Raw genomic sequence first — 57,671 nt, 5'->3', positions numbered from 1 at the left:
TAGGTGCGTAAAACCGCGCTTTCAACGCGAAGCGGTCTTCTGCCGCTCGTAAATGACATAGCGTGTAGGATATAGGTCCTTTTCGCCTGCCGGGACCACCTCCTCATACACGGGATGCCAGATCGCCAGGTCGATTGTCGGGAAGAAGGCGTCCCCTTCAATCTCCGCCTCCACGTGTGTGACATGAAGACGATCCGCGCGGGGCATGACCTCGTGGAAGATTTCGCCGCCGCCGATAATGCAGATTTCCGATGCCTCGCCCAACCGGTTTTGCGCCAGTTCAAGCGCCTCTTCCAGCGAAGCCGCAACATCAGCGCCTTCGGCGCGATAGCCCGGATCGCGCGAGATGACCACGTTATACCGCTCCGGAAGCGGTTTGCCTATGCTCTCCCACGTCTTTCGGCCCATGATCACCGGCTTGCTCATGGTAATGGCCTTGAAGCGCTTCAAATCCGTGGATAGCCGCCAAGGCAGTTCACCGGCACGGCCGATCACCCCATTTTCCGCCACCGCGACGACAAGGACGAGTTCCATAGTCAAAATTCCCAAGTTCTTGGGCCGCCCCTCACACGGCGATGGGGGCTCGGATGGTGGGATCGGCCACATAACCTTCCAAGCGGAAGTCCTCGTAACGGAAGGCGAAGAGGTTGTCGACTTCGCGATTGATCCACATGACAGGCAGAGGCTTCGGGTTTCGCCCGAGCTGCTCGCGAGCCTGCTCAAAATGGTTGCTGTAAAGATGCGCGTCACCGAGCGTGTGAACGAAGTCTCCCGGCCTTAATCCCGTTACCTGCGCCAGCATCATCGTCAGCAGCGCATAGGAGGCGATATTGAAGGGCACGCCGAGGAATATGTCGGCTGAACGTTGGTAGAGCTGGCAGGAAAGCCGTCCCTCCGCCACGTGAAACTGAAAAAGGCAGTGGCACGGAGGCAGCGCCATTTCATCCACCAGCGCCGGATTCCAGGCAGTTACAACATGACGCCGCGAGTAAGGATTTTCACGCAACTCTTTCACAAGATTCGCGATCTGGTCGATATACCTGCCGTCCGGCGCCGGCCATGAGCGCCACTGCGCGCCATATACGGGGCCAAGATCACCATTGGCATCCGCCCACTCGTCCCAAATGGTAACGCCGTGCTCCTGCAGGTAACGCACATTCGTGTCGCCCTTCAGGAACCACAGAAGTTCATGAATGATCGACTTCAGATGCAGCTTCTTGGTGGTGAGGACTGGAAAGCCCGCCTCAAGGTCGAAGCGCATCTGGTAGCCGAAAACCCCACGCGTTCCAATGCCCGTGCGGTCGGCGCGGTCAACGCCGTTCTCAAGCACGTATGACAGAAGATCGAGATACTGACGCATGATGCCGGCCTAATCCGTAACAGGGATAACGGAGGTGTAAGGCGAAGCTTCTGTCTAGGGAAAGCCCTGAAAGCGCCTTGCCACAGGTTTTCCGCAGAATGCCGGGCTAGTCAGGCAAGGTAAAGGGTGCTTGTCGCAATGGCGCCCCCTTGCCGAAGCCTCCCGCCAGGTCAATGAAAAAAAGCGTGCGCAGGAAGCTCCAGCCCTCTTTCATTCGGACACACGCGAGCCTATATTTGAAGACGTCAGCCTTAGTGCTGACTATGGCGATAAACGGCCGATGAAATAAGCCAATCGGACCCGGGGGCAGTGCCCGGCGCCTCCACCAGAAACTGCCGGACCCGTGAGGGCGGCTTCTGATGGGGGCGAAACAGGATCGACGATGGTGTAAAGATCGGACTTTCGCTCGGCATGGTACCACCGTTATCGGACCGAACTTATAGTTGCCAATGACAACTATGCGGAGGCACGTCTCGCTGCGTAAGCGGCGCGACAGCTTCAAATCAAGCCTCAAGCCGTCGCAGGCTTGAGCGGGGTTCGGAGGCACCTGGCAACAGAAGCCTCCACTCATTCCTCCATTATCGTCTAACGTCAGGCACTCCAGCATCACGATCCTTGCCGGAAACAATGATGCATAGTATCAGCGATCTACAGCGGACACCGCGTAATGCACTCGATGCGCGGCGGGTCACGCACCATCGTTTCTGCATCAGCAGACCACTATACCTTCTTAATTTCCTGCGCTTCTTTGCAAAAGAGTCCCTTTCGGCAGTTTACGACCGCACCAAGCTTGATTAGAGCTAGGCGCAAGATCCTCGCAGTTTTAGGAATGCCGAATTCCCATGACAGAAGACCGCATCCGCTACGACATCCTGGTCCAAGAGGCCTTGCGCGGCGTCGTGCGAAAGGTGCTGCAGGAAGTGGCGCAGGCTGGCCTTCCGGGCAATCATCACTTCTTCATCACCTTCCTCACGGGAGCCCCGGGGGTGCGCATCTCCAGCCGCCTGAAAGAGCGTTATCCCGAGCAGATGACGATCGTCATCCAGTACCAGTTCTGGGATCTGAAAGTGACCGACAAGGGCTTCGAGGTGGTGCTGTCGTTCTCGGATGTGCCGGAAAAGCTGGAAGTACCCTATTCGGCCATTCGCGGCTTCTATGACCCTTCGGCGAATTTCGAAGTGGAATTCGAGGTCAAGCCGCCTCAAGAGGAGCAGGTTTCTGCTGCGGATAACGGCGAGAACCTGCCAGCAGGGGACGATGCTGCAGCCGGCGAAAATGCCGGAGAAGACCGTGAGAAGGAACAGCCGGAGAAGCCCCAGGGCGGCGCACAGGTCGTCTCTCTCGATGCTTTCCGCAAGAAATAACAATGGGCCACCAGAAACAGGAATGAGCGAGATCGTCAACCTGCGCAGGTGGCGCAAAGATATGGCACGGGCGGAAAAAGAGCGCCTCGCCGAGGAGAACAGGCTCCGTTACGGGCGTAGCCGAGCCCAGCGGCTGGCTGAGCATCTGGGTAAGGAAAAGTTGCTCCGGGCCATTGAAGACCACCGCATCACCGGTAGCGGCGCAGACGAGGAATGAGCCCGCGCAAACGATCCGTCACGATCCGGGGGCACCGCACCAGCTTTTCGCTCGAAGATGCATTCTATACGGAGATTGAACGTATCGCGCAGGCACGCAGCATGCCGGTCGCTGCTCTCATCGCAGAAATTGACGCGGCCCGGTCACGGCAGACCAACCTATCCTCAGCGTTGCGGCTTTACGTTCTGGAAGATCTTAAGGGCCGAGACGACCCGCAAGGATCCGAACCGCCCCACACATAAGGACGATTAGCGGTTTATTGGCTTGGCCTGCCAAGGAGCCGCAATAACTGATCCACGCTAAGATCCTCAATATCAAAGTCCGGCTCGCGCCCGGAAAGCCCCTCTTGCCGGACAGCGCCTTCTGCCCCTTGCGGAGGCGCAAGCGGCGCCCTTTCGATGGTTGAATCGAAATCACTCTCTACCTGAGGCTCGGTTTTCTCTGCCGCACCGCTCCCGGTACCCTCTTCTTGCGAAAGCTGGCGGCCACCTTCCTCCGCGCGCCTTAGAACCTCTTCCTCCTCCCGCCGCCGCGCTTCCTCCTCCGCCCTGCGCTGACGCTCTTTCTCTGCCTCAAGACGGATGCGCTCCGCCTCCTCTGCCCGCTGGGCAGCCTCGGTCTGCGTCCGGGAAGCCGCGAGTGCCTCAAAATAGCGCACCTCCCGGCGCAGACGCTGCCGTTCCAGAAGAACAGCCTGCATGTACTCAACCCGCGCCTGCTCGCGTTCCAGCGCGCGTTGGGTCAGGAACTGCGCCAGCGGATTGACATCGAGGTCAAATACGGCTTCGGCGTCGCCAGCTTTGCCCTTCGCGCTGAAGCGCACGGTTGGCTCCGATCCGGCCAAAGCCTGGCTTCCTGCATCATAGGTGATGCTGCCTGCGGCTGAAAGAGTGGGCTCGTTGAGATCGGCGGTCGCTTCGACGCTCATCCGGGCAGCCTGACCTTCGATCTGGAGTGGCGGTGTGCGTACCACCCCATTGGCAATGGTGAATGCGAAGGTTACATCGCCCCCGGAAAAGCGTCCGGAACGCAGCAAGGCAGGCGCAAAATCCTGGACTTTTTCCGCATCGATTTCCACGCCGAGTCGATCGGCCTGCTCCATGATGGGCATAAGGGCGTTCCGGTTGATGCCGGAGATTTCAAGCCCTTTCACGCTTGCCGAGCCGGAGCCAGACAATGCGGCCACCATCGCGCTCACCGACTTGCCGCTTGCCGTGACGCTCGCGGAAATGTCAGCCATTCCTTCAAGTCCGACAGCCGGCAGAACCTTTTCGACCGGAGCGCCGGAGAGGGAGAGCTGCGCCGAGAACAATCCCGTGCCCGCATCATTGTTGAAATCGGCGAGGCCCTCAGCACGCCCGCCCAGAAACTGCGCGGAAAGATCCGTTACCGAAACACCATCCGGCTCCAGCCGCAAGCGTAGTCGTGCGTCCGTCATCTCCGCTTCGCTACCCAGCCACAGCGTGTCAGACGCCATTTCGATGTCCGCCGTTAATGGAGTTTGCCCATTTTGCCGGAACGGCGTGTGAGGCCAGGTGCCGTCGCCGTTCTGAAACGCTTCGCTACCTGCGACCATTTCCGCTACAAGGCCGAGATCAAATCCACCCAGTTCCACAGCCCCTGTCAAGTGCGGCAGACCGTTCCTCATCACGACTTTCACATCGCCCCTTACGGAACTTCCTGCGGTTTGTCCGGTAAGGTCGCTTACTACCGTCAGCCCTTCGCGATGCTCGATATCTGCGGAGAACGCAACAGGAAGGCCATAGCCAAAACCCGGCAGCGAAACGCCCGCGACCATCAACCAGGGTTCAAGATCCTGACTTTCAAGGCGTATGCCGCCGCTCATCGCGAGCCCGTCGCCATTGTCCTCAACCTTCCCCTGGAAGCCGGCAGAAAGTCCTTCCCCGGTGAGGCGGAACGAGGTCTCTACACCCTCTGCAAGATTGCCTGCCGCAGTTACCTCGATATCAGCGGGACCTGCGATGCCGAGCGGCAAGGCCGGCAGGCCGAACAGTGCATAGAGAGCCGCCGCATCCTCGTTCTGTGCTGAAAAATTTGCAGTAAAATCCTCTTCGGCAAGACTGGTCCCCCCCCTCTCGCTGGAGCCGGAGAAGCTGAAAGCGGTGCCACCGGCAGAGCCCCTGGCGCTCACCGAAAACCCGCCCGCCGTATCGCCATCGTTGAAGGCACTTGCAACAACCTCTACCTCGGCATCGCCAAGAAGCCCCGCAAAGGATGAAGCATGGCTGTCAAGCAGCGACAGCGGTAGATTTTCCGGAAAGCGGTCTGACAGCATGGTTATCAGCGGCGACAGATCGACGGCGACGATCGCGGCATCGATCTGCCCTTCAGGCCGTGCGCCAAGCCCTTCCACATAGCCGGTAGCGCTGATATTGGCCTCGGCCACACCGGCAAGCGTGAGCCGGTCGATTTCCAGCCGACCCTCGCGAAGACGTAGAGCCATGTCCAACCGTTCCGCCGAAAGCCCTGTGGCGGCGACTGGACCAGCGACCATTTCGAGGTCCACATCATGGCCCACAAGCCGGTTACTGCCCTGACCGTCTATAAAGAGTGCAGCTAGGGCGCGCATTCCATCCACGTCCAGCCAGTCTCCGGTAAGGTTGAGCATCAGCGACGGTCGCGCATCGCCCGGGCTCAACCGCTCGATGGCGCCCCTGAAGTGCCCATCGCCCAGGATGAGCTCCAGATTGTCGAAGCGCTGACGATCACTTGTCAGCGACACCTCAGCACTGAACCCGGCCGCAGGGAGCCTGCGGATCGCTTCATCCACGTCCCTTGCCAGCCAGGCTGCAAAGCCCGAGGGCTGTCTTATGGCGAGCGTCATTGAGCCGGTGAATGCAAGCGATTCGCCGGTCTCAAGCAGGCCATCGCCCTCAAAGCGGGTGCGGCCGGGAAGAGTTGCTGCCATGGACCCGACACGCCAGCCGCCCGAATCGGGCTGGGCTCTTACGGAGATGTCACGAATGGTGGTATCGCCCGCTACAATTGCCGGTAGGTTTACGGCAATCGTTCCCGGAATTGAGGGTCTTGGAAGATTAGCAAGGAAGCCCGTGAGAGCGGCGAAACGCTCATCCGCGGAAAGCGCCGCCATGCCTTTCTCGGCCTCCGCGCCACCGAGCCTGATTTGCGCCCCGTCAGCGGTGATGGAGAATGAAGGCTCGCTTCCCAGTTCAATCGCCGCGCGCCCCTCTGCAATATAGGGATCATCGGCGGGACCTGTCTCGAACCGGAATTCCTCGATGGAAAGGCGCTCATGGTCGAGCGCGAAAAGCCCGGAAATCCGGTTTCCCGCTTCGGCGATCCGGCGCTCCCCTCCTTCCTCGGCGGGCGCGGTCATGCGCAGGCGGAAGGTGCCGGAGTAGAGCCCTGCCTCTTCTTCGAAACGTGCCTGCCCGTCCGTCTCCAGCATGAAGGGAAAGTCACGCGGCAGAGCGGAAACACGCACCCGCATCGACCCGTCCGGACCGGCTGTGCCTGAGGACGCCGTCAGCAAAACGGGTATACCATCCAGTTCGAGCGAGCCGGAGACCCGCCATGGTCCTGCCAGGGTGCGCGCTGATATTTCGCTGTCGATATGGCTTAAGACGACGGTCCGCCCGCTTGCCCGCTGATAAACTGCAATCGTGCCGTCCGCGACAGTCACCTTTTCCAGCGTCACCTGGCGCGGATCGAAAGGCGCAAAGGGCCTGACGGCCCAGTCGATGTCGCCATCCTCGCCGATTTCGATCTTCATGCTGGGCCGCACCAGACGCATGTCGAAGATGAGAAGCTCACCGGAAAGGAACGGCGCCAGTTCCGCATCCATGGAGAATTCGTCTACCGTCATGGCGGTCTCACCGCGGGTGCCGGTGACGATCACATCGGTGAAGGTGACGGAGGGAAAGGGCAGAAGCCGCGCAGTCGCGCTCCCTTCGACGCGAACCTCGCGCCCGAGGATACGGCCCGCCTCACGCTCGAATGCGGCACGGTATGAAGTCCAGTCGATGAAATAAGGCGCCACCAGTGCTGCTGTTAGCACCAGAGCCAGAAGTCCACCGATGATGACGAATATCCGCGCCAGGTTTTACTCCTTTCTTGCCTGTGCGTCCGGCCAGAACAAACCAGTGCGTTGGCGAAATTTGAAGAGGTGGCTACGCGCCCTCGCCAGCGAAAATCTTGCCCGGATTCATGATTCCCGCGGGATCGAGCGCCTGCTTGACGGCACGCATAACTCCGATACCGGTTTGCCCGTGTTCTTCCACCAAATACCGCCTCTTGCCCTGGCCGATGCCGTGCTCTCCCGTGCAGGTGCCATCCATTGAAAGAGCACGCTGGTTAAGCCGCGAAACGAAAGCCTCCGCCCGGGCGACCTCCTCCGGGTCATCCATGTCCATCAGCACGGTGACGTGAAAGTTGCCGTCGCCTACATGCCCAACGATGGGCGCGATGAGGCCTGTGTGGGCAATGTCCCTTTCGGTCTCCACGATACATTCTGCAAGGCGTGAAATAGGCACGCAAACATCGGTCGCAAGGCCCTTCGACCCGGGCCTTAAGGCAAATCCTGCCCAGAAGAAATCATGCCTTGCCTTCCACAGCTTCCGCCGTTCTTCCGCCGCCGTCGCCCAGGTGAACGGGCCGCCGGAAAACTCAGCAGCAATCTCGCCGAACATCTCTGCCTGTTCGGCAACGCCCGCTTCGGTCCCGTGAAATTCGACGAAAAGAAAAGGGCTCTCGGGATAATCAAGCCCGGAATGCAGCTTGATGGCGCGCATGCCTAGCGCATTAACCAGCTCCATCCTGGCAACGGGTATTCCCATCTGGATGGTGGTAATGACGGCGTTGCACGCAGCTTCGACATCCGGAAACGGGCAAACGCCTCCGGAAATGGCCGGTGGAATGCCGTAGAGCCGCAGCGTCAGCGAAGTGATCACGCCGAGCGTCCCTTCGGAGCCAACGAACAGCCGCGTAAGATCATAACCTGCCGAGGATTTGCGCGCGCGCCGTGCCGTGGTCACGGCACTGCCGTCCGACAGCACGGCGGTAACGGAAAGGACGTTCTCCCGCATAGTGCCATAGCGTACGGCATTGGTCCCGGATGCGCGCGTTGCCGCCATGCCGCCGAGGCTGGCATCCGCTCCGGGATCGATCGGGAAAAAGAGGCCGGTATCACGCAGATAGCGATTGAGTTCCTCGCGTGTAATCCCGGCCTCTACCTTGCAATCCAGATCTTCCTGGTTGACGGCGATCACGCGTTTCATGCGCGACATGTCGAAGCAGATGCCGCCTGAAGGCGCGTTCACATGCCCTTCGAGCGACGATCCCACCCCATAGGGGATGACAGGCACGCCGAAAGCCGCACACAGGCGCACCGCCTCCTGCACCTCTTCGAGCGTTTCGGGAAAGAACACGCCGTCAGGCGGCTGATTGGGTATGTAAGTGGTGGTGTGGCCGTGCTGCTCGCGAAGCGTCTTGCCGGTCTGCAGCCTATCGGCAAAGCGCGTGGAAAGCCGCTCCAGCACCAGCGCAAGCCCGCTTCCATCCTGTCCTGCCGCTTTCGGCCCCACCATGCGCTTCCCTTCCGCGATCCTCTTCCAGCCTTGAAGTGCAAAAGGCTTTCTGTCTATCCCAATGTCGGACAAATGGCCGCTTTGTCCAGTAGGAGCGGCCGCATGGGACTGACGAGATGAATTTGGCAGCCGCACCGCATTTTTCCCGGGTACTCGAAATCGAGAAGGAGTGGATCGACTATAACGGCCATCTCAACATGGCCTATTACAACGTGCTGTTCGACCGTGCCGGTGACGAGGTTTCCGAAGCGCTGGGAATGGGACCGGACTATGCCCGCCAGCGACGGCTGACGACCTACACGGCGGAAATCCATGTCGTCTATGTGCGAGAGTTGCATCTGAATGACCGCGTGCAGGCAAGTTTCCAGCTTCTCGATCATGACGAGAAGCGCCTGCACTCATATCAGGAATTGCGCCATGTTGACGGATGGCTGGCTGCCACCTGCGAATGCATGACGCTGCATATCGACATGACAGGTCCGAAGGTTGCACCCTTCCCGCCGGAGGTGCTGGCGCGTGTCGAAGCATTGCGGGCTGCCCATGCTGCCCTGCCCTGGCCAGCACGCGCCGGGCGCTCGATCGCCATCCGGCGCAAGAACTCCGCGCAACAGCACCAATAGGGCCTTGCAGCCCTTAACCGTTCCTTAACCCTAACGGCCTTTGCACAGCTATCCTTCCGGCTGTTCCTTGTCCCGGCGGCCTCGTGGATCAAACTCCTGTGAGGCGACGATGATTCGCCCATGCCTACTCACCTGATGCAGGAGGTTGTTTCTTGAAGGTGGATGTGAAGCAGATGTCCGAAAGGCTGGCCCGGGACCCGAAGATCAGCGACTATGACGTCTGGCGTGCTTTAAAATCACTTGATAACGCGCTTTATGAAATTAACCATCGGCAACGGCCGATCCCCATCGATCTTGTCTTTGCGCGTGCAATCCTGCGGCGGGCGCAGGAGGCCCGGCAACACCTTTAGGGCCCGCCCAAGACACACCATCTTCGCTGGACGAGGCGGATCACGCATTCCCCATGCAGTGCTTTTCCCGCATGCGGCTGGAACTTGGCAATAGCGATTCCCACATCCACCTTGGCCCGACCGGTACAAACCGGTACAAAAGGAAAACACTTGGGGCATGAGCCCCGAATCACCATATGCGGATGTAATGCCTGGTTCCCCGGACGATCTGCCGTTCTTCGGCGACGATGAAGCGCCCATCCCGCGCGAGGGTGGGATAGCCGCGCGCGCAATGGCTGCACGCCATGCGCAGCCGCCACGCTATCTGGAAGGTCTCAACCCGGAACAGAGACTTGCCGTTGAGACGACGGAAGGGCCTGTTCTGGTGCTTGCCGGTGCCGGCACCGGCAAAACTCGGGTGCTGACCACCCGCATCGCCCATATCCTTGCCACGGGACGGGCCTATCCCTCGCAGATTCTTGCTGTCACATTCACCAACAAGGCCGCGCGGGAGATGAAGGCGCGCATCGGAGTCCTGGTGGGCGAGGCGGTGGAAGGCATGCCATGGCTCGGCACGTTCCATTCCATCGGCGTGAAGCTTTTGCGCCGGCATGCCGAGCTTGCCGGTCTTACTTCTTCCTTCACGGTGTTGGATACCGACGATCAAGTGCGCCTCATAAAACAGCTCCTCCAGGCTGAAGGCATCGATGACAAGCGCTGGCCCGCGCGCCAGTTCGCGATGATGATGGACGGCTGGAAGAACAAGGGGCTGGGTCCTGCCGAAATTCCCGAAGGGGATGCGCGCGCCTTTGCCAATGGCAAGGGACGCGAGCTTTACCTCACCTATCAGGCACGGCTGAAAACCCTGAACGCGGTCGACTTCGGCGATCTTCTCCTCCACCCGATCCGCATTTTGCGGGAACATCCCGACGTGCTTGCCGAGTATCACCGCCGGTTCCGCTATATACTGGTGGACGAGTACCAGGATACAAATACTGCGCAGTATATCTGGCTGAGGCTGCTGGCACAGCAGCCTTCCGATAGCGGGCAGACACGCCTGGTCAATATCTGCTGCGTGGGCGACGACGACCAGTCGATTTACGGCTGGCGTGGCGCGGAGGTGGACAATATCCTCCGCTTCGAGAAGGATTTTCCCGGCGCGAAGGTTATCCGGCTGGAGCGCAATTATCGCTCTACAGCCCATATACTGGGGGCGGCCTCACATCTCATCGCCCACAATGAGGGCCGGCTTGGAAAGTCGCTGTTTACGGAGCAGGCCGACCCAGACGATCCTAAGGTCAAGGTCCATGCCGCCTGGGATTCGGAAGAAGAGGCTCGTGGTGTCGGCGAGGAGGTCGAGGCGCTGGCCGCCAAGGGGCACGCGCTGAACGATATGGCCATCCTCGTGCGCGCCTCCTTCCAGATGCGCGAATTCGAGGACCGCTTCGTGACGCTAGGTTTGAACTATCGCGTCATCGGCGGACCCCGCTTCTATGAGCGGCAGGAAATCCGCGATGCACTTGCCTATTTCCGTGTCGTGGCGCAGGGTGCGGACGACCTGGCTTTCGAGCGCATTGTCAATGTGCCCAAGCGCGGCCTCGGCGAGGCAGCCGTACGCCAGCTTCACGACGTCGCGCGAATGCGGGCGGTGCCGCTGTTGCAGGCAGCCCGCGACCTGGTCGGCACCGAGGAGTTGCGCCCGAAGCAACGCGCGGCATTGCGCAACCTGGTGGAAAGCTTCGAGCGCTGGCAGAACATGCTGGAGCGCACGCCGCATGCAGAGCTGGCTGAGATCATCCTTGAGGAATCGGGCTATGCCGACATGTGGAAGAACGACCGCTCGGCCGAGGCGCCCGGCCGGCTCGAAAACCTTAAGGAGCTTATCCGCTCGATAGAGGAATTCGAGAGCCTGAGGGCTTTTTTGGAGCATGTGGCCCTGGTGATGGACGCCGAGCGCGACGAGGATACGGACGCGGTCAACCTTATGACCCTTCATTCGGCCAAGGGGCTGGAGTTCGATACGGTCTTCCTGCCGGGATGGGAAGAAGGTTTATTCCCCCACCAGCGCTCGCTCGACGAGGGCGGGCGCGCGGGTCTGGAGGAGGAGCGCCGGCTTGCCTATGTCGGGCTTACACGGGCAAAGAAGAACCTGCATATCTGGTTCACCTCCAACCGCCGTATTCATGGTCTTTGGCAGTCCACCATCCCCTCCCGCTTTCTGGACGAGCTTCCAGAAGCGCATGTGGAGGTGATGGAGGCCGACGGCTCCTATGGAGGCTATGGAGCGCGTCAGCCCGGGCGTCCCAATCCATATGGCGCTTCACGATTCAATAACGCCAGCAGCGTCTTCTCCAGCACCTATGCAACGCCGGGATGGCAGCGGGCCCAAAAGAACCGAACCGATGCGACTGCACGCAATTGGGGCTCCCGCTCAGGCCACCAGGTGGAGCGTATCGGCTATGGTGAGCCGGATTCGGCTTATGGCGCAGGACGCGGTTCCGTAAAGGGACGCGTCATCGAGGGCGAGCTCGTTGCTAAGTCAGTGGCGGATGGACCCTCGCCTTTCAAGGTCGGCGATCGCGTTTTTCACATCAAATTCGGCAACGGAAACGTTGCCGCTATAGACGGCAACAAGCTAACCATCGATTTCGACAAGGCCGGCCAGAAGCGTGTCTTGGACGGATTTGTCGAGCGGGTTTAGATCATTTGGTGCCACATCTGGCCGAAAACCAACGGGGGCTGCGGGAGAACGGCTGGATTATACGCAGACGCACGAGAAGCTTGTTTGAGGCACCACGGTCTATTTGAAGTAGACGTAGTTGCCTTCCGGGTTCTTCTCCCGCTTCAGGATATTCTTCTTGGAGTAGCGCGATAGCGGGCCCGAGAAAGCATTCGATTTGTAATTCACGCCAAATTCTTCTCTGCATTTAGCAACAATGTCGCCAATCGTACGCTTCTCATCGAAAAAATCACTCTCGATGAGGCTCGAAAGGGCGGCTACCGCGCCGCTTGCGCTTGGGACACCGCCGTCGCGTGCACGCGGCTGAAGCTTGGCTTCGGAGCTTGCCGCTCGCCGCCCTCTGCGGGGCGTTTCGGCTTGCTTCGGGCCGGCGTCATAGGCAGCGCCCTCGGGCTCGGCAAGCTGATGCGGCAAGGTCTCGTCGCGCGCCTGGTCGAACAGCAGTTCCACTATACGCAGTTGTACAGCTTCGGATTCGAATTTGTTGATCGTCTCCGAAAGCTCAGCCAGCTGCTGCTTCAATTCAAGAAACCGCTTCTGCATAGATATTGCCCCTGATTTATGGCAGTGCCCGACGGCACGATAACCCGTGGCATATGGAGGGATAAATGGCGATGAAGTCAATAACACTTAGCTTATGGCCTGCCAAATTCGGAGGGGGAAAAAGGTCGCAACATGTATCCCCCAGCCGTCCCGATAGGCAGCTATAAAAGTCGAAGGGTCTAGCTGCGGAGCCCCGGGCATACCTGTATCTCCCTTTCCGGCAGCCCCGCCTCCCGCTGATATCGCGGTGTTTATGGGGCGCTACCTTCCCTTGAAAGACAAGCGGACTTGGGACTTCAACATGCATACATGACTGTGCAGTGGACGTGCCCCATGCTTGCCGCGACCACTTGTTCAAGAGTGACTGCATCTTACCAGCCTATCGCAAGAAGTGTTTGCGGCAGTGGCCGCTATGATCACGCCACCAAACATGACGGAACGAAAAGTGTTCCGGCGCCTTCAGCAAAACACAGGATTTATGCTGCTAACCGACGTCGTTCGAGCGCCATTTGGCAAGAAAGTGCTCGATATCGAGTGACTGCATATCGGGGATAGCTGCGAACAGCTTCTCCAAAGGCCAGTCCCACCATTCGAGGGCCTCAAGACGCTGCACCGTGCCAGAGGGAAAGCGCAGCCGCAACTTGCGCGCAGGCGCTCCGGCGACTACGGCATAGGCTGGCACATCCTTCGTCACGACGGCATTTGCACCGATAACGGCGCCGTTCCCAACCTTCACGCCCGGAAGCAGAACGGCACCATGACCGATCCACACATCATTGCCGATGATCACCTGCCTGGCGCGCCGCCGCTCTCGAAAAGCCGCGTCGACACCCAGATAACGGAAGTATTCGTTCGGCCGATAGGTGATCTTATGCGTCGTCACGCGTTCCATCGGGTGCTCCAACGCATTGATGCGCGTATTGGCGGCGATGGAACAGAATTTTCCGATCGTTGCGTAAATGCCTTCGGCATTGCGTTCCAAGTATGTGAAATCGCCGACAGCAACCTCTCGCAGAATGGCACGCTCGGCTATGGCCGTGTAACGCCCCAAGCGGCAGGACTTAAGCTCCGCCGTAGGATGGATGCGCGGCTCCGGATTGGTGAAACGCAGATCGTCCATGCCCTTCCCTCACGCGATCGGCCCTGAAGACCGTAATGGTTCCAGGAAAGTACGATACGCAACCGGTAATCTACATTGCGCACAAAGCGCAGTCGCATTAGCGCGTCTGCCAGAGAATCGTGGTCGCCACCAGCCGGAGCCTTGCGACAGATTGCGTCTTGCTTTGCTGGGGGCTGGGACTATTCTCGCGCATATGCAGGGCGCGCCTTCCATCATCGCTTCGTTCAAGCCGGCCGACGCGCCACTTTTGGCCATCGGGGGCTGGCGCCTGCTATATGGAAGGGAAATAGGGCTGGAGCAGTTCCGGTCCCGTTCCAGACCGCCTTTACCTGGCATTCCTCATTTCTTTGGTGACCTCCGATGATGCGGTATATCCTTATAGGCATCGTGGCCCTGATAGTCGTCGGTTTCGGGGCAATGGGTTACTTTTTCTATCGCGGTCCGGCGACAGAGCCCTTTGGCGCTCCCTTCGAGCTTGTCGATCATAATGGCCAGACGATCACGGAAGGCGCTTTCCGGGGGAACCCCACGGCGCTGTTCTTCGGCTTCACCCACTGCCCGGATGTCTGCCCTACTACGCTGTTCGAGATGGAGGGCTGGATCGACGAGCTTGGAGACGCTGGCGATGAGTTGCGCGCCTTCTTTGTGACCGTCGATCCCGAGCGCGACACGCCCGAGGTGATGAAGACCTATCTCAGCAATTTCTCCGAACATATCACGGGCATTACCGGCGATCCGGGCGACGTGGCAGAGATGATAAAATCCTTCCATGTCTTTGCCCGAAAGGTAGAACTGGAGGACGGCGACTATACGATGGATCACACTGCCTCGGTTATGCTCATCGGACGCGACGGCGATTTCTTCGGGACCATTGCATATGGCGAGAATGCAGAAACGGCGCTCGTCAAGCTGCGCCGGCTGATAGAGGAAAGCTGACCTGCCTCTTCACCAAACGCTGCGCCATGCCTGAAACCCGCTTCTACCTTCAATGTGAAGGTACACTTGCCCGGCGCGCCTATTCGTTGCTGGATGGCGCGTTCGAGGAGGATGGCCTTGCCATTTCAATTTTCGAGGTGGATGAAGCTAGCGACGTCCACGAGGTCTCCGTTTATGCCCTGGAAGACCCGGCCAACGTGAAAGCGCGGATGGAGGAGATTCTGGCAGCCGTTCCCGGCCTGCCGGAAATCTCGGCGGAGGAGCTGCCAGCCGTCGACTGGGTCGCCCATTCCTTGAAAGGGCTCGGCGCCGTGCGCGCAGGCCGTTTCTTCGTGCATGGCGCGCACGAGCGGGGGCAGCATCGGCCAGGCGAAATGCCGATCGAGATCGAGGCAGGGCTTGCTTTCGGAACAGGCCATCACGGCACGACTTCAGGCTGCCTGGAGATGATCGAGCGCGTATTAAAGGCGGAAAGGCCGCGCAACGCACTGGATCTAGGCACCGGCAGCGCAGTACTTGCCATAGCTATTGCAAAGCTCGCGCATATTCCGGTTCTTGCCACCGATATCGACGACGTCGCCATCAAGGTGGCGCATGAGAATGTGCGGCTGAATAAAACTGCTCGCTTGGTGCATACCGTGGCTGCGCCCGGCTTTCACCATCCGACGTTCCGGGCCTGGAAGCCCTTCGATCTCATTGTCGCAAACATTCTCGCGCGCCCGTTGATGCGGCTTGCACCGACCATGGCCGAGCATCTGGCGCCAAGTGGCTCGATCATACTTTCGGGAATTCTGGACCGCCAAAGGCGGGCCGTATTAGCCGCCTATCTAGCCCAGGGCTTTCGCCACGTGAATACGCTTCATCGGGAAGGCTGGGTCACGCTTCATCTGAAGCACTGAAGGAAGGCGGCTACCACAGCATCAGGGTTATTCGCCGTTGCTGGCGTCTTTGCGCTTGATGCCCCTTGCCTCAAGGGTTTCCTTATCGAGCATCTGCAATGCACGATTGACATAGCGCTGCGCCTGCCTTTCTCTTGCTTCGATCAAGGCTTTAACGGCGTTCCGGAAAAATCCACGTTTCGAGGTCATTCACTTCTCCTGTTGGGGCGGCTAAACACTGCTCCTCTTACCTAGACAGCTAAGTAATCCTGGCGGATTTACCAGATCTAGTTCTGCATGGCTGCCATTCCATTTTTGCAAGTGCGAAGAGAATTTTGCGGCGCAGCATCAAAGGCAGGGATTCCGCTGGCAGCACCGATGCGCTAGGCTCCAACCTGACCTTTGCCGGAGTAGTCCATGTTCCAGTCCTTCGATTCCATCGCTGATCCCGCCCAGGCTGGGCCGCGTCTTGCGCGCTTGCGCGAGGTAATGGATGCTGTCGGCGTCGACGGGTTCCTTGTGCCGCGGGCCGACGAGCATCAAGGTGAATATGTGGCGCCCTGTTCGGAGCGGCTTGCTTGGCTTACCGGCTTCACCGGCTCGGCAGGCATCGCGCTGATCATGCGCGATCGGGCGGTTCTCTTCGTGGACGGGCGATATACGCTGCAGGCGCGTGAGCAGACGGATCCCGCCTTTATCGAGATCGAGCACCTGATCGACAATCCCCCGCGGGAGTGGATCAGGAAAAATCTCGCAGCGGGCACGCGCCTCGGCTTCGATCCCTGGCTGCATACGATAGGAGAGTTGAACGGTTTTCGCGGCGCAGCAAGAAGGGCGGGTGTTGAGCTTCTGTCACTCGACAGTAACCTGGTTGATTCCATCTGGCATGACCGGCCATCCCCGCCAGCAGAGCCCGTTTGGGTTCACCCGCTGAAATATTCCGGAGAGGCCACCGCCGACAAGCTCTCTCGCCTCCAAGCGAAGCTTTTGGAAGAAGAAGTCGACCATACGGTGCTCACCGATCCTTCCTCGCTGGCATGGGCGTTCAATATCAGGGGCAACGACGTTCCGCACACGCCGCTTGCCCTCGGCTTTGCGATCCTGTCGGCTCGTGGCAGGCCGAAGCTCTTCATGGATAGCAAGAAGATCGCGGGAGAGGCAAAGGAGCACTTGGCAAGGTTTGCCGATCTTTTTCCTCCTGCAGAGCTTCAATCGGAGCTTGCAACGCTTTCGATAGATTCCCGAATCGGCCTCGATCCTGGCTTGGCCGCCGAGCGCCTGCGTCTCGTCGTGAAGGAGGGAGGCGGCACTGTCGTCGATTTCGCGGATCCGGTATCCCTCCCCCGTGCCATGAAGAACGAAACCGAGCTTAAGGGCGCGCGAGCAGCACATCTGCGCGACGGCGCAGCACTTGCGCGCTTCCTGGCATGGATCGATAGCCAAAATCCGGAGGAACTCGACGAGATCGCCGTGGCGGTGCGTCTGGAGGAATGCCGGCGGCAGGCAGGCGAGGAAGCGCAGATGCCGCTGCGGGATATATCCTTCGACACCATTTCCAGTGTTGGCCCAAACGGAGCAATCAATCACTACCGCGTCACCTACAAGACAAACCGGCGTCTTGCGGCCGGCGAGCTTCTTCTAATCGATTCAGGGGGGCAGTACGAGGATGGCACCACCGATGTGACCCGTACGGTTGCGCTCGGCACGCCCAGCGAGGAAATGCGCAACCGTTTCACCCTGGTCCTGAAGGGTATGATCGCCCTTTCGATGCTGCGTTTTCCGCCGGGAACCCGAGGCGTGGATATCGACGCAACGGCTAGAGCCGCCCTTTGGAAAGCGGGCTTTGATTATGGCCACGGCACCGGCCACGGTGTCGGCTCCTATCTTTCGGTGCATGAGGGACCGCAGCGCATTGCCAAATCGGGCATGGAGAAGCTACGCACCGGCATGATCATCTCCAACGAGCCGGGTTACTACAAGGCCGGCCATTACGGGATACGTATAGAGAACCTGATCGCCGTCTCCGCGCCGGAGCCGCTAACAGACGGTGACATCGAGATGCACAGTTTCGAGACACTGACCCTGGCGCCGATCGACCGGCGGCTGATCGATACCCGGCTTCTTCTTCCCGAAGAGCGGGATTGGCTCAACGCCTACCATCAACATGTCTTCGAAAAGATCAGCGCCCTTGTGGATGGCGAGGTCAAGGCGTGGCTGCGCGAGGCAACGAGGCCGCTCTGATCCGACACTCGGCCAGACCCGCTACGTTTCGGAGCGTCCCTTCAGCGGCCGATGCGCTGGAACCACGTGTCCTCGTCGATCACCTCTATTCCCAGCTCCTGCGCCTTCTTCAGCTTCGAACCAGCGCCCGGCCCGGAAACAACCAGATCGGTCTTTGAAGAGACGGAGCCTGCGACCTTGGCTCCCAGCCGTTCGGCCAGCTCCTTAGCCTCATCGCGCGACATGCGTTCGAACGCGCCGGTGAATACGATCGTCTTGCCGGCTACAGGCGAACTGGTAGCCGGCTTCTCAGCCTCCAGCACATTCACCTGTGACGCAAGGTCCTCCACCAGCCTGCGGTTATGCTCCTCGGCGAAATAGTTGGCGACCGCATCGATCACGGCGTCGCCGACATCCTCCAGAGCATCCATCTCCTCGCGCGCTTTCAAATCGCCCCTGGCGATCGCAATGGCGGCTTCGTGAAAATCCTGCCAGGTGCCGTAAGCCCGCGCGAGCGTCGCAGCCGTCCGTTCTCCTACATGGCGGATGCCAAGGCTGTAGATCATACGGTCAAGCGGGATCGTCCGCCGCGCCTCGATGGCTGCGAACAGGTTTGCTGCGGAAAGTTGCCCCCAGCCGTCCTTGTCCTTGAGTTTTTTCAGGTTCTGCGCGTCGCGCATAGCAAGGGTGAAGATGTCGCCCGGGCTCTTTACCGACAGGTCTTGATCGCGGAAGAAAAACTCGATCTGCTTCTCCCCGAGCCCCTCGATATCGAAGGCCCGGCGGGAGACGAAGTGGCGCAGATGCTCGATGCGCTGGAATGGGCAGGCAAACTCGCCTGAACAGCGGCGCACTACCCCTTCCCCGCCCGTAGCGGTCGAGTCACGCACGATGGGCGTCCGCAATTCACAGGGACAGACAGTGGGAAAAAAGAAGTCACGCGCATTCGCGGGCCGCCGCTCCTCCACATAGCCGAGGATCTGCGGAATAACGTCGCCGGCGCGCTGGACGATCACCGTATCGCCGATCTTGATGCCAAGCCGCTCGATCTCCTCGGCATTGTGCAGGGTGGCGTTGGTGACGACCACTCCTCCGACCGTCACGGGCTCAAGGCGCGCAACGGGCGTAAGGGCGCCAGTGCGGCCAACCTGAATGTCGATTCCGCGCAGTATGGTGAACGCCTTCTCGGCCGCGAACTTGTGCGCTATGGCCCAACGAGGGCTGCGCGAAACAAAGCCAAGGCGCCGCTGCAACGCCAGGTCATCCACCTTGTAGACCACACCATCAATGTCGTAGCCGAGCGTAGCCCGCTGCTCCTCAATGGCGTGGTAATGCTCCAGAAGCTCCTGCGCTGTCGAGCAACACCGCATGAGCGGATTGGTGCGGAATCCGTAGCCTTCCAGCGCAGCCACCATGTCCATCTGGGTGGCTGCCGGCATTTCACTCACTTCGCCCCATCCATATGCAAAGAATTTGAGCGGCCGGGATGCGGTGATTGCAGGGTCAAGCTGGCGCAGGGAGCCGGCTGCGGTATTACGCGGGTTTACATAGGTCTGCTTGCCTTGCGCCTTCTGACGCTCGTTGAGGGCCAGAAAGTCGCGCTGGGTCATGTAAACTTCGCCCCTGACCTCGATCACTTCGGGTGGATCTCCGGCAAGCACCTTGGGGATGTCGGCGACCACCCGGGCATTGGCCGTAACATTCTCCCCCACCTGACCGTTGCCCCGCGTTGCGGCCGAAACGAGCCGCCCGCTTTCGTAGCGCAGCGACAGCGACAGTCCGTCGATCTTGGGCTCCGCCGTCATGGCGATGGCAGCGTCCTGCTCCATCCTGAGGAAGCGGCGGATACGAGCAACAAAATCAATCACATCCCCGTCGGAGAAAGCATTATCGAGCGACAGCATGGGCACCCGGTGGCGCACCTTCTCGAATTTCTCCGCCGGCGCAGCCCCAACCCGCTGCGAGGGTGAATCCTGACGCACCAGATGGGGAAAAGCTTGCTCTATGGAGAGATTGCGCCGCACAAGTGCGTCATATTCCGCATCAGAGATTACCGGCGCGTCTTCAACGTGATAAAGCCGATCATGCTTTGCGATTTCAGCCGCAAGACGGGCAAGCTCCTCGTTGGCCTGCTCCTCCACCATCTGGTCGACAGGGATCGTTGCTGTGCTCATTCCGCGCGCTTCCGGTTCCGGTGTCTGGGCGCCATATTACCGCGTCATGCGTCCTTCTGGACGCACAATAAGGCCTTTAGTCGATAATCTGGCAATCTCGTCTTGCAAAAACCGATTCCGGTTTCGAGCCCGTATGTAAGGTTTATGCGCCGGTTTGCTCAAGGGAGGAACGCTGCTGATCAACAGCATGAAATCGCCCTATCCTGCCAGGGCATTCTCCCGCAAGAGCCGTTCTGCCGCAGCGCGAGCTTCCTCTGTAATGGTAGCGCCAGCCAGCATGCGGGCAATTTCTTCCTGCCGCTGCGCCGCATCCATCCGTAAGATGCCAGTCGTGACATGATCGCTACCGCCGGTCTTGGCGATGAGATAATGGGTATGGGCGCGCGCTGCGACCTGGGGCGCATGGGTCACGGAGAGAACCTGTATGCCATCGGCAAGGCGGGCAAGGCGCTGACCGATGGCATCTGCCACCGCTCCACCCACACCTGTATCGATCTCGTCGAAGACAAGGGTGGGTGCAGAACCCTGGTCGGCAAGCGCCACCTTGAGGGCAAGCAGGAAACGTGAAAGTTCACCACCGGAAGCCACCTTCATCATCGGCCCGGCGCGTGTACCCGGATTCGTCTGAACCCAGAACTCCACGCGGTCTATCCCGCTTTCCGTGCGGTCATCCGGCTCGCTTTCTATACTGACGATGAAGCGTGCGCGTTCGAGCTTCAGCGCGGGAAGCTCGGCCATTACAGCTTCCGTCAACCCTTCGGCAGCCTCGCGTCGTGCAGCCGAAAGCGCTTGCGCGGCAGCATCGTAGGCTTCGCGACGCAGGCGCGATTCTTCCTCCATAAGGGCGAGCTTCTCCTCGCCGGCGTCAAGATCGACAAGATCAGCATCCATGCGGTCGCGCAGGGTTGCAAGTTCATCCACAGCAACGTTGTGCTTACGGGCGGCCGCGCGCAGAGCAAAAAGCCGCTCCTCTGCCCTCTCAAGGCGTTGTGGATCGAACTCGGTTGCGCGAATGGCCGCCTCGACCGCGCTCTGGGCGGCATCGAGCGCGATTAGCGCTTCATCGAGCGATGAGATGATCTCGTCAAACATGCCCGGCGCCTCCTGGGACTTGCGTTCCAGTCGCCGCAGAAGGCTTGCAAGCTGCGGAAGAGGCGAAGCCTGCCCGGTCAGGATGTCCTGTGCGTCAGCGATTTCGGCGGCCATCTTCTCCGCGCGCATCATATCTGCCCGCTCTTCGGCCAATGCAGTCTCCTCATCCGGCTGCGGGTCGAGTTCTGTAAGTTCCTCTACAGCCGCGCGAAGGTAATCGGCCTCGCGGGCCGCTGCCTCCACCCGGGCCCGATGACGCGCAAGCTCCTGATCGGCATGACGCCACTCGCGCCAAGCTTCACGCACCAACGCTACCTGCTCGTCCAGATTTCCGAAGGCATCAAGCAATCCGCGATGCATGGCCGTATCGACCAGTGCGCGCTCGTCATGCTGACCATGAATTTCTACAAGGATGCGACCAACCTGCCGCATCAGCGCGACGCTTGCAGGCTGGTCGTTGATGAATACGCGGGTGCGCCCATCAATGGCCTGGGTCCGGCGCAGGATGATGTCTCCCTCGTCATCGATACCATTCTCCCGCAGAATAGCGCGCGCGGGATGAGCTGCCGGAACATCGAAAACGGCGGTAATCTGTCCTTGCGTAGCGCCGTTTCGTACCAGTGAGGCATCGCCCCTGGCGCCGAGAGCGAGCGATAAGGAATCAAGCAGGATCGACTTCCCGGCCCCGGTTTCGCCGGTGAGCACCGATAAACCTCTGGAGAAATCGATGTCGAGCCGTTCGATCAGAACGATATCTCGGATCGACAGATGCGATAGCATGGCAGCTTAGAGCGCCATGCGTCCCGCAGGACGCGCAGAAAGGAATCGAACTTCTAGTTTGAGCATCGGTTTGCCCCCAAAACCGGTTTTCACAGTCGGTCCGATACTCTAGCTGCTTCTGGCCCCCGTGATCAGGGCGCCTGCTCGCGATATCCAGGAACCGGTATTCTCCCGCGGCTCCAGGCCGCCGGACTGCAGGAGCCGGTAAGAATCCTTGTACCAGTCGCTATCCGGATAGTTATGCCCCAGGACCGCGGCGGCTGTCTGCGCTTCCGAAGCAACGCCCATGGCATAATAAGCCTCGACAAGGCGGGCCAATGCCTCTTCCACATGGCGCGTATTGCCATAGTGCTCCACTACGCCGCGGAAGCGCCGGATCGCGGCAATATATTCCCGCCGCTCCAGATAGTAGCGGCCAACCTGCATTTCCTTGCCTGCAAGCTGGTCGCGAGCGAAACGGATCTTCTCCTGCGCGTCGGGAACATACTCAGAGTCAGGCCAGCGATCGACAACCTGCTGCATTGCCTCGATGGTTTGCCGCGCTTCCCGCTGATCCTGCGTCACGTCGCGGATCTGGCGGAAATGGCTGAGCCCAACGAGATACTGCGCGTAGGCCGCATCGTCGCTCGTCGGATAGAGCGAGACATAGCGCCTGCCACTGCTGATAGCATCGGTGTAGTTGCCCTGGCGATAATTGGCGAAGGTGGCCATGATCAGCGCCTTGCGAGCGAACTCAGAGTAAGGATGCTGCTGGTCAACCGCCTCAAACTTGGCAACGGCTTCGTTCATCCGCCCGGCATTGAGGTTCGCAAGGCCCTGATTGTAGAGCTGGTCTGCAGGCTCCGCCGGTTCAGCGGCATAGGCCGATAGATCGAGATCCTTCTCCGCATTGCATCCGGCCAGAAGAAGCGGCGCCATCAATGCAGCCAGTGCAAAAGCAGAAGGCCATCGGCAACGAGAAGGGCTGGCGGTCTTGATCGAGAACATTCGCGGTCCGTACCTCCGGCGTGACGGGACATGCGTGGACGCTGTCTTATGCGCAAAGCCGACTCGCGGCAACGCTATCGATAGCTTTGGCACAAATTTGTGGCAAAATAACCAGCATTTCCGGCCAGACTGCCGCATCGCGACCACCGGCCGGACCGGAAACCGCCTGCGCCGCTTAGATCATCCAGGGCGCATAGACCGGAGCGTTGACAGCGATCATTTCCGGCCTGCGACCGCGCTCGCGGCGCGTAGCCTCTACTATCTCGAAGGCTGAATGGTCCGTCAGAAGGTGACGCAGCGCCGCGGCGTTGACGCGATGTCCACCGCGATAGGAGCTGAAGCAACCTATGAAGCGCGCGCCTGCAAGGGCAAGATCGCCGACCGCATCAAGCATCTTATGGCGCACGAACTCATCCGGATAGCGCAGCCCGTCCATGTTGATGACGTTATGATCCTCGCCGATCACAACGGAATTTTCCAGCGAGGAGCCAAGGGCGTAACCGGCGGCCCAGAGGCGTTCCACATCCTTAATGAAACCAAAGGTGCGAGCGTGAGCAACCTCCCGGGCGAAGATTTCAGGACTGAGATCGACAGCGAAGAACTGGCGTCCGATAGCCGGACTGTCAAAATCGATATCGATCTCGAAACGCGTTCCATCATAGGGGAGGAACTCCGCCCACGACTTGCCGATGTCAATGCGCACGGGCTTGACGACACGGATGTAACGCCGCTTCTCTGAAAGCTGCACTATGCCGGTGCGCCGGAAAGCTTCAACAAAAACCGCAGCGCTGCCATCCATGATAGGCACTTCCGGGCCATCTATCTCGATAGCGACATTATCCACGCCCATGGCCGAGAGCGCCGCCATCAGATGCTCCACCGTAGCAACGTGATCGCCTTCCGGATTGCCAAGCCCGGTGCATAGGTCGGTGGCGCCCACCTCTGCGGCGAGCGCGCGAATAAGTTGACCGGACGCCCCTTTGTCTACGCGCCGGAACACAATCCCGGTGTCGGAATCGGCGGGCGAAAAATGTATCGAAACCGCTGTCCCGGTATGCACGCCAACACCCGACAGCGTCAGCCGCGACTTCAACGTCGTCTGATATTCGAGCAAATCCACCCCCGACCGGCTCGCCCGCAGCATTTGAAGATCTTTTTTCATGTACGGACGGCTCTGCGCAACGAAAAGCTGGGATTATCCCCAAACTGGCTTGCCCCCCATCTAGCCGCCGCAACATAATGATCAGGTGTCATCGCGCCAAATCACGCTTTTTTTCCCGCTGTCACGGGCATGTTCCTGCCGTTTTGAAAATAACCATCTGTTTTAAATAGTCTTTTCTAAGCAAAAGGCGAGCGCAGCAGCACTCGCCTGTTACAATACGCAATGTTACGTTACCAAGCACGGAAGCCGGTGACTTCAGTTTGCCTGCCTTCTAAGAAAAGCGGGAATCTCAAGCTGGTCCTCTTCCTGGTGGCGAGGCTGCTGAACAACCCGGCCATGCTCGTCGAGTTGACCGCGGGGCGGCGCGTAAAGCTGACTGTCGCTCACGGCGCGGCGCGGATCGACTTCACGCAGGCGGGGTGCAGGCGGCTGTGACGCGGGTGCCTCTTCCTCGCGGCGGGCAAGACCATTGGTCAGCCGCTTCAGGAGTCCCATCGGTCCACGTTCCTCCTGATCCTCGGAAGGATGACGGGTGCTTGCCTGGATTTCAGCCTGCACGACCGGCGGAAAGTCCTCTACCCTGGGCATGCGGGGGGCCGGGGCGGGAGCCTCCTGATGATGCATCGGCGCCTGAGCAGCTACGGCCAGGTGCTGCATGGGCTGCTGCTGGGGCTGGACCGGGCGCGGCGGCTGATGCTCCGCCTTGAACAGCCGGCTCTGAGGCTGGAAGCCGCCGGCCTGTCCTGCACCATGCTCAGCCGCGCGGATCGCGTCGGCCACCGGATCGTTCATTACTGCAGCGCGTGGAGCCTCGGCGGGTTCGCTCTGACGCGAGGCCACAGGCTGAGGCGCAGCCGGCGCTCGCGTTTCAAACCCTGCGGCTGGCCTTTGCTGCGGCTGCTGCGGCTGGCCGCCTGGCCTGGTTGCCTGCGGACGAACGACCGGCGCAGCGGAAATCTCATGTGACGACTTATCGATGCCCGTAGCGACGACGGACACGCGGATAACCCCTTCGAGCTCCTCGTCGAATGTGGCTCCGAGAATGATGTTGGCTTCCGGGTCCACTTCCTCGCGGATGCGCGTTGCTGCCTCGTCCACCTCGAACAAGGTAAGATCGCGGCCGCCCGTGATGGAGATCAAGAGGCCCTTGGCGCCCTTCATGGAGGTTTCGTCCAATAGCGGATTGGCGATTGCCGCCTCTGCAGCAGCCATTGCACGGCCCTCGCCCGAAGCCTCGCCCGTGCCCATCATAGCCTTGCCCATCTCTCGCATCACCGAACGCACATCGGCGAAGTCGAGATTGATAAGCCCCTCCTTGACCATGAGATCGGTGATGCAGGCCACACCCGAATAGAGCACCTGGTCTGCCATCGCGAAAGCGTCGGCGAAGGTGGTCTTGTCGTTGGCGATGCGAAACAGGTTCTGATTGGGAATGACGATGAGCGTGTCAACGCACTTTTGCAATTCCTCGATGCCGGCGTCGGCCGTCCTCATACGGCGCTGCCCTTCGAAATGGAAAGGCTTGGTGACCACACCAACCGTAAGGATACCCTTTTCTCGCGCGGCGCGCGCCACGACGGGAGCAGCGCCAGTACCTGTCCCGCCGCCCATCCCGGCGGTAACGAAGCACATATGCGTGCTCGAAAGGTGATCCAGGATCTCGTCGATGCATTCTTCCGCAGCGGCCTGACCGACCTCCGGCTGCGACCCAGCGCCCAGGCCCTCGGTCACATTCGCGCCAAGCTGGATGATCCGTTCGGCTTTGGACGTTGTCAGCGCCTGGGCGTCAGTGTTCGCCACCACGAACTCCACCCCACGCAGGCCTGCGGTGATCATGTTGTTGACGGCGTTACCACCGCCGCCGCCGACGCCGAAGACTGTAATCCTCGGCTTCAGCTCGGTAATGTCCGGCTTCTGCAAGTTGATGGTCATGGTCCTCGTCCTTTCCGCCTTTCCCGCCGCTATCGCCATTGCGGCATCCGATGGGGCCTTCCCCGGTCAAAAGTTATCTCGCAGCCACTGTCCGACACGCTGAAACCTTCCTCCGGTTCCAGTGGAGCGCGTGAAGAGTCCGCCCCTTATCTTGCCGCTCTCGAACTCCGCGACCTGCGGATAGATGAGCAGTCCGATTGGAGCTGCGAAGGCGGGGCCTTTGGCCGCCTCCGGCAGGCCGGCCACCCCAAGCGGCCGGCCCAGTCGCACATTGCGCCCCATAAGCCGACGCGCGGCCTCCGGCAGTCCGGCGAGCTGACTCGCGCCGCCAGTGAGCACCACACGGCGGCCTACAAGGCTGCCATATCCCGAACGATTGAGCCGGTCGCGGACCAGCTCCAGGATTTCTTCGATGCGCGCACGCACGATCCGCGCCATCACCGCCCGCGGCACCTGCAGGGGGTCTTCGCCCTCATCACCCATAGGCTGGATGGCAACCATATCGCGATCGTCCGCGCTTACCGGAAGGGCGGAAGCATGCATCACCTTCAGCCGCTCGGCATCCTCTAGCCTGGTCGACAATCCGCGAGCCAGATCCATGGTGACATGGTTTCCGCCAATCGGCAGCGCATCGGCATGCACGAACTTGCCGTCGACGAAAACCGACATGGTTGTTGTGCCGCCGCCAATATCAATGCAGGCTGCACCCATCTCCGTTTCATCATCGACCAGCGCAGCAAGCCCGCTCGCATAAGGAGTCGCCACCATGCGCTCTACCGAGAGGTGCGAGCGGTTGATGCAGAGTTCCAGATTGCGCAGCGGCACGGCGTCTGCTGTCAGCACATGCATGTCGACACCAAGCGTGTCGCCCATCATGCCGCGCGGGTCGCGGATGCCGCGCTCCTGATCCAGCGAAAAAGCAACAGGAAGGGAATGCACCACCTCGCGGTCCGCCTGCATCGCCTGGCGCGCACCGGCAAGAAGCACGCGGGAGACGTCGGCTTTCGAGACCTCGTAGCCGCCCAGCTTGATAACGGCCGAAGCCGTATCACTCTTCAGACGGCCGGCGGAGACATTCACGATCAAGGATTCAACGGTCAAACCGGCCATGCGCTCAGCGGCGTCGACCGCAAGACGGATCGCATGTTCCGCATGATCGAGGTTCACGATCACGCCCGATTTCACCCCCCGCGACTTCTGGTGACCGATGCCGATCACCCTGATGCGATGGGTTCTGTACGCTAGTGCGCGCCCGCTCTCCGCCGGCAGGAGCCGCGCGATGATGCAGCAGATCTTGCTCGATCCAACGTCGAGCACGGTCACGATACCAGACCCTTGCGCGCCGCCGCGATTGCCAAGAAGCCAGCTCATATCCTGGCCCCTTTCTTCCGCAGTTCTTCCATTTCCTCGAAGACCGCCTGGCGTGCCTTGGCCGCATCCGGCGAAAGACCCACGAACAGGCGGCCGGGAACGCGCATGTCGACAGTGGTTACATCGCGCGAGAACAACCCATATTCAGCATCAAGCCGCGAAGCCTCTTGCAGCGCCTCCATCGCGCCCACTTCCGGCAGCTTGACCGTTAGCCCGTTATCGAGACGCAGATCCCAGCGCCGATCGGCCACGCGGATGTAGGCACGCACACGGTCCTGAAACCCTCGCACCCGCTCCACCTGCGCGATGAATTCCGGCCCCTTCTCATTGGCACCCCGGCCGATCACCATCGGGAGCGAGGCATGGCGCCCACCGGAGAAGGGAGCAATCACCTCACCATTCCCCTCAATGACCGCGAGCTGGCTTCCCTGCTGCCAGATGGCAAACGGCTTCTTCTCGACAATGGCGATGTCGAGCGTGGCCGGATAGACTTTGCGGACCGTGACGTCCTCGACCCAGGGAAGCTCCGCAATGCGTTGACGCGCCTCTTTCACATCGAAGCCGACCATGGATGTCCAGCCATCAAGGCCGACCTGCTGCAGCACATCGATCTCGGAAACCTCGACATTGCCCATCACCTCGACATGTTCGATGGCAAAGCCGACGCGAGAGGTCAGCGCCGCCACCACGGCATCCATGTGACCGCCCTGCAAGCCGCCATAAAGCCCGGTGAGCGCAAAGAGCGCTGCAGTCGCCCCCGTCGCCGCGAAGGGAGGAGATTCGAATGCGCCCAGCCGCAAACGATGCATCATGCGCGCAGGCTTGCGCATAAAGCGCGGCAAGACGGGGCGCACCTCGCCAGAAGCCCTCCATGATGACATCAGCGCGAACAAGAAGCGTCCTCCACCATCCAACTCAACAGCGATCCAAAATCGATACCCGCTTCAGAGGCGATATCAGGGACCAGAGACGTCGGCGTCATGCCGGGCTGCGTATTCACCTCCAGCCAGACAAGCCCTTCCTCTCCCGGAAGCCGGTCGTCGTAACGGAAGTCTGAACGGCTCACGCCCCTGCAGCCGATCGCTCGGTGTGCCATGAGGCTCAGTTTTTGTATTCTTTGGTAAATATTCGGTGAAATTTCTGCGGGACAAATGTGTTTTGAGCCGCCAGGAGCGTATTTCGAGTCATAATCGTAGAACGAATGCCCCTGCGGCACGATCTCGCAAACACCCAGCACCCTGTCGCCCATGACCGCGCAGGTCAGTTCACGCCCATGGACATAGCGCTCCACCATGACGCGATCACCGTAGCGCCAGTCATCGGAGGTCAAAATCTGAGGAGGACGCCCCTGCCCCTCCCGGACAATAACAACCCCGAAGCTGGAGCCTTCCGCAACTGGCTTCACGACATAGGGAGGCTCCATTGGATGCTCGCCTACGATGTCGAAACGGCTCATGACGCGCGAGGCAGCCACCGGCACCCCGGCGGCGCCGGCAACCAGCTTGGCAACCTCCTTGTCCATGGCAATCGCCGAGGCGCGCACGCCGGAATGCGTATAGGGAAGCCCGAGATATTCGAGCACGCCCTGGATGGTCCCATCCTCCCCAAAAGGCCCATGGAGAGCATTGAAGGCGACATCCGGCCCCAGATCCTCAAGCACCCGGGCAACGTCGCGCGCCACATCGACTCGCGTGACGCGATACCCCTCCGCCTCTAGCGCCCGCGCGCAAGCCTCACCCGAGGACAAGCTCACCGGGCGCTCTGACGAAAACCCGCCCATGAGCACAGCAATATGCTTGTTCTTCATTGGCATAGGCCCTTCTGCGGCTTGGCCACGATCGTCCTCGCGATAATAGCTACTGGAGAACTCAGGCGGCCATTGGCCGCCGACTCAAATCAGGAAACGCTTTTAGCTAAAGAATCAGAGAGTTGACTCACTGGCAAGGGCCTGAGATTCCCGCCAATTCAAATTTTCTGAGAAAGCGGCTCAAAAGTGAGCGGTAGAGGATGCAGCCGGACCCGGCCGGTTAACGGCAGGGTTATCGGCAAAGATCGCAGCAGCTTTTTGCCCAAGCCAGGAATGTTTCCGGCGAAGCGGACCTACAGGTCACCCTTATGGTGCCGATGGGTGAAGATGGCGGACGCTAAAGGAGCTGGCCGAGGAAGGGATCTATGGTGTGTCCGGCCCTGAAAGCACCGATGCGCCTGATTTCCCATTGCAGTTTGATGCCGGACGTCTCCAGCACACGGGCGCGCACCGTCTCGCCTAGATATTCAAGCTCATAGCCGGTCGCAGCTCCTGTATTGATCATGAAGTTGCAGTGCATGGGCGACATCTGCGCGCTGCCGATCATCAGGCCGCGGCAACCGGCTAGGTCGATCTCCTTCCAAGCCGAGCTTCCTTCCGGATTCTTGAAGGTCGAGCCGCCCGTCTTCTCGCGGATGGGCTGCACTGTCTCGCGATGGTGCTGCACCGCGTCCATGGCGGCGCGGATCGCCTCCCGTTCCTCCGGATAGCCTTCCATGAGGACGGAGGTGAAAATGAGATCGGCCGGCGCTTGAGACTTGCGATAGGCATAGCCCATATCCTTGTTTGAAAGCACATGCAGCTCGCCCTTCCGGTCGATCGCTCTCACCTCGACCACTCGCTCGCGCGTCTCCACGCCATTGGCGCCGGCATTCATCCTCAGCGCGCCGCCGAGGCCGCCCGGGATTCCGTGATAAAAATGGAAGCCTCCGATACCTGCCTCCAGCGCAACCGCAGCAAGGCGCTTGTCGGGGATGGCTGCTCCGGCTCGAATCCGGGTGGGCGAGACCTGCTCAGCCTGCCCAAAGCCTTTGGCGGACAGCCTCACGACAAAGCCGCGAAGACCCCCGTCACGCACCAGAAGGTTAGAGCCGATACCGACGACAGTAACGGGAATCTCTTCGGGTACTGCGCGCAGAAAATGGGCAAGATCCTCTTCATCCTGCGGCTGGTAGAGCGCATCAGCCCTGCCCCCGGCACGAAACCACGTTATCTTGTCCATTTCAGCATCAGGCGTCAGCCTTCCGCGCAGGCCGGAAAGCCGCGTACCCAGCTTCTCGATCAGTGCTTCCCCTTCCTTCATGAGCCAAGCTCCTGCGGCAGTGCATAGGCCCACTGGGTTATGCTGCCCGCCCCGAGGAAGACGACAAAATCGCCTTCCTTCGCAATGTCGCGCACAATAGGAGCGATAGCCTCCGGTCCCTCGATGAAGCGGGCGTCCCGATGGCCTGCCGCACGAACGCTCGCCACCAGCGCCTCAGCCGTAATGCCATCGATCGGAGCCTCGCCCGCCGCATAAACAGGCGCGATCAGAACCGTATCGGCATCATTGAAGCAGGCGGAAAAGTCGGAAAACAGATCACGCAAACGCGTGTAGCGGTGAGGCTGCGCGATGGCAATGACACGCCCCCCGGTAGACTCCCGCGCGGCCTTGAGTACAGCGCGAATCTCGACGGGGTGATGACCGTAATCATCGAAGATCTGGACACCGTTCCATGAACCGGTTGGCGTGAAGCGCCGCTTGACCCCGCCGAAGGCGGCAAGTCCCGCGCGGATAGCTTCTTCCCCAAGGCCAAGCTCGCCGGCAACGGCGACGGCGGCAGTTGCATTGGAGACGTTGTACCTTCCCGGCATTGGCAGTCGGAGGCCTTCCATCACCCTAACGCCCCCTTTGCTGCGCTCGCTGAAGGCAACATCGAAGACGGAAACCGCGCCATCCATGCGCAGTTTCTCAAATCGCACATCCGCCTGTAAATTCTCGCCATAGGTGATCACGCGGCGGTCTTCGGTGCGGCTGACGAGCAACTGCACCTCGGGATGGTCGATGCACATGACAGCGAAACCGTAAAACGGAACATTCTCCACGAACTGACGAAAGGCATCCCGCATTTTTTCGAAAGAGCCATAATGATCGAGATGCTCAGGGTCGATATTTGTAACAACGGCAATGTCGGCCGGAAGCTTCAAGAACGTACCGTCGCTTTCATCCGCTTCTACCACCATCCAGTCGCCTTTGCCCATGCGGGCATTGGTGCCGTAAGCATTGATGATGCCGCCATTGATGACGGTGGGATCGAGCCCGCCCGCTTCCAGAAGCGCTGCGACAATGGAAGTCGTGGTGGTTTTGCCGTGGGTGCCGCCGACGGCAATTGCCTGACGGAAGCGCATGAGCTCGGCCAACATTTCTGCACGCCGTACGATCGGCAGCAGGCGCTCGCGGGCAGCCATGTATTCGGGGTTATCGGGCCGGATGGCACTGGAAATGACGACCACCTCCGCCTCGGCAAGATTTTTGGGCGACTGGCCGACAACTACGGGAATGCCCTTTTCACGCAGCCGGGTTACGTTCGCATTTTCCGCCTGATCGGAACCCTGCACGCTGTAACCCAGGGTATGCAGCGCTTCGGCAATACCGCTCATCCCGATACCGCCGATCCCGATAAAATGCACAACTCCGATCGTCTGCGGCATTTTCATGCGGCCGCTCCCCTTCTGAAATCCTCTATTGTTTGACCTGCCGCAACAGCCTCGGTAAGCGCTGCCATGAGGGAAGTCGCGTTTGTCCGCGCCACCGTCCTTGCTGCTACGGCCATGGCAGCAAGGCGGGGGGCGTCCTGAAGTAAGGCAGCAAGCTCCGCAGCAAGCGTGTCGGTGCGGATGTCTTGCTGCTTTCTCACGATGGCAGCTCCCGCTTCCACAAGAAGGCGTGCGTTGTGGGATTGGTCATCGTCCAACGCATGAGGCAGCGGCACGAGGACCGCCGGCCGACCGATGACCGCAAGTTCAAGCACTGTGGACGCGCCAGCGCGCGATATGACCAGGTGGCTTTGAGCCATCCGTGCCGGAAGATTGGAAAAGAAGGTCGCAACCTCCGCATCCACAGAAAGTACACGATAACGCTCGCGAAGCCTTTCCTCGTCCTCGGGTCGCGCCTGTTGGACAATTGCAAGGTGGGCACGAAGCGCATCCGGCAGGCGCGCGATGATCTCGGGCATCATTTCGGAAAAAAAGCGCGCGCCCTGGCTGCCGCCAAAGATGAGCAAGCGGACTGGTCCGCCATCTTGCGGAGCTTCATAGGAATTGACCGCCGCATCGAGAACGGCCTGCCTCACCGGGTTTCCGGTCTCCACGATCTTGGGAGCATGAGGACCCTCAGCCTTCAGGAAGCCGCCAGCAATGGCGGTGACGCGAGGGGCGAGCATCCGGTTTGTCCGGCCCATCACGGCGTTCTGTTCATGAATGATGGTCGGTACGCGGCGCCTTGTCGCCGCAAATAGAGGAGGAAGAGTCGGATAGCCGCCAAATCCCACCACGACCTTTGGCCGCAGCCGCGCGATGAGCGCGGAGGACTGGCGCACACCACGCCAGATGGTGAGCATACTGTTCAGCAGCGCGAGCGGGTTGCGGGAACTAAAAGTCGCAGCCTCTATCGTGTGCAGCTTGTTGGCTGGGAACGCACCGGCATAGCGGGCTGCCCTGCGATCGGTCACAAGATGCACTTCCCAGCCGCGGGCTGCCAGCGCATCGCCCAGCGCTTGGGCCGGGAACAAGTGCCCGCCTGTGCCGCCGGCGCATAAGAGTACGGTCTGATCCGCCATGTCAGCCGGCCGCTGCCGCAGCGCCGGATACACCGGCAAGCACAGGGCGCCGCTTCTCCGGCTTCTTGCGCGTCAGTGCTAGGACAATGCCCATGGAAATGGCCATGGCAATGAGCGAGGAGCCGCCATAGGAAATGAAAGGCAGCGTCATGCCCTTGGCCGGCATTAGACGAACGTTCACGGCCATATTGATGATCGACTGGAAACCGAACAGGATGACAAGACCGGAGAGCGCATAACGCACGAAAGCATCCTCCTCGCGCCGAGCCATGGCAAGCCCCCTCAGCACGATGAAGGCAAAGAGCGCCAGGATGAGCAGGCACATGATGATGCCAAACTCCTCCCCCGCCACGGCGAAGACGAAATCTGTATGGCTGTCCGGAAGGATGCGCTTGACGGAGCCTTCCCCCGGACCCTGACCGAGCCAGCCGCCGCGTGTCATCGCTTCGAGGCTCATATCGACCTGAAAGGTATCGCCTTCACCGGTGAGGAAGCGGTCGACACGATCAGCCACATGCGGAAAGGTCGCATATGCAAGAACCCCGCCGATGATCCCCAAGCCGCCCAGAATGGCAATCCAGAGCCAAGGCATCCCGGCTATGAAGAACATGACGCCCCACGTTCCAAGAACAAGGATCGTCTGGCCGAGATCCGGCTGAGCAATAAGCAGGGCCACCACCAGCCCCAGCAGGATCATGGCGAAGAGATTGCCCGGAATTTCTGGCTGACGCGCATGTTCGGCGAAGAGCCACGCACAAATGACGACAAAGGCCGGCTTCATGTATTCGGAGGGTTGGACGGAGATGCCGAACAGGTAAATCCAGCGGCGTGACCCCTTCACCTCCATGCCGAAAAAAAGCGTGATTACCATTAGAATCAGAGAGACGACAAGCATCACGAGCGCCAGCCTCCGGATGCTTCGAGTATTGAAGAAGGAAACGCCGATGAGGACCATTACGGCGGGAATCATGAAAATGATCTGCCGTGTGACGAAGTGGAAACTGTCAAGCCCGATACGCTCAGCAACAGCGGGGCTTGCCGCGAAAGACAGGATCACCCCTAGCCCCATCAGCATCAGGAAAGCGGCAAGGAACCAGCGATCCACCGTCCACCACCAATTGGCTACCAGGCTGCGGTCAGTGCGGCTGATCATTTTCCTGTCCCTCGTATCGGCTCGACGCCCGCGAGCGAAAGCACCGCCTGGCGGAATGCCTCACCCCTCACTTCAAAATTCCTGAACTGATCGAAACTCGCACAGGCCGGCGACAACAGAACCACCGCTTCGCCCACAGGATCTTGCGCCGCATCCCGCGCAGCATGCTCGACGGCCGCTTCCATCGTACCCGAAATTTCGAAGTCCGTCGCCTCCCCCAAGGTGGCTGCAAAGGCAGGTGCCGCCTCGCCTATCAGGTAGGCCTTCGCGACCCTTGAAAAGTAAGGTCTCAGGCTTTCGATGCCACCCTCTTTCGCAAGTCCACCGGCGATCCAGTAGATGCGCGAAAAGCTAGACAGCGCGGGTGCGACTGCCTCCGCATTCGTCGCCTTCGAATCATTGATGAAGAGAACATGCGCCTTCCTGCCCACCTGCTCCATGCGATGGACAAGCCCTGGAAAACTGCGAAAGCCTGCCTCGATCTGCGCGACCGTCAGGCCGCAGGAAAGGCAGGCTGCGGCAGCAGCTAGCGCGTTCTGCGCATTGTGCCGGCCCCGCAACGAACCGATGCCTTCAAGCGAAAACAGGGGCGTGGCCCTTCCCCCGTCGACCCTCATCAACAGCGGGCCATTGGCATAGAAGCCGTCATCGAGCGCATGGGAGGTCGAAATCCGCATCGCCTTGCGGCCGGCGTCCTCCAGTCGCGCCGCGATAACGCGGCAATGGGCATCGTCCATGCCGACGATCGGCACCCTGCTGCCTAGAACCAGCCGTTCCTTCAGAGAGGCATAGTTCTTCATGGTCCCGTGCCGGTCGAGATGGTCAGGCGAAAGGTTGAGCAGGATACCGATGGTGGGATCGAGCGATGGCGCAAGATCAATCTGATAGGAGGAACATTCCACCACATAGTGGCGGTTGCCTGCAAATGGATCGAGCGTCATGACGGCCCGGCCGATATTACCTCCCATTTGAACATCGCGGCCGGCGGAAGTCAGCACATGCGCCGTCAGTGCCGTGGTGGTGGACTTGCCGTTGGTGCCTGTTACGGCGATGAATGGGGACTGAGGCGCATGCGCCCGCCTTTCGCGCGCGAAAAGCTCAACGTCGCCGATGATCTCCACGCCTGCCGCCTTGGCAAGATCAACGCACCAGTGCGGGCGCGGATGGGTGAGCGGAACGCCCGGCGCAATCAGCAGCGCGGCAAGTTGCGACCAGTCGGCCTGGCGCAAATCGACTGTTTCAATGCCTTCGGCGGCGGCCAGGGCTATGCGTTGAGGATTGTCGTCCCAGGCAAGGACCGAGGCCCCCCCTGCCAGAAGCGCTTGCGCCGTCGCAATTCCCGAGCCGCCAAGGCCGAAAACGGCAATACTCCTGCCGTGAAAGGAGGTAGCGGGAATCATGAAGCCTCCATTCAACCTATCTCAGTTTCAGCGTCGACAGTCCGATTAGCGCCAAAAGGACGGCAATGATCCAGAAGCGGATGACGACCTGACTTTCCGTCCAGCCGAGCTTTTCGAAATGGTGGTGAATGGGCGCCATGAGAAAGACGCGGCGGCCCGTCATCTTGAAGAAGGCAACCTGAATGATGACGGAGAGAATCTCTATCACGAAAAGCCCACCGATGATGGCGAGCACGATCTCGTGCTTGGTAGCGACAGCAACCGTGCCGATGAGGCCGCCAAGCGCTAGCGATCCCGTGTCGCCCATGAAGATAGCGGCAGGCGGCGCGTTGAACCAAAGGAAACCAAGCCCGGCACCGATGACGGCGCCGAGGATCACCGCAAGTTCCCCCGTGCCCGGCACGAAATGAATCTGCAAGTAATCGGCAAAGATGGCGTTGCCCGACAGGTAGGCGATCACGCCGAAGGAAGCAGCGGCCACCATGACCGGAACGGTGGCGAGCCCGTCAAGCCCGTCAGTCAGGTTCACGGCGTTGCCCGCTCCCACGATGACGAAAGCCGAAAAAGGGACGAAGAAGAGCCCAAGATCGAGAAGAAGCTGCTTGAAGAATGGGAAGGTGAGCGAGGAAGAGAAAGATCCCTGTCCGGCACGCATGATGATCCACGCGGCAACCCCTGCGATCAGGAACTCCAGCGCCAGCCGGACCTTACCGGAAAAACCGAGATGCGATTGCTTGGTGACCTTCAGATAATCGTCGTAGAAGCCGATCGCTCCGAAGCCGACGGTGACCATCAGCACCACCCAGACATAGATGCTGGTGAGATTTGCCCACAGGACCGATGAGCCGAGTATGCCGGAGAGGATCATGAGCCCGCCCATGGTGGGCGTACCCGCTTTCTTGAAATGGGTCTGTGGACCGTCGGCCCGGATCGGCTGGCCCCGCCCCTGCCGCACTCGCAATGATGCGATGATTGCCGGTCCGAAGAGAAACACGATGACTGCAGCAGTGATAAGCGCGCCGCCCGTCCGGAACGTAATGTAGCGGAATATGTTCAAGGCCGAGATGGAATCAGCGAACTGAACGAGCAGCATCAGCATGTGTTTATCCCCGCGCGGACTTTATCCTGATCCGTCAAGCCCCCACCGGCCCGTCACCCGCCGCCGGAAAATGCCTTAGAAGGGCTTCAACCAATCGGGAGAAGCCCGTGCTCTTGGATGATTTGACCATGACCATGTCCCCCGGTCTCACCAGGTCAAGAAGAAGTTGCTCCATCTCCTCGACCGAAGCGCGATATTCGACGTCAATCCCGGCAGGAGGCCTGGCCGCCAGCGCTTTCATCTCCTCGCCCCCGATCAGCAGGACATCTACGCCACTTGCTGTGATTAGGTCGGCTAGCGCAGCGTGTAGCGCAGCCGAGTGGACACCGAGTTCCAGCATATCGCCCAGAACCGCAATCCGCCGCCCTTCCCCGGCCGGCATTGTCGAAAGCAGATCGAGCGCTGCTTTCATGGAGGCGGGGTTGGCGTTGTAACTCTCGTCGATCAGCGTGAACAGGCCGCCCTCCTTGCGCAGCCTATGGCGCTTGCCCCGCCCCTCGCCGGCGTCGAACTGGTCGAGAGAGCCAAGCAGCCTTGCTGGATTGGCGCCAGCCAAATACCCCGCTCCGATTGCAGCGAGCGCATCCAGCGCCATGTGGCGGCCGGGCGCGCCGATACGGCCGGCAAGTTCTTCGCCTGCCACCTTGATGGTGACTGCCGAGCCTTCCCCCTGCGGCTCCCTGGCCACAAGGCGAAGCTGCGCGCGCGCATTCTCGCCGAAGGTCCAGATATTCTTGATCCCCGCCTCGACCGCCATTTTCGACAGGATCTTTGAACGTTGGTCGTCGCGGTTGATAAGCGCATGCCCGCCCTTTACGACGCCGGAAAAGATCTCGCCCTTGGCGCGGGCAATCTCGTCCAGATTCTTGAAATGCCCCAGATGGGCCGCCGCAATAAGCGTGATGAGGGCAATATGCGGTCGCACGAGTTTTGCCAGCGGCTCGATCTCGCCAGCATGGTTCATGCCGATCTCGAAAACGGCATAGTCGCAATCGACCGGAAGACGGGCGAGCGTAAGCGGCACGCCCCAATGGTTATTGAAGGAGCGGTCTGCCGCATGCACGCTGCCTACGCTGGAAAGGGCGTGGCGCAGCATTTCCTTGGTCGTGGTCTTCCCCGCGGAGCCCGTGACGGCGATGATCTTGGCGTGCGTGCGCTGGCGTGCGGCAGCAGCAAGATCATAGAGCGCCTTCAATACATCGGGAACGACAAGCTTCGGCACCGAGAGGCGACCAAGCGCCGGCAATTTTTCCTGCGACACCACGAGCAGGCTGGCACCTGCGGCCATTGCCGCCGTCGCGAAATCGTGCCCGTCGAAACGCTCGCCCCGGATGGCGAAGAAGGCGTCGCCCGGTTGCAGCGTGCGCGTGTCAATGGAAATGCCCGTAACGCCTTCAGGCAAAGCGCCGAACGGACGCGCCCCCATGGCCTTAACCAACGGCTCGATTTCCCACAGCATCGTCAAGCGCCCATCTCCTCAAGGGCCAGGCGCACTTCCTCATGATCGGAGAACGGCGTCTTCACCCCCGCGACTTCCTGCCCTATCTCATGCCCCTTTCCGGCCACGATCAGCGTATCGCCCGTTTGCAACATGGCGATCGCGGCGCGGATGGCCTCTCGCCTGTCGCCAATCTCCCGCGCTCCGGGCGCGGCATCGAGTATCGCGCGGCGGATTGAAGCGGGTTCTTCCGAGCGTGGATTGTCATCGGTTACAATGACGATATCTGCGAGCCTGTTGGCGATGGCGCCCATGATGGGCCGCTTGCCAGGATCGCGGTCACCACCGCAGCCGAAGACGACAATGACGCGGCCGGTCGTGAAGGGGCGAACGGCAGCAAGCACGTTTTCCAGCGCCTCCGGCTTGTGCGCGTAATCCACGTAGATCTGGGCGCCATCCGGCGTTGTTCCGGTCAGCTCCAGGCGCCCCGAAGCACCTTTGAGATTCTCCAGCGCCAAAAGGGCATCGCCCGGGGCAAGCCCGGTGACGATCGCCAAGCCAGCAGCCACGAGCGCGTTGGCAATCTGAAATTCGCCCGCCAGAGGCAGAACGATTTCGTAGATCGTGCCTTCGTGCTCGATTTCTGCCCGCTGCCGATGACGCTCGTGCTCGTCGCGCTTCAGGGTTAGAAAAGTGCCATTGCGGCCAACCGTATAGATTTTCAGGCCAGCCTCGCGAGCCATTTTTTGGGTTGGCTCCGCCCAGGCGTCGTCCGCGAAGATGACAGCAGGCGCGCCCTTCGGCAGCAATGTGTCGAAGAGGCGCATCTTGGATTGGTGATAGTGCTCGATCGACGGATGATAATCCATGTGATCGCGGCCTAGATTGGTAAAAGCGCCGGCAGACAATCTCACGCCGTCCAAGCGCCGTTGAGCGAGCCCATGGCTCGACGCTTCCATGGCGCCATGCGTGACGCCGCTCTCTGACAGTTCCTTGAGCAGCCGATGCAGGCTAATCGGGTCCGGCGTCGTCAGTTCGCCATAATCGTCACGGCCAGGCGCAACCACGCCGGTGGTGCCGATGGAAGCCGCCGGCAGATGCGCCTGCTCCCATATCTGACGTGTGAAGGAGGCAACCGAGGTCTTTCCGGCCGTGCCTGTGACTGCCACCATGGTTTCCGGCTGCGCCCCGTAAAAGCGCGCTGCGGTGAGCGCGAGTGCACGGCGCGGATCCTCCACCTCCATGACTGGAATGCTGATGCCGCTTACCGTTCCGGGCATCGCGACAACAGCAACTGCGCCCTTGCGCGCCGCTTCAGCCGCGAAAGCTGCACCATCAGCCTTGCTGCCCTGTAGCGCAAAAAAGAGATCTCCCGAATTAACCTTTCGGGAGTCGGATGAGAGGCCGGAGAATTTCATGCCGCCTTCTATTGGCTCATCATGTGGCAAGATGTCGGCAAGTTCATCCAGCTTCATCATTTCTCAATAATCTTTTCAGGCCCTCCCGCCGCTCTCAAGGGAATCACTGATAGGAGACCAGCAGGGCCTCACCCTCATGGCCGAAATCCGGCTCCACGCCAAGTAGTGGCGCTGAACGGCGGATGATATTTCCGGCAAGCGGGGCGTTCGTCAGGCCAGAGGTTGCAGACATGCCGGGCTGCTCCGGCTTCGGTTCGTCCAATACCACGAATACAACATAGTCGGGATCGGTTGCAGGAAAACCAGCAATGAAGGTGTTAAAACGAGTGTCGTTAGAATAACGGCCATTGACCACCTTCTCCGCAGTCCCCGTCTTTGTACCCACATGGTAGCCTTGAACTTCAGCGCGACGGCCCGAGCCCTTCTCGGTATTGTAGCGGAAGAGATAGCGCATCTCGCGGCTTGTCTTTTCCGAGATGACCTGTTTTGCGAGCCTATTCGCCTCCTCTTCGGTGCGCGGGAGAAAAGTAGGAGGGATGAACTTTCCGCCGTTCAGCATCGCCGCGGACGCAGCCGCCGTCTGAAGCGGGGTGGTGGCAACACCGTGGCCGAAGGAAATCGTTACCGAATTGATCTTCTTCCAGATCGCAGGCTCCGTCGGTGTCGCGATCTCCGGCAATTCAGTGCTGATCCGGTCGAGAAGCCCAACCCGTTTCAGAAACTCGCGATGCCCTTCTATGCCCACCACATCCGCCATCTTGGCGGTTCCAATATTAGAGGAGTAGATGAAGACCTCGGGTACGGTGAGCACACGCCCCTTGCCATGAAAATCGCGGATGGTGTGCCGGCCAATCCTTAAGGGCCGCGTCGCATCGAAACTGTCGTTGATGCTCACCTTTCCTGAATCGAGTGCCATGGCGGTGGTGAAGAGCTTGAAGGTCGACCCCATTTCGAACACCCCCGCTGTCATGCGGTTGAGCCGATCCTTTTCCAGGGCATTGTATGGATTGTTGGGGTCATAGTCGGGCAACGAGACCATGGCCAGGACTTCGCCCGTGCGCGCATGGAGAATAATTCCGCCACCGGCGATGGCGTCGTAGCGCTCCATGGCACGCATGAGTTCATCACGAAGCACGTGCTGCACCCGCATGTCGATCGACAGGGAGAACGGCTCAAGCGTATCCGGTCCTGCAAGCCCCAAAGCCTGTAGGTCTGCCAAGCCCTGATCGTCGACAAATTTCTCGATGCCCGCGATGCCCTTATTATCCACATTGACGAGACCCAGAATATGCGAAGCAACCGGACCACCGGGATAGAACCTGCGTTTCTCCGTACGGAAACCGAGACCAGGAATACCCAGCGCAAGAATTTCCGCCTGCTGGCGCGGTGAAAGCTGCCTTCTCAGCCAGACGAAGCCGGCATCGCTGTCCAGGCGGCGGTATGTTTGCTCATAGTCGAGGTCAGGCAATACGCGCCGCAGCTTCTCAATCGCTTCATCGATGTCGACGATATGGCGCGGCTCCGCAAAAAGTGAGGCGGTCTTGATATCGGTTGCCAGCACCTCGCCATTGCGGTCGATAAGATCCGGCCGCGAAGCGGTGGGGCGGCTTTGGGGAAGATTCACCTGCTCCCGGTCCACCATTCCAAGATGGACGAGGCGCACGCCAAGAGCGGCATAAATGGCAAAGAGAACGCCCATGGCCATCAGCACGCGGCTTTGCGCACGCACGCCGGAAGCTTTCCGCCGGCCATTGATCACAATCGTTCTGCCTGGCTTCTCTCCTTGACGAGATGAACGCGACAGGCGTCCCAGACCCGGAATCCTCATCGTCCCACCCCTCCCGTCATAAGCGGATCAGGCACAATCAGCTCCTTTGCACTCTCGACGATCAGGGATTCAAGCGTCGGCGGGCGCATTGGGATTCCTCCGAGGGCAGCTTGCCCGGTTATCTGCTGTGGCTCGACAGGCTTCAGGCCCAGTTCGCCCTCATAGGTTTCGGCGAGCTTCTGGAGCCGCGCGGGCTGGGTAAGAAGGCTCCAGTCAGCCTTCAGCACATCGATCCGGTCCTTCTCGATCTGAATCTGGGTGGCAAGCGCCTCGACGCGGTTCATCATCGCCTGAGCGTCATGCTTTGTCTTGTAGGTGAAGGCGGCCGCTGAAAGCATGACCGCGATCAGAACAATGTCACTGGTGCGAAACATGGTTCTCAACCCCCTTTCCGGCCGAGCTGCTCGGTTACGAACAGAGCTGGAACCCCCAGCATCCTGAAATCTTCCGCTCCCGCGGCTGCCGTTGTGCGCCTTGCCGCCCGCAAACGAGCCGAGCGAGCGCGCGGATTTGCGGCTATCTCGGCATCGCCCGGCTCGATCGGCTTCATGGGTTTTTCGAAGGTGGGAGTATCCTGCGCCATTTCAGGCAAATGGCGCGAGCGCGCCACGCGCCCTGAACGGGCAGCGAGAAAGCGCTTTACGATGCGGTCTTCGAGAGAATGGAAGGTGACGACGGCGAGCACGCCGCCAGTATTGAGGATCCGCTCCGCGGCGAACAGCGCCCGAGCGAGTTCGCCCAGTTCGTCATTGACGAAGATGCGCAGCGCCTGAAAGACCCGCGTCGCCGGGTGGATCGGATCCTTCGGTCGGGAGCCGATCACCTGCTCCACAAGAGCAGCAAGGTCAGCAGTGGTGCTGAAAGGCTTTTCCGCGCGCCTTTTCTCGATTGCTCGAGCAATCCTCCCTGCGTGACGCTCCTCGCCCAACAGTCCGAAAATGCGCGTAAGCTCGCTGGCCTTGAAGCGGTTGACCACATCGGCAGCCGTCATGCCTTCTCGACCCATGCGCATATCAAGCGGCCCATCCTTGCGGAAGGAGAATCCCCGTCCGGCCTCATCGAGCTGCATGGAGGAAACCCCGATATCCAGCACAACGCCATCCACGGTTTCACCCGCAATGCGCTCCATGTCGGAGAACCGGCCAAGCTCAAGCCTCAACCGGCTACCAAAACGCCTAACGAGGCTGGCGCCTGCGGCTATCGCATCCGGATCGCGATCGATCGCAATGACATCCGCGCCGCCCTCGAGAAGCGCCCGGGTATAGCCGCCTGCGCCGAAAGTGCCGTCAATGACGCGCTTTCCCGACGGATCGAGCGCGGCGATTACGGCATCAAGGAGCACGGGGACGTGGCGGGCCGGTCCGCCACCGGCCGCACTGATGCCGCCGGAGCCCGCCATCATTCTGCACGCGCGGCAGGCTGGCCCTGCGAAGCCTGCTGCCGCAATTTCAGGAGCCGTGCACGCACTTCCGCGCCATAAGCCTTCAAACGCTCCGGCTCCCACATCTGGAAGAACAAGCCCCTCCCCACAAACGCGACGTCCGAGACGATCCCGGTATGCTCGCGAATGAAATCGGAGACGGTAATGCGGCCGTCCTGGTCCAGCTTCAGGAAGCTGCCATCTCCATGGACGAAAAAGGACATATCGTCCGCCGTCTGCAGAAATGGATCTTCGAGCGCGATGCGCTGTTCGTAGCGGTCGAGCAAATCCGGCCCTCCAACGTCCATCGCGGGAACATCCAGCGCCCGCAACGCGTAAAGATCGACAAAGCCCCTTCGCTGCACCACGGCGCGAAAATGGGCCGGCACGGAAACCCGCCCCTTGGCATCGATCCTGTTGATCGCACTGGATAAGAATCGATCCATCACTTGCAGCGGCGGTCAACGGCGCCAAGCCCCTCTAAAGCTCCAAAACCGCGTGAAAAGCGGCTCCTCGACATCAGCTCGCATCGCATGCGCAGAGCACCTTCATGCCTTGCGTTCGCAAACGGTGACGCGGACCGCCCCAAGCCACAATCCTTATTCGATTAACGATGCATGGGATAGCATGGGGCTATATGGGGGTCAATGGGAATTGGGCACACCAACGCTGCACGCAGGCGGCTTCTCCTCGCTTTGAATTCGGAAAAGTTCACGCCATGCCCAAGAAATAGGGCGCAAGAGCGGAGGGCGACGTCCGCGGCTCCGCCGGTCGTACCGAGCCGTAGGGCATGGCAGGTGCGGCCGCATCCGCTGAGTGACATTCGACAAGAAAAAGCTGCAAAGCGGAAAAGTGCCAGCCGGTCTGTAAGCCGGGTTCTGTATGGCCGCGACGCTAAAGGTCCGCGGCGTGACGACCATTCATCTGGGACCGATGTTACCATCGGCCTCGTGCAACCTACCCGAGCGGCGGGCCGGAAAAGCCCTGAAGGCTGGCCTTCTTGCCGCTCCTATTCGGTCTTGCTCCCGGTGGGGTTTGCCGTGCCGCCCCTGTTACCAGGAAGCGCGGTGGGCTCTTACCCCACCCTTTCACCCTTGCCCCGCTAATATCTCGGCTCATTGCCCGCCATGGGCAGAGAGCCGAATAACAGGCGGGGCGGTCTGCTTTCTGTGGCACTTTCCCTGGGGTCGCCCCCGCCGGGCGTTACCCGGCACCGTTTTTCCGCGGAGCCCGGACTTTCCTCTCCACGGGCATCCGGCCTTGGCGATACTCGATACTAAACCAAGGCCGAATTGCCCGAGAGCGGCCGTCCGACCGGCTGGCCCCTCGTATAAAGGGATTCACGAACCAAAACGCAATGGCTTGCCGCCCTATCCCTTCCGCAAAATGCGCTTCACCTTATCGCAATATGCTGACGAGATCTTGTTCATGCGCTTCGCATGGTGGCCGGCATTGTACTTCAGGATCGCCCCGCAAGTGCTGCCCCCACCCAGACGGAAAGCTTCGCCCAGATACTTCATCCCGTATTTGATGTTGTTCTCTGGATGATAAAGGTCCTTTGCAGGGCCTGTATAACCCATCATCCGCGCCGTAGAATGCTTGATTTGCATTAGGCCGATCTCGCCTGCGCGCCCCCGCGCAGTGGGCCGGTAGTTGCTCTCGACCTGGATTACCGCGTGGGCGAGCTCCACGGGAACACCATAGAGCTTGGCATAGTGCGTAATAATGGAATTGAAGGGCGGTCCATGAACCTCTTCCTCCACCTGTGGCTGCTGCCTGGCCGCGCGCGCCTTGGAAAGGATGCCAATGGCAGCAGCACGCTCGGCGTTCACGGTCTGCACTCCTGACTGCGGTGCTGCCTTCGCAGAGCCGGATATTTCCGGATGGTGAGGAATGCTCTGCGCGAAGGCGCAAGCAGTCATCGACGCGACAGCCAGCGCTGTCGCGAATATCACGCGAATTTTCATCATTACCCGTCTTGGATTCTAACCCACGAAGATGTGCGGCTTTTTTGGTTTCATGTTTTTCAAGACATGGCTCAAGGAGCACCTGCCTTCGTCTGGTGAAGGCTTTTACAGGCAATGATGAAGCAAAAAGGGCTTTTCTGTTCAAGAAGAGTGACAAGGCGAAATAAACGCCTCCAATAGACTTGACAGCCGACTATCGAATCACTGCGATAATCAGACGGCGGAGCGTCTCCCGCGTGGACGGATCGGCAACACCATCCACCTTCTCCTGCCGGAAATGCCGCTGAAAGGCCGCAACGACATCCTTTGTCTTTTGGTCGAAAATCCCGGTTTTTTCAATGCCATAGCCATAATCATGCAGCATCGTTTGCAATTCCTGCACCATCGGTCCCTGCATTCCGCGGCAAAGCGACCGCCCGGGCACGATGGGCGCAGGGTCAACATGATAACCTACCCCCTCCTTGGCGAGCATGGCCCAGGGGAACTTCTCCCCTGGATCGATCTTGCGACCGGGTGCCACATCCGAATGGGCAAGCACCCTTTGCGGCGTGATCGAGTGCCGCCGGCAGATATCACGGCAAAGTGCAATAACAGCCTTTATCTGGGAGGCAGGAAAATCGGGATAGCCATTGGAATGGCCCGGATTGACAATCTCGATCCCTATGGAAAAGGAGTTGACGTCATCGAGCCCCTGCCAGGAGCCTGCTCCCGCATGCCAGGCGCGCTGCGCCTCCTGGACCATCTGTACGATGCGCCCGTCTTCATGAACGAGATAATGGGCCGACACTCCGCTGGCCGAATCGCACAATCTGTCCTCTGCGGCCTGGCCCGTTTCCATTCCGGTATAGTGCAGGATCACGGCGTCAGGCTCCATGCCGCGGCGTCGAGGGCCGAAATTGGGCGAAGGACGCAAATGCGCGGCGAGATGGTCGGGAAAAAACCCGTTCATGCCGGCTGCCGGCTTCGCTCGATTTCCTCATATGCGGCGTTTAACGCTGCCATCCGCGCATTGGCCAGGGCGAGAAACTCCTCCGGAACGCCCCGCGCTAGAAGCCGATCCGGGTGATTTTCCGCCGCAAGAGCGAGATAGCGCCGCCTGACCTCCAAAAAAGGCGCGCCATGAGGGACGCCGAGGAGCGCGTAAGGATTGCTTCCCCGGTGCGGCCACATATGACGTGCGCGAATGTGCTCGTAATGCGCCTTGCTGATCTCGAAGATCTCGGCAACCCGCGCAAGAAAGGCTTCCTCGCGCTCATGCACGACGCCGTCCGCCTTGGCGATATGGAAAAGACCGTCCAGAATGTCCTCCAGCATCGGGCAGTCCGCCTTGCCGGAGCCGCACAGCCCTGCCATCTGCCGGGCATAGGCTTCGAAGCCGGCCACATCCTTCTTGGCAAGCCCATAGAGGCGCAGAACATTGCGCATCTCGCTGCGCGGAACGGAAAAAATCTCGTGAAAGGCGCGCACCTCTTCCAGCGAGACGACCCCGTCGGCTTTCGCCATCTTGGCGGAAAGGGCAATGAGGGCAACGGAAAAGGCGACGCGGCGCCGTAGCTGCGGATCGCCCTTGAAGGTCGTGCGGACCGTTTGCACGAGCGCAGACAGCACGCCGTCGGAGGCGCGCGCCAGAAAGCCGGATATGCGTACAAGCAGTGTCATTCCTCCATCCCTAAAGCGCTTTGATGGCAAATTCGAGCCCAGTCAGCGCCTTTAAGGCAAGCATTGCCCGCTCCGGGAAGGGCAGCAAGCGGTCTCAGCATAAGAAGAAAGGCCGGTTTCCCGGCCTTTCATCACTCAACGCGCAGGTCACATATGCGTGCCCTACCGCCTGGGAGGATGGGCGGAGCGTCAAGTACTTCTGAGTATCCTCGCTTACTGAGCCGGGGTTGTTCCGCCGGCACCACCGGTGCCAGGATCCGTCGTCCCACCATCGGTTGTGCCGTCTGTGGGCTGCTGAACCGCAGGATCGTTGCCAGGCTCGATCCCCTGGGTTGTTGTGTCATCCGTGTCGCCACAGGCCGCAAGGCCCAAAAGCGCAGCGCTGGCAAAGACACCCGCCAGAATTTTCCTCATCGCACAACTCCTTGCTTTCTTTGCGTCCCGTGGGAGCGCTGCGGCAGTAATGCATGGGCGCTGTGGGGGTTTCCTCACATTGGATGACGCTTCGTTATATTTAAGCCCTGTGGAAAGCACTGCTTTTCGTATATGGCTGCGGCAGTGAAGAAGCTTGGAGAAAACAGATGTCCGGCAGATGGGATTTCTGGATCGATCGAGGCGGCACTTTCACCGACGTGATCGGGCGCGATCCCAACGGAAACCTGCACCAGAAGAAGCTTCTGTCGGAAAATCCGGGCGCATATCTTGATGCCGGAATTCAAGGGATCCGCGACCTCCTTGGGGTAGGAAAAGGGAAGAGCATCCCCACCCATCGTGTTGCTGAGGTCAAGATGGGCACGACCGTTGCGACCAATGCACTTCTGGAACGCAGCGGCGAACGTGTTCTGCTTCTCATCACTCGCGGTTTCCGCGATGCACTCAGGATCGCGTATCAGGCGAGGCCTGACATCTTCGCCAAGGAAATCATCCTGCCCGAGCAGCTTTATGAGCGCGTAATCGAGGTGCCCGAGCGGGTACGCGTGGATGGCACGGTGGAGACCGCGCTCGACCTGGATGAGGTGCGGGCCGGGCTGCAGGATGCCAGGCGTGACGGCATGGAAGCGGTGGCAGTCGTCTTCATGCATGCGTGGAATTTTCCCGAGCACGAGAAGAAGGCGGCCGAGCTTGCCCGCGCTCTCGGTTTCAGCCAGATTTCGACCAGCCATGAAACATCGCCGCTGATCAAGCTGGTGGGGCGCGGCGACACCACGGTGGTCGATGCCTATCTCTCGCCAATCCTGGCCCGCTATGTGCGTCTGGTGGCAGGAGAATTGGGGATCCGGCCGGAAAGCAGCAGCACAGGCTTCCCGCGCCTCAAGTTCATGATGTCCTCTGGCGGCCTTACCGCCGCTCACATGTTTCGGGGCAAGGATGCCATCCTTTCGGGTCCTGCCGGGGGCGTGGTAGGCATGGCGGAGACGGCGCGTCTAGCGGGCTTCCATAAGGTGATCGGCTTCGATATGGGCGGCACCTCAACCGACGTTGCCCATTATGACGGGGATTATGAGCGCGCTTTCGATACGGAAGTTGCGGGCGTGCGCATCCGGGCGCCGATGATGCGAATCCACACCGTGGCGGCCGGCGGCGGTTCGGTCCTGCATTATGAAGATGGGCGGCAGCAGGTTGGACCCGATTCAGCAGGCGCTGATCCTGGCCCCGCCTGCTACCGGCGCGGCGGCCCGCTTGCCGTAACGGACGCCAATATGATGTTGGGGAAGCTGCAGCCGGACTTCTTTCCCAATATTTTCGGCCCGGAGCAGAACCTGCCGCTCGATCTTGACATCGCGCGCAAGCGCTTCACTGAACTTGCAAACCAGATCGGGGACGGGCGCAGCCCCGAGGCTGTGGCTGAGGGGTTCATCACCATCGCCGTGGAAAACATGGCGAATGCGATCAAGAAGATTTCGGTGCAGCGCGGGCATGACGTCACACGCTATCTGCTTAATTGCTTTGGAGGCGCAGGTGGGCAGCATGCCTGCCTGGTGGCCGATGCCCTCGGTATGGAGTCGGTGCTGATCCATCCCCTTTCCGGTCTGTTGTCCGCCTATGGGATCGGGCTTGCATCCGTCTCCGCCTCACGCCAGAAGGCGTTGATCCAGCCGCTTGCGCAAGACGCCCTGCCCCAGATTGAAACTCTCATATGCGAGTTGCGGGACGAGGTCGGCCGGGAGTTGGAAGTTCAGGGGGTGACGGCGGACGCGATCCGCTGGGGTAAACGGCTCGAAATCCGCTATGAAGGAACGGACACCACGCTGTCGGTGCCGTTCGAGCGCTCGATCGACGAGGCTAGGAAAGCTTTTGAAGCGGCACACCAGGCGCAATTTGGCTTTATCTACGACGACAAGCCAATCATCGTGGAGGCGGTGAATGTGGAAGGCGTGGACGCAAAAAGCGCTGCGCCCGAGGAGCCACCGCTCCCGCTTAACGACAATACGCCAGAACCTCACGTCACGCGCCGGATCTACTGCGAAGGCGAATGGCGCGATGCAGGCGTGTATCTGCGGAAAGCACTCGTTCCGGGTGCGCGCGTCGCGGGGCCGGCGCTCATCATCGAGAACAACCAGACGATTGTGGTGGAGCCCGGCTGGCAAGCGGAAATCACCGCGCATGACCACGTTCTGATGCGGCGGGTGGAGAAGAAGCAGCGGCAGGCCGCCATCGGTACTCATGCCGATCCGGTCATGCTTGAGGTCTTCAACAACCTCTTCATGTCCATCGCCGAGCAGATGGGCGTAACGCTGCAGAACACGGCCTACTCAGTCAATATCAAGGAGCGGCTCGACTTTTCCTGCGCCGTCTTCGACCGCAATGGGGCGTTGGTGGCGAATGCCCCGCACATGCCTGTACATCTGGGCTCTATGGATCGTTCGGTTGAGACGATTATCCGCCTTAACGAAGGGGATATCCACCCGGGCGACGTCTTTGCGCTCAACGCCCCCTACAATGGCGGCACGCATCTGCCCGACATCACGGTGGTGACGCCGGTCTTCGACTACGGTGGCAGGCAGATCCTCTTCTGGGTCGCTTCGCGCGGGCATCATGCAGACGTAGGGGGCACGGCGCCCGGTTCTATGACGCCGCTGGCCACGACGGTAGACGAGGAAGGCGTGCTCTTCGACAATTTCCGCATCATTAGCCGCGGCCGCTTCCGAGAGAAAGAACTGTACGATCTTCTGACCGACCATCCCTACCCTGCCCGCAATCCTCATCAGAACATCGCCGATCTTAAGGCGCAGATCGCTGCCAATGAAAAAGGCGTGGCCGAATTGAGGAAGATGGTGGCAGAGTTCGGGCTCGATGTCGTCGAAGCCTATATGAACCATGTGCAGGACAATGCGGCCGAGGCGGTGCGCGGCGTTCTGGAGCGGCTGCCGGACGAAGCCTCCTGCGAATACCACACGGATACCGGCCAGGTGATCCGGGTCAAGATCAGCGTCGACCGGCAGAAGCGCGAGGCCGTGGTGGATTTCACCGGCACCTCGCCTGTCATGAAGAACAATTTCAACGCGCCCGAGCCGGTGACGCGCGCCGCGGTGCTCTACGCCTTTCGCGTCATGGTTGAAGGCTCGATCCCCATGAATGCCGGATGTCTCCGGCCCATCAAAATCATCATCCCGGAAGGCTCGATGCTGCGCCCGTCCTATCCAGCGGCTGTGGTAGCCGGCAATGTGGAGACCTCCCAGCATGTGACAAATGCGCTGTTTGCGGCCATGGGTGCGCTCGCCAACTCTCAGGGCACGATGAATAATCTCACCTTCGGCAATGACAAGTACCAGTATTACGAGACTATTTGCTCAGGCTCTCCCGCCGGCCGCATGAATGACGGGCGCGGCTTTCACGGAACGTCAGGCGTGCACACCCACATGACCAATTCGCGCCTAACGGATCCGGAGATTCTCGAACTGCGCTTTCCCGTTCTGCTGGAGGACTTCCACTTGCGCGAAGGTTCGGGCGGAAAAGGCAAATGGAATGCGGGAGACGGCACGCAGCGCACGATACGCTTTCTTGAGACAATGCAGTGCGCCATCCTCTCCTCGCACCGGTCTATACCGCCGCGAGGGATAGAAGCAGGCGGCGACGGCGAACCGGGGCGCACTGAAGTAAGGCGCAAGGACGGACAGATCGAGACGCTGAAGGCTTGCGATCAGACCGCGGTGGAGGCTGGCGAAGCTGTAATCGTCACCACGCCCACAGGCGGCGGATTCGGACGGGCATGATGCTGGGTTCTGAACGGCCTTGCTCTGCAAGCGTTGCATGAAGGACCTGAATCGGATTGCAAGCTGTGCGCGGCAAGGCATTATTTTGACTCACATATCGCTTTAAGCTCATCCGTTTTCTTCTGCTTGAAGCACCCTGACGACCGCCTCCACAAGCGCCTGAGGCTTGTAGCCCAGAATGGTGGGCGTCAGGCCCATGCGCAATATGACGAGCCTCAACGAAGGAATGATCGTCATCGTCTGTCCGTCATGTCCGATCAGCCAATATGCATCCTCCGGCAGGGCAAAGCCTTCATCCTGATGCCGGTCCGGCGGGGTTGTCACTCGCGGGCCCTGCATCCACAAGCCATGGCCATATTCACCGCCGGAGGCGACGGTGGGGCTGCGCATCCAGTCGACCCATCCCTCCGGCAGAATGCGCTTTCCCTGCCACATGCCATCCTGCAGCAGAAGCTGGCCGAAACGCGCCCAGTCGTGCGCCGAGGCGTAAAGATAGGAAGAGCCGGCATAGGTGCCGCGCGCATCCGCTTCAAACATCGCGGTCCGCATTCCGAGCGGACGAAAAAGCGTGCGATAGGGCCACTCAAGAGCTTCCCGTTCATCCGCTAAGACGTTCTGCCACACGCGCGACAGCATCACGCTCGACCCGCTTGAATAGGAAAAATGCGATCCCGGTTCGTAGAGCAGCGGCTTGTCTGCCGCAAAGGCTGCCATGTCCGGCTCCAGATAGAGCATGCGCGTGACATCCGTCACGCCGCCGTAATCCTCGTTGAAGGCAAGACCGCTCGTAAGTGCGGCAAGATGCTCGACCGTGATCTCGTTGCGCCCATCGTTCTTCCATTCGGCAAACAGATTGCGTGTATCGAGTGACAGCTTGCCTGCTCCAACCACCGTTCCGAGTATCGCGACGTTGACGGTCTTCGTCATAGACCAGCCAAGTAGCGGCTGATCGGGAGATATTCCGGGGGCGAAACGCTCCCCAATGATGCTGCCATCACGCACGATAACCAATGCCCGCATGCCCGGCCCAATAATGGCCGGATCGTCAAGCACGGCAGCAAGAGCCGTACTGTCCAAGGTTTCAGCCTCTTCGCCGTCTGGCCAGTGACCGTCTTTCGGCAACATCTGCGGAAAGGAAAGATGCGCCATCCGGGCCGTTTCCACATCGTTGTCTGGCACGGCCGCGCAACCGATCCCGTTTCGAAAAACCGCAACCCCGCGGCCCATGAAGCCGAATAGTCCCGCCCGCGCGACTCCCTCGTCTTCATTCAGGCTCACGCGCATGAGCTTCAAAAGAGGATGGCCCGGCGCCTGCACGTCGGCCGCCAGTACAGACTGCGGATCGCGCGCCGCGATCAGGGCATTTGAGCATACCGTCTTGGCCGCATAGCTTGCGCCTAATCGGATGAGATCCGGCGGCGCTTGCCACAGCCAGAGCATGGCGCCGAGCAATGCCACGACCACCAGTCCAGTCAGCCATTTGATGATGGAAAGAACAGCACGCATCACCTATCCCCTGCAAAGCTGGGCACAGGATAACGATTCGTTCGGGGGGAGGCTCTTCGTTTATGCGATTGCTTATGGTCCTGATGTTGACCCTGCCGCTTTTCGCCTGCGCCGGCGGCAGCTACGATTTCTCCGACCTGTTACCGGCTTCGGCTCCCGAGATAGGTCCGCGCTTTGATGATACCAAGCCGCATGCATGGGATGGGCGGCCGCCATGGCAATACCCGATCCACGGGACGGACGTCTCCAAATATCAGGGCGAGATCGACTGGGGCGCGTTGCGGAGAAGCGGCATTGCCTTCGCCTTCATCAAAGCTACCGAAGGTGGAGATATGATCGACGACTTCTTCCAGCGCAACTGGATGGGCGCGCATGCAGCAGGCATTCCGCGTGGCGCTTACCACTTTTTTTACTTCTGCCGGCCAGCCATCGAACAAGCGCGCTGGTTCATCCAGCACGTGCCGCGTGAGCGCCATGCCCTGCCCCCGGTCCTTGACATGGAGTGGAACCATCTCTCCCCCACATGCAGGCTGCGCCCCTCTCCCGAGACGGTGCGCGCAGAGATGCAGGTTTTCCTCGATACGGTGGAGCGGCATTATGGCAAACGCCCCATCATCTACACCTCCATCGATTTCTTCGATGACAATGGCCTTTCACATTTCAAAGGCTATCCGTTCTGGTTGCGCTCTGTAGCGGGGCATCCGGACGAGAGATATGGCAACCATCCCTGGATCTTCTGGCAGTACACGGGTACGGGCGTCCTGCCCGGGATCAATGGAAACGCCGACATCAATGTTTTTCACGGCAACCACGAAGCCTGGCAAGGCTGGCTCAGGGCCTACGCAGGCTGAGTCCGGTGAGCAGTGGAGGCCGGCAACCTCGATTTGCGCCCTGGTAAGTGCCAAGCTTCATCATTTTAACACAATGTGAATCGCTGCGGTTTTTCCAGAGAATTCAAGCGGTAGAGGCCGCAAAAGACGAACGGATTTCGCCCGTTTCCCAGTCGCAGGAAAAAAAATCCTTGGCTTTAGCCCCCCAGTCCATAGAATCCGCATCACCATGTTGAAAGGAGGCTTTCGCCCATGGGACTGACACGGCCAATCAATTTGCTGGTGATTCTGGCGTCATTCGCGTTCGTGGGCGCCCTCATAGTGGGGGTACTGCCTTAAATACCCAAGGAAGCAGGTTAACAGGAAGGCCGGGTAGAAACCCCGGCCTTTTTTATTGGCTATGCTGCCCTTGCTTCCGCTTCGCCTTGGGGGCGGATGCCGATCAGGTGGCATATCGCAAAGGAAAGATCGGCGCGGTTCATGGTGTAAAAATGAAAATCCTCCACACCGCGCTCAACAAGATCCAGCACCTGTTCGGCAGCCACCGCCGCGGCAACGAGTTGGTGGGTGGCAGGATCGCTCTCAAGACCCTGGAAACGCTCCGCAAGCCATTGCGGCACATGGGCGCCGCAGCGGCTGGCAAAGCGCACCATCTGCGTGAAATTATGCACGGGCAAAATGCCCGGGACGATAGGCACGTAGATGCCTGCACGGCGTACCCGCTCCACATAGCGCTCGTAGACATCATTGTCGAAGAAGAACTGGGTGATCGCGCGCGTGGCGCCATTATCCACCTTCCGTTTCAACATCTCGATGTCGGTAGCGAAATCGGGGCTTTCTGGATGTTTTTCTGGATAGGCGGCAACGGAAATGTCGAGGTCTCTATGCCGCGCAAGCGCGCCTACCAGTTCCGCAGCGTTCATGTAGCCGTCCGGGTGAGGTTTGTAGGCCGCGCCGACCCCTTCGGCTGGATCGCCGCGCAACGCCACGAAACGCCTGACGCCCATCTCCAGGAAATCGGCGATGACTGCGTTTACCTCATCTTTATCCGCGTCAACGCAGGTCAGATGCGCAGCCGGTGTAACGCTAGTCTCATCCAGTACGCGGCGAACGGTATGCTGGGTGCGCTCCCGCGTCGATCCGCCCGCACCATATGTAACAGAGACAAAGGCGGGCTGAAGGGGCGACAACCGCTCGACCGTATTCCAGAGCCTTTGTGCCATCTCATCTGTCTTGGGTGGGAAGAACTCGAAGGAAACGCGGATCTTTGCGCCCGCCTCCGGTCGTCTGGAGAATTTGTAGGGCATCAAGCAATCTCCTTCGTTTCGGCACCCGCGCTTGCAAGCGCAATACGTGGGTCCCGAGCAAGCCACAATTTTACCGTCAGTCCTTCCGCCGCCTCGCCCTCAGGAGCGAAGGCTTGCGTTTCAACAAGTTCTAGCTCGGCCTCAACAAGCCATTCGGCGATCTGCTGGTCGGAAAAGCCAAGGCGCAAATGTGCGTGTTCCTCACGCAGGAACTCATGGTCATGCGGGGCGAAATCCACCACCACCAGCCGCCCGCCGGGGCGCAGCAGCCGCGCTGCCTCACTGATCGCAACGGCAGGCTCATCCAGATAATGCAGCACCTGATGGATCGTGACGAGATCGTGCGCGTCGCGATCCACGGGTGGCGCGTAAATATCGCCGAGCCGCACCTGCGCATTGGTGACACCGGCCCGCTCCAGATTGGCGCGCGCCACTGTCAGCATCTCGCGCGAAAGGTCGACCCCTACCCCGCGCCGGTAGAGAGGAGAGAAGAGCTCAAGCAGACGGCCTGTTCCCGTGCCAAGATCCACCATCGACTCAAAGTTTTCCTCGCCAATCAAATGTTTGAGTGCCGCCTCTACCGCCGCATCGGGTACGTGCAACGAGCGGATCTGATCCCAGCTTGCTGCATTTTTGCTGAAGTATTCAGCAGCTCTCTCCTGCCGGCGGCGCTTGATCGCCTCCAGCCGCTCCAGATCGCGTCCGACCAGGGGATCTGCCTTGTCCACGCGACCCACCACACTGTCGATGAAGCTCCGCGACGCCTCCGCATCGCAAAGCCGGAAGAAGGCCCAGGAACCTTCCTGGTAACGGGCGATGAGGCCGGCATCGAGCAAAAGCTTCAAATGCCGCGAGACGCGGGGCTGCGATTGGCTAAGAACCTCGGTCAGGTCGGAGACCGTCAAGTCCGTATGTGCAAGCAGAACGAGAATGCGCAAGCGGCTGGGCTCGGCTGCCGCCTTCAAAATATCCACCGCCGCCTCGAACCCCAGCGCCGCCATCGGCCTTTTCAGCATACGGCCCTCCAATAACATATAAAGATATGTTTATATAAGACTTTGACTTTTGACAAGCCTGCCCGCAGGCATCCCCCATCTGTCCGAACGGCGAGCAACCCTGAGAGCAAGAAACATAGAGCAGGAACATTGATGAAGGTTTCGACACAGCGCCGGAGGGCGGTGAACAAGGCGCTGACGACGCTGCTGCCCCAGGCTCCATATGCGGATATTCAAAGGATCCAGACCCTTGCCAATGACCGGAAGCTGCGGACGCTCCCCGCCTCCGTCGCGGTGTGGATTGCGACTGTCTCCCATGTGCGGCATGAGCACAGCGACTATGACGAGCTGCTTGCCGAAGGCTACGATCGGGACGCGGCACGCTACTTCGTCGTCGATCAGATCAACGCGGTGCTGACTCGCTGGCGTGCGACACGGCTGCTCGATCCCGAGGAGGAAGAGGAATAGACCTCACATCATTTTCAAAAGCGCACCGCCGATAGAGTATCCGGCGCCGAAGGCACAAAGCAGGCCGAGTTCGCCGGCCTTCATATCCTCATGATTCTCGGCAAGCGCAATGATCGCGCCTGCCGCAGCCGTATTGCCCAACCGGTCGAGCACGAGGGGCGCGCGGTCGTGATCCACATTCTCCCCTAAAGCGAGCTTCAGGATCATCGCATTCATGCGGGCATTGGCCTGGTGCAGCCAGAAGCGGCGCATGGAATGCGGGGTATGGTCGTACTCGCCGAGAAATTCAACGATGAACTGGTGCCCCGCCAGGGTCACTTCCTTGAAGACCTTGTTGCCCATCTGCTTGATCATGTTCCCGTGCATCTCAAGCAGGTAGGGATCTTCCTGGGCAAGACGGCTCAGAAAGCCGAAATTGGTGCGGATGCCATTGGAAAACCGCGTCCACAGCCGGGTGTCGACGACTTCAAAGCGCCCCTGCCGCTCCTCCCTATGGTCCATTGCTTCCACAATGGCAGCCACCGAAGCATCACCGAAGATGAAGTGCGTCTGGCGGTCGCGGAAATTGAGGTGAGCGGTGATCAGTTCCGGAGTAACCACCAATACGCGCCGATAGGCGCCGGAACGCACCATGTTGCTTGCTACATGCAACCCTGCAAGCGCAGAGGAACAGCCAAGCCCCATGTCGAAAGCGGCCCCTTGCGCACCAAGTGCCTGCTGGATCTCGATGGCGATCGCAGGATATGGCCGCTGGTGATGAGCGGCAGAGCATATAATAAGATCAAGCTCATTCGGCTCAAGCTTGGCGTGAGCCAGCGCCTTTCTGGCAGCCGCCAGGCCGAACTCGGCCATTACGGAAAGTTCATCGTCGCCACGCGCCGGGATGACAGGCGCCATCCGCGCCGGATCGAGAATGCCGTTACGCTCGTAGACATGCCGCCGTCGGATGCCTGAAGCCTGAACGATAAACTCGGCACTGGACAGCGGCACGGGCTCCTCCCCACGCGCTGCGCGGGCCGCATTCTCGGCCTCTGCCCACCCATTATAGGTTTCGACCAGTTCTTCATTGCAGATGAAGCTTTCCGGGATCTCCACCCCGATACCGCCGAGACAAACGCGGCTGAAGCCCTCCGGTATCCCGGTCAGCGCCATTTCCTCGGCGCCGTGCTCGCTCGTCCGGCGTAGCATGATTGATTCACCTTGTTCCTATGAATCTACGAAGCCCAGCCGGTGATGCAGCACAGCCTCCCGAACTTGGCATTATCACGGATAAATGGCTAATGGAGTATAAAAATGGCATTCCTTCTCGCAGCCGAGAAATATTCTTATCCCTCGATGGAAAGCGCAAGCGAGAGCCTGCTGGCAACATCCCCGACGGTATAAGGCTTCTGCAGCAAGGGTCGCCGCTGCCATTGTTCCGGCAAGACCGCTGCACCATATCCAGTGGAGAAAATCAGAGGAATACCATCTTTGGCAAGCCTGGCCGCAAGCGGGAAGACTTCCCGCCCGCCGAGATTCACATCAAGGATCGCAATGTCCGCGTGGACGCCGTTAGATACCATCTCTTCCGCAGTGTCGTAGCGCATAGCGGGACCGACGACTTCGCAGCCGAGATCTTCCAGCATCATCTCCAGATTCATGGCCACCAGCGCCTCATCCTCAACGATGAAGACACGTATTCCCTCGAATTTTCGGGAGGGGACGGAAATTGTCATGGGCGGCCAACGCGGGAAACGTTCGCGCTTGGAAGCACGTTCAGGTAGGAGCCGCAGAGGACGAAAAACCACATTTCAGCACTCAATAGGCGCACTCCATGGCCTTTGCCAACTTCCAATACAGGGAATTGGTTGCAAATTGCTTTCGTGGGCGCTGCGGGTGCTGACGTACCCGCAGAACCTTACCTGGTCAGCCGCTTATAGGTGACACGCCGCGGATTGATGCTATCCGGCCCC

49 protein-coding genes and 2 other RNA genes (1 of these 51 running past the window's edge) are annotated in these 57,671 nt (G+C 60.1%); 13 read left to right on the top strand and 38 right to left on the bottom strand.

Annotated elements, in window-relative coordinates; translation table 11 throughout:
• Nucleotides 1-21 precede the first annotated feature (21 nt).
• Both HUS57_RS06820 and HUS57_RS06815 read right to left on the bottom strand, forming a co-directional pair.
• Nucleotides 22-534 carry a dihydrofolate reductase gene (locus HUS57_RS06820; protein WP_173932103.1) on the bottom strand — a complete coding sequence of 171 codons (513 nt, stop codon included), beginning with the start codon at nucleotides 532-534 and terminating at the stop codon, nucleotides 22-24.
• Nucleotides 535-565: 31 nt separating this feature from the next.
• On the bottom strand, nucleotides 566-1,360 hold the full coding sequence (locus HUS57_RS06815; protein ID WP_173932102.1) for a thymidylate synthase: 795 nt from the start codon (nucleotides 1,358-1,360) through the stop codon (nucleotides 566-568).
• A 204-nt stretch (nucleotides 1,361-1,564) separates the two neighbouring features.
• Here HUS57_RS06815 and ssrA point away from each other — a divergent pair.
• The 4 genes from ssrA to HUS57_RS06795 all read left to right on the top strand — a co-directional run bounded on the left by ssrA (nucleotide 1,565) and on the right by HUS57_RS06795 (nucleotide 3,183).
• Nucleotides 1,565-1,928: a transfer-messenger RNA gene (gene ssrA / locus HUS57_RS06810) on the top strand.
• Between the two features lie 274 nt (nucleotides 1,929-2,202).
• Nucleotides 2,203-2,724: an SspB family protein gene (locus HUS57_RS06805; RefSeq protein ID WP_173932101.1), complete on the top strand. Its 522-nt coding sequence runs from the start codon at nucleotides 2,203-2,205 to the stop codon at nucleotides 2,722-2,724.
• 22 nt (nucleotides 2,725-2,746) lie between these two features.
• Nucleotides 2,747-2,941, top strand: a complete 195-nt coding sequence (locus HUS57_RS06800) for a DUF4169 family protein (RefSeq protein ID WP_173932100.1) — start codon at nucleotides 2,747-2,749, stop codon at nucleotides 2,939-2,941.
• Nucleotides 2,938-3,183, top strand: a complete 246-nt coding sequence (locus HUS57_RS06795; RefSeq protein ID WP_173932099.1) for a ribbon-helix-helix domain-containing protein — start codon at nucleotides 2,938-2,940, stop codon at nucleotides 3,181-3,183. The genes HUS57_RS06800 and HUS57_RS06795 overlap by 4 nt, the downstream gene beginning before the upstream one ends.
• A 14-nt stretch (nucleotides 3,184-3,197) precedes the next feature.
• Here HUS57_RS06795 and HUS57_RS06790 read toward each other — a convergent pair whose 3' ends face one another.
• A complete protein-coding gene (locus HUS57_RS06790; RefSeq protein ID WP_246727762.1) occupies nucleotides 3,198-6,962 on the bottom strand; it encodes an AsmA-like C-terminal region-containing protein in 3,765 nt (1,254 codons plus the stop codon).
• A gap of 130 nt (nucleotides 6,963-7,092) precedes the next feature.
• Nucleotides 7,093-8,508, bottom strand: coding sequence for an FAD-linked oxidase C-terminal domain-containing protein (locus HUS57_RS06785; protein WP_173932098.1), 1,416 nt, complete (start codon nucleotides 8,506-8,508; stop codon nucleotides 7,093-7,095).
• A 116-nt stretch (nucleotides 8,509-8,624) separates the two neighbouring features.
• Here HUS57_RS06785 and HUS57_RS06780 point away from each other — a divergent pair, with 116 nt between their 5' ends.
• From HUS57_RS06780 to HUS57_RS06770, 3 genes are all read left to right on the top strand, one after another.
• Complete coding sequence (locus HUS57_RS06780; protein ID WP_173932097.1) at nucleotides 8,625-9,128, top strand: thioesterase family protein; 504 nt, start codon at nucleotides 8,625-8,627, stop codon at nucleotides 9,126-9,128.
• A 158-nt stretch (nucleotides 9,129-9,286) separates the two neighbouring features.
• On the top strand, nucleotides 9,287-9,478 hold the full coding sequence (locus HUS57_RS06775; protein WP_246727787.1) for a hypothetical protein: 192 nt from the start codon (nucleotides 9,287-9,289) through the stop codon (nucleotides 9,476-9,478).
• Nucleotides 9,479-9,665: 187 nt separating this feature from the next.
• Complete coding sequence (locus HUS57_RS06770; RefSeq protein WP_173932343.1) at nucleotides 9,666-12,158, top strand: UvrD-helicase domain-containing protein; 2,493 nt, start codon at nucleotides 9,666-9,668, stop codon at nucleotides 12,156-12,158.
• 99 nt (nucleotides 12,159-12,257) lie between these two features.
• Here the strand turns inward: HUS57_RS06770 and HUS57_RS06765 are convergent, their stop codons facing one another.
• Entirely contained in the window at nucleotides 12,258-12,740 is a 483-nt protein-coding gene (locus tag HUS57_RS06765; RefSeq protein WP_173932095.1) for a hypothetical protein, read from the bottom strand.
• Nucleotides 12,741-13,224: 484 nt separating this feature from the next.
• Entirely contained in the window at nucleotides 13,225-13,860 is a 636-nt protein-coding gene (locus HUS57_RS06760; protein WP_173932094.1) for a DapH/DapD/GlmU-related protein, read from the bottom strand.
• Nucleotides 13,861-14,220: 360 nt separating this feature from the next.
• On the opposite strand from HUS57_RS06760, the gene HUS57_RS06755 reads away from it, so the two are divergent.
• Together HUS57_RS06755 and HUS57_RS06750 are read left to right on the top strand one after the other, a co-directional pair.
• Complete coding sequence (locus tag HUS57_RS06755; RefSeq protein ID WP_173932093.1) at nucleotides 14,221-14,796, top strand: SCO family protein; 576 nt, start codon at nucleotides 14,221-14,223, stop codon at nucleotides 14,794-14,796.
• Between the two features lie 26 nt (nucleotides 14,797-14,822).
• A complete protein-coding gene (locus HUS57_RS06750) occupies nucleotides 14,823-15,695 on the top strand; it encodes a 50S ribosomal protein L11 methyltransferase (RefSeq protein ID WP_173932092.1) in 873 nt (290 codons plus the stop codon).
• Nucleotides 15,696-15,722: 27 nt separating this feature from the next.
• On the opposite strand, the gene HUS57_RS06745 is transcribed toward HUS57_RS06750, so the two are convergent.
• Nucleotides 15,723-15,884: a hypothetical protein gene (locus HUS57_RS06745; protein WP_173932091.1), complete on the bottom strand. Its 162-nt coding sequence runs from the start codon at nucleotides 15,882-15,884 to the stop codon at nucleotides 15,723-15,725.
• A 207-nt stretch (nucleotides 15,885-16,091) separates the two neighbouring features.
• Here HUS57_RS06745 and HUS57_RS06740 point away from each other — a divergent pair, with 207 nt between their 5' ends.
• The gene (locus HUS57_RS06740; RefSeq protein WP_173932090.1) at nucleotides 16,092-17,915 is read left to right on the top strand and encodes an aminopeptidase P family protein; all 1,824 of its coding nucleotides are present in this window, start codon (nucleotides 16,092-16,094) and stop codon (nucleotides 17,913-17,915) included.
• 41 nt (nucleotides 17,916-17,956) lie between these two features.
• On the opposite strand, the gene ligA is transcribed toward HUS57_RS06740, so the two are convergent.
• The 25 genes from ligA to HUS57_RS06615 all read right to left on the bottom strand — a co-directional run bounded on the left by ligA (nucleotide 17,957) and on the right by HUS57_RS06615 (nucleotide 46,813).
• Nucleotides 17,957-20,068: an NAD-dependent DNA ligase LigA gene (ligA, locus tag HUS57_RS06735; protein WP_173932089.1), complete on the bottom strand. Its 2,112-nt coding sequence runs from the start codon at nucleotides 20,066-20,068 to the stop codon at nucleotides 17,957-17,959.
• Between the two features lie 198 nt (nucleotides 20,069-20,266).
• The gene (gene recN, locus HUS57_RS06730) at nucleotides 20,267-21,940 is read right to left on the bottom strand and encodes a DNA repair protein RecN (RefSeq protein WP_173932088.1); all 1,674 of its coding nucleotides are present in this window, start codon (nucleotides 21,938-21,940) and stop codon (nucleotides 20,267-20,269) included.
• Between the two features lie 108 nt (nucleotides 21,941-22,048).
• Nucleotides 22,049-22,927 carry an outer membrane protein assembly factor BamD gene (locus HUS57_RS06725; protein WP_173932087.1) on the bottom strand — a complete coding sequence of 293 codons (879 nt, stop codon included), beginning with the start codon at nucleotides 22,925-22,927 and terminating at the stop codon, nucleotides 22,049-22,051.
• 175 nt (nucleotides 22,928-23,102) lie between these two features.
• Nucleotides 23,103-24,089 (bottom strand): UDP-3-O-acyl-N-acetylglucosamine deacetylase, encoded by a 987-nt coding sequence (gene lpxC, locus HUS57_RS06720; RefSeq protein WP_246727760.1) that lies wholly within the window; start codon nucleotides 24,087-24,089, stop codon nucleotides 23,103-23,105.
• Between the two features lie 255 nt (nucleotides 24,090-24,344).
• On the bottom strand, nucleotides 24,345-26,021 hold the full coding sequence (gene ftsZ / locus HUS57_RS06715; protein ID WP_173932086.1) for a cell division protein FtsZ: 1,677 nt from the start codon (nucleotides 26,019-26,021) through the stop codon (nucleotides 24,345-24,347).
• A gap of 66 nt (nucleotides 26,022-26,087) precedes the next feature.
• Complete coding sequence (gene ftsA, locus HUS57_RS06710; protein ID WP_173932085.1) at nucleotides 26,088-27,392, bottom strand: cell division protein FtsA; 1,305 nt, start codon at nucleotides 27,390-27,392, stop codon at nucleotides 26,088-26,090.
• On the bottom strand, nucleotides 27,389-28,285 hold the full coding sequence (locus HUS57_RS06705; protein ID WP_246727759.1) for a cell division protein FtsQ/DivIB: 897 nt from the start codon (nucleotides 28,283-28,285) through the stop codon (nucleotides 27,389-27,391). The genes ftsA and HUS57_RS06705 overlap by 4 nt, the downstream gene beginning before the upstream one ends.
• A complete protein-coding gene (locus HUS57_RS06700; protein ID WP_173932084.1) occupies nucleotides 28,273-29,199 on the bottom strand; it encodes a D-alanine--D-alanine ligase in 927 nt (308 codons plus the stop codon). Before HUS57_RS06700 ends, HUS57_RS06705 begins: the two co-directional genes overlap by 13 nt.
• A gap of 337 nt (nucleotides 29,200-29,536) precedes the next feature.
• Nucleotides 29,537-30,502 carry a UDP-N-acetylmuramate dehydrogenase gene (gene murB, locus HUS57_RS06695; RefSeq protein WP_173932083.1) on the bottom strand — a complete coding sequence of 322 codons (966 nt, stop codon included), beginning with the start codon at nucleotides 30,500-30,502 and terminating at the stop codon, nucleotides 29,537-29,539.
• The gene (murC, locus tag HUS57_RS06690) at nucleotides 30,499-31,896 is read right to left on the bottom strand and encodes a UDP-N-acetylmuramate--L-alanine ligase (protein WP_173932082.1); all 1,398 of its coding nucleotides are present in this window, start codon (nucleotides 31,894-31,896) and stop codon (nucleotides 30,499-30,501) included. Before murC ends, murB begins: the two co-directional genes overlap by 4 nt.
• Nucleotides 31,893-33,017 (bottom strand): undecaprenyldiphospho-muramoylpentapeptide beta-N-acetylglucosaminyltransferase, encoded by a 1,125-nt coding sequence (murG, locus tag HUS57_RS06685; protein ID WP_173932081.1) that lies wholly within the window; start codon nucleotides 33,015-33,017, stop codon nucleotides 31,893-31,895. The genes murC and murG overlap by 4 nt, the downstream gene beginning before the upstream one ends.
• 1 nt (nucleotide 33,018) lies before the next feature.
• Entirely contained in the window at nucleotides 33,019-34,170 is a 1,152-nt protein-coding gene (gene ftsW / locus HUS57_RS06680) for a putative lipid II flippase FtsW (protein WP_173932080.1), read from the bottom strand.
• Nucleotides 34,167-35,570, bottom strand: coding sequence for a UDP-N-acetylmuramoyl-L-alanine--D-glutamate ligase (gene murD, locus HUS57_RS06675; RefSeq protein WP_173932079.1), 1,404 nt, complete (start codon nucleotides 35,568-35,570; stop codon nucleotides 34,167-34,169). The genes ftsW and murD overlap by 4 nt, the downstream gene beginning before the upstream one ends.
• Before the next feature lie 16 nt (nucleotides 35,571-35,586).
• Entirely contained in the window at nucleotides 35,587-36,669 is a 1,083-nt protein-coding gene (gene mraY / locus HUS57_RS06670) for a phospho-N-acetylmuramoyl-pentapeptide-transferase (RefSeq protein WP_173932078.1), read from the bottom strand.
• Between the two features lie 34 nt (nucleotides 36,670-36,703).
• The gene (gene murF / locus HUS57_RS06665) at nucleotides 36,704-38,134 is read right to left on the bottom strand and encodes a UDP-N-acetylmuramoyl-tripeptide--D-alanyl-D-alanine ligase (protein ID WP_173932077.1); all 1,431 of its coding nucleotides are present in this window, start codon (nucleotides 38,132-38,134) and stop codon (nucleotides 36,704-36,706) included.
• On the bottom strand, nucleotides 38,131-39,582 hold the full coding sequence (locus HUS57_RS06660; RefSeq protein WP_173932337.1) for a UDP-N-acetylmuramoyl-L-alanyl-D-glutamate--2,6-diaminopimelate ligase: 1,452 nt from the start codon (nucleotides 39,580-39,582) through the stop codon (nucleotides 38,131-38,133). Before HUS57_RS06660 ends, murF begins: the two co-directional genes overlap by 4 nt.
• 46 nt (nucleotides 39,583-39,628) lie before the next feature.
• Nucleotides 39,629-41,353 (bottom strand): penicillin-binding protein 2, encoded by a 1,725-nt coding sequence (locus HUS57_RS06655; protein WP_173932076.1) that lies wholly within the window; start codon nucleotides 41,351-41,353, stop codon nucleotides 39,629-39,631.
• On the bottom strand, nucleotides 41,350-41,727 hold the full coding sequence (locus tag HUS57_RS06650; RefSeq protein ID WP_173932075.1) for a hypothetical protein: 378 nt from the start codon (nucleotides 41,725-41,727) through the stop codon (nucleotides 41,350-41,352). The genes HUS57_RS06655 and HUS57_RS06650 overlap by 4 nt, the downstream gene beginning before the upstream one ends.
• A 5-nt stretch (nucleotides 41,728-41,732) precedes the next feature.
• A complete protein-coding gene (gene rsmH / locus HUS57_RS06645; RefSeq protein ID WP_173932335.1) occupies nucleotides 41,733-42,752 on the bottom strand; it encodes a 16S rRNA (cytosine(1402)-N(4))-methyltransferase RsmH in 1,020 nt (339 codons plus the stop codon).
• Nucleotides 42,752-43,219, bottom strand: a complete 468-nt coding sequence (gene mraZ / locus HUS57_RS06640; protein ID WP_173932074.1) for a division/cell wall cluster transcriptional repressor MraZ — start codon at nucleotides 43,217-43,219, stop codon at nucleotides 42,752-42,754. The genes rsmH and mraZ overlap by 1 nt, the downstream gene beginning before the upstream one ends.
• A gap of 405 nt (nucleotides 43,220-43,624) precedes the next feature.
• Nucleotides 43,625-44,095: RNase P RNA component class A (gene rnpB / locus HUS57_RS06635), an RNA gene on the bottom strand.
• Between the two features lie 48 nt (nucleotides 44,096-44,143).
• Nucleotides 44,144-44,740 (bottom strand): lytic transglycosylase domain-containing protein, encoded by a 597-nt coding sequence (locus tag HUS57_RS06630; RefSeq protein WP_173932332.1) that lies wholly within the window; start codon nucleotides 44,738-44,740, stop codon nucleotides 44,144-44,146.
• A 193-nt stretch (nucleotides 44,741-44,933) separates the two neighbouring features.
• A complete protein-coding gene (locus tag HUS57_RS06625) occupies nucleotides 44,934-45,689 on the bottom strand; it encodes an N-acetylmuramoyl-L-alanine amidase (protein ID WP_173932073.1) in 756 nt (251 codons plus the stop codon).
• Nucleotides 45,686-46,399, bottom strand: a complete 714-nt coding sequence (locus tag HUS57_RS06620) for a DnaJ family molecular chaperone (RefSeq protein WP_173932072.1) — start codon at nucleotides 46,397-46,399, stop codon at nucleotides 45,686-45,688. The genes HUS57_RS06625 and HUS57_RS06620 overlap by 4 nt, the downstream gene beginning before the upstream one ends.
• Before the next feature lie 213 nt (nucleotides 46,400-46,612).
• Nucleotides 46,613-46,813, bottom strand: coding sequence for a hypothetical protein (locus tag HUS57_RS06615; RefSeq protein WP_173932071.1), 201 nt, complete (start codon nucleotides 46,811-46,813; stop codon nucleotides 46,613-46,615).
• Between the two features lie 167 nt (nucleotides 46,814-46,980).
• Between HUS57_RS06615 and HUS57_RS06610 the strand changes: the two genes are divergently transcribed.
• Entirely contained in the window at nucleotides 46,981-50,613 is a 3,633-nt protein-coding gene (locus HUS57_RS06610) for a hydantoinase B/oxoprolinase family protein (protein ID WP_173932070.1), read from the top strand.
• A 108-nt stretch (nucleotides 50,614-50,721) separates the two neighbouring features.
• Here HUS57_RS06610 and HUS57_RS06605 read toward each other — a convergent pair whose 3' ends face one another.
• Nucleotides 50,722-52,119: a serine hydrolase gene (locus HUS57_RS06605; protein ID WP_173932069.1), complete on the bottom strand. Its 1,398-nt coding sequence runs from the start codon at nucleotides 52,117-52,119 to the stop codon at nucleotides 50,722-50,724.
• Nucleotides 52,120-52,181: 62 nt separating this feature from the next.
• Between HUS57_RS06605 and HUS57_RS06600 the strand changes: the two genes are divergently transcribed.
• Entirely contained in the window at nucleotides 52,182-52,970 is a 789-nt protein-coding gene (locus HUS57_RS06600; protein WP_173932068.1) for a GH25 family lysozyme, read from the top strand.
• A 377-nt stretch (nucleotides 52,971-53,347) separates the two neighbouring features.
• Here the strand turns inward: HUS57_RS06600 and metF are convergent, their stop codons facing one another.
• Together metF and HUS57_RS06590 are read right to left on the bottom strand one after the other, a co-directional pair.
• The gene (gene metF / locus HUS57_RS06595) at nucleotides 53,348-54,259 is read right to left on the bottom strand and encodes a methylenetetrahydrofolate reductase [NAD(P)H] (protein WP_173932067.1); all 912 of its coding nucleotides are present in this window, start codon (nucleotides 54,257-54,259) and stop codon (nucleotides 53,348-53,350) included.
• A complete protein-coding gene (locus HUS57_RS06590) occupies nucleotides 54,256-55,272 on the bottom strand; it encodes a metalloregulator ArsR/SmtB family transcription factor (protein ID WP_173932066.1) in 1,017 nt (338 codons plus the stop codon). Before HUS57_RS06590 ends, metF begins: the two co-directional genes overlap by 4 nt.
• Nucleotides 55,273-55,404: 132 nt before the next feature.
• Here HUS57_RS06590 and HUS57_RS06585 point away from each other — a divergent pair, with 132 nt between their 5' ends.
• The gene (locus HUS57_RS06585; RefSeq protein ID WP_173932065.1) at nucleotides 55,405-55,719 is read left to right on the top strand and encodes a DUF2293 domain-containing protein; all 315 of its coding nucleotides are present in this window, start codon (nucleotides 55,405-55,407) and stop codon (nucleotides 55,717-55,719) included.
• Between the two features lie 3 nt (nucleotides 55,720-55,722).
• Here HUS57_RS06585 and HUS57_RS06580 read toward each other — a convergent pair whose 3' ends face one another.
• The 3 genes from HUS57_RS06580 to ettA all read right to left on the bottom strand — a co-directional run.
• Entirely contained in the window at nucleotides 55,723-56,871 is a 1,149-nt protein-coding gene (locus HUS57_RS06580) for a beta-ketoacyl-ACP synthase III (RefSeq protein WP_246727786.1), read from the bottom strand.
• A 173-nt stretch (nucleotides 56,872-57,044) separates the two neighbouring features.
• Complete coding sequence (locus HUS57_RS06575) at nucleotides 57,045-57,434, bottom strand: response regulator (RefSeq protein WP_173932063.1); 390 nt, start codon at nucleotides 57,432-57,434, stop codon at nucleotides 57,045-57,047.
• Between the two features lie 182 nt (nucleotides 57,435-57,616).
• On the bottom strand, nucleotides 57,617-57,671 hold the end of the coding sequence (ettA, locus tag HUS57_RS06570) for an energy-dependent translational throttle protein EttA (RefSeq protein WP_173932062.1). It continues 1,595 nt past the right edge of the window; the window shows 55 of its 1,650 coding nt (coding positions 1,596-1,650); its start codon lies beyond the right edge, outside the window; its stop codon occupies nucleotides 57,617-57,619.

The sequence above is a fragment of the Chelativorans sp. Marseille-P2723 genome (genome assembly GCF_902809845.1).
Classification (GTDB): Bacteria; Pseudomonadota; Alphaproteobacteria; order Rhizobiales; family Rhizobiaceae; genus Chelativorans.
This window is presented reverse-complemented; position numbering and strand designations above follow the sequence as displayed.

Bases quoted from the DNA above. Each gene is read 5' to 3' on its own strand.
- HUS57_RS06625 (WP_173932073.1), bottom strand. From the start codon at position 45,689: ATGAACGGGTTTTTTCCCGACCATCTCGCCGCGCATTTGCGTCCTTCG.
- ftsZ (WP_173932086.1), bottom strand. From the start codon at position 26,021: ATGACCATCAACTTGCAGAAGCCGGACATTACCGAGCTGAAGCCGAGG.
- HUS57_RS06820 (WP_173932103.1), bottom strand. From the start codon at position 534: ATGGAACTCGTCCTTGTCGTCGCGGTGGCGGAAAATGGGGTGATCGGC.
- ftsA (WP_173932085.1), bottom strand. From the start codon at position 27,392: ATGAGCTGGCTTCTTGGCAATCGCGGCGGCGCGCAAGGGTCTGGTATC.
- HUS57_RS06610 (WP_173932070.1), top strand. From the start codon at position 46,981: ATGTCCGGCAGATGGGATTTCTGGATCGATCGAGGCGGCACTTTCACC.
- ligA (WP_173932089.1), bottom strand. From the start codon at position 20,068: ATGAGCACAGCAACGATCCCTGTCGACCAGATGGTGGAGGAGCAGGCC.
- HUS57_RS06765 (WP_173932095.1), bottom strand. From the start codon at position 12,740: ATGCAGAAGCGGTTTCTTGAATTGAAGCAGCAGCTGGCTGAGCTTTCG.
- HUS57_RS06785 (WP_173932098.1), bottom strand. From the start codon at position 8,508: ATGGTGGGGCCGAAAGCGGCAGGACAGGATGGAAGCGGGCTTGCGCTG.
- HUS57_RS06605 (WP_173932069.1), bottom strand. From the start codon at position 52,119: ATGCGTGCTGTTCTTTCCATCATCAAATGGCTGACTGGACTGGTGGTC.
- ftsW (WP_173932080.1), bottom strand. From the start codon at position 34,170: ATGATCAGCCGCACTGACCGCAGCCTGGTAGCCAATTGGTGGTGGACG.
- HUS57_RS06600 (WP_173932068.1), top strand. From the start codon at position 52,182: ATGCGATTGCTTATGGTCCTGATGTTGACCCTGCCGCTTTTCGCCTGC.
- HUS57_RS06650 (WP_173932075.1), bottom strand. From the start codon at position 41,727: ATGTTTCGCACCAGTGACATTGTTCTGATCGCGGTCATGCTTTCAGCG.
- mraZ (WP_173932074.1), bottom strand. From the start codon at position 43,219: ATGGATCGATTCTTATCCAGTGCGATCAACAGGATCGATGCCAAGGGG.
- HUS57_RS06740 (WP_173932090.1), top strand. From the start codon at position 16,092: ATGTTCCAGTCCTTCGATTCCATCGCTGATCCCGCCCAGGCTGGGCCG.
- HUS57_RS06725 (WP_173932087.1), bottom strand. From the start codon at position 22,927: ATGTTCTCGATCAAGACCGCCAGCCCTTCTCGTTGCCGATGGCCTTCT.
- HUS57_RS06795 (WP_173932099.1), top strand. From the start codon at position 2,938: ATGAGCCCGCGCAAACGATCCGTCACGATCCGGGGGCACCGCACCAGC.
- HUS57_RS06580 (WP_246727786.1), bottom strand. From the start codon at position 56,871: ATGGCGCTGACCGGGATACCGGAGGGCTTCAGCCGCGTTTGTCTCGGC.
- rsmH (WP_173932335.1), bottom strand. From the start codon at position 42,752: ATGGCGGGCTCCGGCGGCATCAGTGCGGCCGGTGGCGGACCGGCCCGC.
- mraY (WP_173932078.1), bottom strand. From the start codon at position 36,669: ATGCTGATGCTGCTCGTTCAGTTCGCTGATTCCATCTCGGCCTTGAAC.
- HUS57_RS06655 (WP_173932076.1), bottom strand. From the start codon at position 41,353: ATGAGGATTCCGGGTCTGGGACGCCTGTCGCGTTCATCTCGTCAAGGA.
- HUS57_RS06700 (WP_173932084.1), bottom strand. From the start codon at position 29,199: ATGAAGAACAAGCATATTGCTGTGCTCATGGGCGGGTTTTCGTCAGAG.
- HUS57_RS06745 (WP_173932091.1), bottom strand. From the start codon at position 15,884: ATGACCTCGAAACGTGGATTTTTCCGGAACGCCGTTAAAGCCTTGATC.
- murC (WP_173932082.1), bottom strand. From the start codon at position 31,896: ATGAAAATGCCGCAGACGATCGGAGTTGTGCATTTTATCGGGATCGGC.
- HUS57_RS06755 (WP_173932093.1), top strand. From the start codon at position 14,221: ATGATGCGGTATATCCTTATAGGCATCGTGGCCCTGATAGTCGTCGGT.
- HUS57_RS06805 (WP_173932101.1), top strand. From the start codon at position 2,203: ATGACAGAAGACCGCATCCGCTACGACATCCTGGTCCAAGAGGCCTTG.
- HUS57_RS06575 (WP_173932063.1), bottom strand. From the start codon at position 57,434: ATGACAATTTCCGTCCCCTCCCGAAAATTCGAGGGAATACGTGTCTTC.
- HUS57_RS06590 (WP_173932066.1), bottom strand. From the start codon at position 55,272: ATGCTGAAAAGGCCGATGGCGGCGCTGGGGTTCGAGGCGGCGGTGGAT.
- recN (WP_173932088.1), bottom strand. From the start codon at position 21,940: ATGCTATCGCATCTGTCGATCCGAGATATCGTTCTGATCGAACGGCTC.
- murB (WP_173932083.1), bottom strand. From the start codon at position 30,502: ATGAAGGAAGGGGAAGCACTGATCGAGAAGCTGGGTACGCGGCTTTCC.
- HUS57_RS06770 (WP_173932343.1), top strand. From the start codon at position 9,666: ATGCCTGGTTCCCCGGACGATCTGCCGTTCTTCGGCGACGATGAAGCG.
- HUS57_RS06615 (WP_173932071.1), bottom strand. From the start codon at position 46,813: ATGAGGAAAATTCTGGCGGGTGTCTTTGCCAGCGCTGCGCTTTTGGGC.
- lpxC (WP_246727760.1), bottom strand. From the start codon at position 24,089: ATGAAAAAAGATCTTCAAATGCTGCGGGCGAGCCGGTCGGGGGTGGAT.
- HUS57_RS06750 (WP_173932092.1), top strand. From the start codon at position 14,823: ATGCCTGAAACCCGCTTCTACCTTCAATGTGAAGGTACACTTGCCCGG.
- HUS57_RS06780 (WP_173932097.1), top strand. From the start codon at position 8,625: ATGAATTTGGCAGCCGCACCGCATTTTTCCCGGGTACTCGAAATCGAG.
- HUS57_RS06585 (WP_173932065.1), top strand. From the start codon at position 55,405: ATGAAGGTTTCGACACAGCGCCGGAGGGCGGTGAACAAGGCGCTGACG.
- HUS57_RS06620 (WP_173932072.1), bottom strand. From the start codon at position 46,399: ATGACACTGCTTGTACGCATATCCGGCTTTCTGGCGCGCGCCTCCGAC.
- HUS57_RS06660 (WP_173932337.1), bottom strand. From the start codon at position 39,582: ATGAAGCTGGATGAACTTGCCGACATCTTGCCACATGATGAGCCAATA.
- HUS57_RS06800 (WP_173932100.1), top strand. From the start codon at position 2,747: ATGAGCGAGATCGTCAACCTGCGCAGGTGGCGCAAAGATATGGCACGG.
- HUS57_RS06630 (WP_173932332.1), bottom strand. From the start codon at position 44,740: ATGAAAATTCGCGTGATATTCGCGACAGCGCTGGCTGTCGCGTCGATG.
- murG (WP_173932081.1), bottom strand. From the start codon at position 33,017: ATGGCGGATCAGACCGTACTCTTATGCGCCGGCGGCACAGGCGGGCAC.
- murD (WP_173932079.1), bottom strand. From the start codon at position 35,570: ATGATTCCCGCTACCTCCTTTCACGGCAGGAGTATTGCCGTTTTCGGC.
- HUS57_RS06815 (WP_173932102.1), bottom strand. From the start codon at position 1,360: ATGCGTCAGTATCTCGATCTTCTGTCATACGTGCTTGAGAACGGCGTT.
- HUS57_RS06760 (WP_173932094.1), bottom strand. From the start codon at position 13,860: ATGGACGATCTGCGTTTCACCAATCCGGAGCCGCGCATCCATCCTACG.